General features: G+C 45.3%; 57 protein-coding genes (1 of these 57 only partly in view). 21 read left to right on the top strand and 36 right to left on the bottom strand.

The genetic code is table 11. From position 1 onward, the window contains the following. Positions 1 to 284 carry the 3' portion of a thioredoxin-dependent thiol peroxidase gene (gene bcp, locus CBX98_RS14845; RefSeq protein ID WP_005380418.1) on the top strand. 187 nt of this gene lie to the left of the window's left edge, so 284 of the gene's 471 nt are visible here — the last part of the coding sequence; the start codon falls outside the window, past its left edge; its stop codon occupies positions 282 to 284. Between the two features lie 77 nt (positions 285 to 361). Here bcp and CBX98_RS14840 read toward each other — a convergent pair whose 3' ends face one another. Together CBX98_RS14840 and CBX98_RS14835 are read right to left on the bottom strand one after the other, a co-directional pair. Next, entirely contained in the window at positions 362 to 1,435 is a 1,074-nt protein-coding gene (locus tag CBX98_RS14840) for an AI-2E family transporter (RefSeq protein WP_006741685.1), read from the bottom strand. Between the two features lies 1 nt (position 1,436). After that, entirely contained in the window at positions 1,437 to 1,673 is a 237-nt protein-coding gene (locus tag CBX98_RS14835; protein WP_046875522.1) for a sulfurtransferase TusA family protein, read from the bottom strand. Between the two features lie 257 nt (positions 1,674 to 1,930). On the opposite strand from CBX98_RS14835, the gene CBX98_RS14830 reads away from it, so the two are divergent. From CBX98_RS14830 to CBX98_RS14820, 4 genes are read left to right on the top strand one after another with little or no spacing between them, the layout of a single operon-like run. Then, positions 1,931 to 3,382 (top strand): M48 family metallopeptidase, encoded by a 1,452-nt coding sequence (locus CBX98_RS14830; RefSeq protein ID WP_046875521.1) that lies wholly within the window; start codon positions 1,931 to 1,933, stop codon positions 3,380 to 3,382. 16 nt (positions 3,383 to 3,398) lie between these two features. Beyond that, a complete protein-coding gene (gene arsC / locus CBX98_RS26285; RefSeq protein WP_005380410.1) occupies positions 3,399 to 3,749 on the top strand; it encodes an arsenate reductase (glutaredoxin) in 351 nt (116 codons plus the stop codon). Next, complete coding sequence (gene wrbA / locus CBX98_RS26280) at positions 3,750 to 4,319, top strand: NAD(P)H:quinone oxidoreductase (protein ID WP_012841512.1); 570 nt, start codon at positions 3,750 to 3,752, stop codon at positions 4,317 to 4,319. Between the two features lie 22 nt (positions 4,320 to 4,341). After that, entirely contained in the window at positions 4,342 to 4,782 is a 441-nt protein-coding gene (locus tag CBX98_RS14820; protein ID WP_012841511.1) for a DUF2069 domain-containing protein, read from the top strand. Positions 4,783 to 4,922: 140 nt separating this feature from the next. Here CBX98_RS14820 and CBX98_RS14815 read toward each other — a convergent pair whose 3' ends face one another. Then, complete coding sequence (locus CBX98_RS14815) at positions 4,923 to 6,131, bottom strand: DUF2066 domain-containing protein (RefSeq protein ID WP_109169635.1); 1,209 nt, start codon at positions 6,129 to 6,131, stop codon at positions 4,923 to 4,925. Positions 6,132 to 6,496: 365 nt separating this feature from the next. Here CBX98_RS14815 and CBX98_RS14810 point away from each other — a divergent pair, with 365 nt between their 5' ends. Next, positions 6,497 to 7,750 (top strand): uracil-xanthine permease family protein, encoded by a 1,254-nt coding sequence (locus tag CBX98_RS14810; RefSeq protein WP_047008859.1) that lies wholly within the window; start codon positions 6,497 to 6,499, stop codon positions 7,748 to 7,750. Positions 7,751 to 7,871: 121 nt separating this feature from the next. Here the strand turns inward: CBX98_RS14810 and upp are convergent, their stop codons facing one another. After that, positions 7,872 to 8,498, bottom strand: coding sequence for a uracil phosphoribosyltransferase (gene upp, locus CBX98_RS14805; protein ID WP_041852906.1), 627 nt, complete (start codon positions 8,496 to 8,498; stop codon positions 7,872 to 7,874). 179 nt (positions 8,499 to 8,677) lie between these two features. Here upp and purM point away from each other — a divergent pair, with 179 nt between their 5' ends. Both purM and purN read left to right on the top strand, forming a co-directional pair. Beyond that, positions 8,678 to 9,718: a phosphoribosylformylglycinamidine cyclo-ligase gene (gene purM, locus CBX98_RS14800; RefSeq protein WP_109169633.1), complete on the top strand. Its 1,041-nt coding sequence runs from the start codon at positions 8,678 to 8,680 to the stop codon at positions 9,716 to 9,718. 151 nt (positions 9,719 to 9,869) lie between these two features. Next, positions 9,870 to 10,526 carry a phosphoribosylglycinamide formyltransferase gene (purN, locus tag CBX98_RS14795; protein ID WP_109169631.1) on the top strand — a complete coding sequence of 219 codons (657 nt, stop codon included), beginning with the start codon at positions 9,870 to 9,872 and terminating at the stop codon, positions 10,524 to 10,526. Positions 10,527 to 10,896: 370 nt separating this feature from the next. Here the strand turns inward: purN and CBX98_RS14790 are convergent, their stop codons facing one another. Beyond that, on the bottom strand, positions 10,897 to 11,742 hold the full coding sequence (locus tag CBX98_RS14790) for a class II glutamine amidotransferase (RefSeq protein ID WP_006741678.1): 846 nt from the start codon (positions 11,740 to 11,742) through the stop codon (positions 10,897 to 10,899). Between the two features lie 51 nt (positions 11,743 to 11,793). Beyond that, positions 11,794 to 12,369, bottom strand: coding sequence for a D-sedoheptulose 7-phosphate isomerase (gene lpcA / locus CBX98_RS14785; protein WP_005380392.1), 576 nt, complete (start codon positions 12,367 to 12,369; stop codon positions 11,794 to 11,796). A 376-nt stretch (positions 12,370 to 12,745) separates the two neighbouring features. Between lpcA and fadE the strand changes: the two genes are divergently transcribed. Continuing rightward, positions 12,746 to 15,190 carry an acyl-CoA dehydrogenase FadE gene (gene fadE / locus CBX98_RS14780; protein ID WP_109169629.1) on the top strand — a complete coding sequence of 815 codons (2,445 nt, stop codon included), beginning with the start codon at positions 12,746 to 12,748 and terminating at the stop codon, positions 15,188 to 15,190. Between the two features lie 211 nt (positions 15,191 to 15,401). Next, complete coding sequence (locus CBX98_RS14775) at positions 15,402 to 17,177, top strand: SulP family inorganic anion transporter (RefSeq protein ID WP_046875514.1); 1,776 nt, start codon at positions 15,402 to 15,404, stop codon at positions 17,175 to 17,177. A 73-nt stretch (positions 17,178 to 17,250) separates the two neighbouring features. On the opposite strand, the gene CBX98_RS14770 is transcribed toward CBX98_RS14775, so the two are convergent. The 5 genes from CBX98_RS14770 to dnaQ all read right to left on the bottom strand — a co-directional run bounded on the left by CBX98_RS14770 (position 17,251) and on the right by dnaQ (position 20,931). Continuing rightward, the gene (locus tag CBX98_RS14770; RefSeq protein WP_109169627.1) at positions 17,251 to 17,661 is read right to left on the bottom strand and encodes a GNAT family N-acetyltransferase; all 411 of its coding nucleotides are present in this window, start codon (positions 17,659 to 17,661) and stop codon (positions 17,251 to 17,253) included. An 83-nt stretch (positions 17,662 to 17,744) separates the two neighbouring features. After that, positions 17,745 to 18,137: a DUF1353 domain-containing protein gene (locus CBX98_RS14765; protein ID WP_109169625.1), complete on the bottom strand. Its 393-nt coding sequence runs from the start codon at positions 18,135 to 18,137 to the stop codon at positions 17,745 to 17,747. Between the two features lie 51 nt (positions 18,138 to 18,188). Next, entirely contained in the window at positions 18,189 to 18,746 is a 558-nt protein-coding gene (locus tag CBX98_RS14760) for a hypothetical protein (RefSeq protein ID WP_109169623.1), read from the bottom strand. 203 nt (positions 18,747 to 18,949) lie between these two features. Then, positions 18,950 to 20,200 (bottom strand): TIGR03503 family protein, encoded by a 1,251-nt coding sequence (locus tag CBX98_RS14755; RefSeq protein ID WP_048625878.1) that lies wholly within the window; start codon positions 20,198 to 20,200, stop codon positions 18,950 to 18,952. 8 nt (positions 20,201 to 20,208) lie between these two features. Next, positions 20,209 to 20,931, bottom strand: coding sequence for a DNA polymerase III subunit epsilon (gene dnaQ / locus CBX98_RS14750; RefSeq protein WP_005380385.1), 723 nt, complete (start codon positions 20,929 to 20,931; stop codon positions 20,209 to 20,211). 59 nt (positions 20,932 to 20,990) lie between these two features. Here dnaQ and rnhA point away from each other — a divergent pair, with 59 nt between their 5' ends. Further along, on the top strand, positions 20,991 to 21,455 hold the full coding sequence (rnhA, locus tag CBX98_RS14745; protein ID WP_012841509.1) for a ribonuclease HI: 465 nt from the start codon (positions 20,991 to 20,993) through the stop codon (positions 21,453 to 21,455). Here the strand turns inward: rnhA and CBX98_RS14740 are convergent. After that, complete coding sequence (locus tag CBX98_RS14740; RefSeq protein ID WP_012841508.1) at positions 21,452 to 22,198, bottom strand: class I SAM-dependent methyltransferase; 747 nt, start codon at positions 22,196 to 22,198, stop codon at positions 21,452 to 21,454. The two genes, rnhA and CBX98_RS14740, sit on opposite strands and share 4 nt — an antisense overlap. Positions 22,199 to 22,235: 37 nt before the next feature. On the opposite strand from CBX98_RS14740, the gene gloB reads away from it, so the two are divergent. The 3 genes from gloB (at position 22,236) to CBX98_RS14725 (ending at position 25,516) form a co-directional block, all read left to right on the top strand. Beyond that, the gene (gene gloB / locus CBX98_RS14735; RefSeq protein WP_006741673.1) at positions 22,236 to 22,994 is read left to right on the top strand and encodes a hydroxyacylglutathione hydrolase; all 759 of its coding nucleotides are present in this window, start codon (positions 22,236 to 22,238) and stop codon (positions 22,992 to 22,994) included. Between the two features lie 255 nt (positions 22,995 to 23,249). Next, positions 23,250 to 24,833 carry a LysM peptidoglycan-binding domain-containing protein gene (locus tag CBX98_RS14730; RefSeq protein WP_104969700.1) on the top strand — a complete coding sequence of 528 codons (1,584 nt, stop codon included), beginning with the start codon at positions 23,250 to 23,252 and terminating at the stop codon, positions 24,831 to 24,833. Continuing rightward, positions 24,830 to 25,516: a YIP1 family protein gene (locus tag CBX98_RS14725; RefSeq protein WP_053809793.1), complete on the top strand. Its 687-nt coding sequence runs from the start codon at positions 24,830 to 24,832 to the stop codon at positions 25,514 to 25,516. Before CBX98_RS14730 ends, CBX98_RS14725 begins: the two co-directional genes overlap by 4 nt. Before the next feature lies 1 nt (position 25,517). Here CBX98_RS14725 and CBX98_RS14720 read toward each other — a convergent pair whose 3' ends face one another. The 21 genes from CBX98_RS14720 to rpsB form a co-directional block, all read right to left on the bottom strand. After that, on the bottom strand, positions 25,518 to 26,363 hold the full coding sequence (locus CBX98_RS14720) for an endonuclease/exonuclease/phosphatase family protein (RefSeq protein ID WP_109169621.1): 846 nt from the start codon (positions 26,361 to 26,363) through the stop codon (positions 25,518 to 25,520). 139 nt (positions 26,364 to 26,502) lie between these two features. Then, positions 26,503 to 26,841, bottom strand: coding sequence for a nitrogen regulatory protein P-II (glnB, locus tag CBX98_RS14715; protein ID WP_005436810.1), 339 nt, complete (start codon positions 26,839 to 26,841; stop codon positions 26,503 to 26,505). Between the two features lie 187 nt (positions 26,842 to 27,028). Beyond that, on the bottom strand, positions 27,029 to 27,343 hold the full coding sequence (locus CBX98_RS14710; RefSeq protein WP_012841507.1) for a cytochrome c: 315 nt from the start codon (positions 27,341 to 27,343) through the stop codon (positions 27,029 to 27,031). Between the two features lie 70 nt (positions 27,344 to 27,413). Next, positions 27,414 to 28,724, bottom strand: coding sequence for a tRNA lysidine(34) synthetase TilS (gene tilS / locus CBX98_RS14705; RefSeq protein ID WP_109169619.1), 1,311 nt, complete (start codon positions 28,722 to 28,724; stop codon positions 27,414 to 27,416). Positions 28,725 to 28,830: 106 nt separating this feature from the next. Beyond that, the gene (accA, locus tag CBX98_RS14700) at positions 28,831 to 29,790 is read right to left on the bottom strand and encodes an acetyl-CoA carboxylase carboxyl transferase subunit alpha (protein ID WP_005380365.1); all 960 of its coding nucleotides are present in this window, start codon (positions 29,788 to 29,790) and stop codon (positions 28,831 to 28,833) included. A gap of 46 nt (positions 29,791 to 29,836) precedes the next feature. Further along, the gene (dnaE, locus tag CBX98_RS14695; protein ID WP_006741668.1) at positions 29,837 to 33,316 is read right to left on the bottom strand and encodes a DNA polymerase III subunit alpha; all 3,480 of its coding nucleotides are present in this window, start codon (positions 33,314 to 33,316) and stop codon (positions 29,837 to 29,839) included. 81 nt (positions 33,317 to 33,397) lie between these two features. Further along, positions 33,398 to 34,033 (bottom strand): ribonuclease HII, encoded by a 636-nt coding sequence (gene rnhB / locus CBX98_RS14690; RefSeq protein ID WP_006741667.1) that lies wholly within the window; start codon positions 34,031 to 34,033, stop codon positions 33,398 to 33,400. 9 nt (positions 34,034 to 34,042) lie between these two features. After that, positions 34,043 to 35,182, bottom strand: a complete 1,140-nt coding sequence (gene lpxB, locus CBX98_RS14685; RefSeq protein WP_006741666.1) for a lipid-A-disaccharide synthase — start codon at positions 35,180 to 35,182, stop codon at positions 34,043 to 34,045. 119 nt (positions 35,183 to 35,301) lie between these two features. Continuing rightward, positions 35,302 to 36,090: an acyl-ACP--UDP-N-acetylglucosamine O-acyltransferase gene (lpxA, locus tag CBX98_RS14680; RefSeq protein WP_109169617.1), complete on the bottom strand. Its 789-nt coding sequence runs from the start codon at positions 36,088 to 36,090 to the stop codon at positions 35,302 to 35,304. Between the two features lies 1 nt (position 36,091). Further along, complete coding sequence (gene fabZ, locus CBX98_RS14675) at positions 36,092 to 36,544, bottom strand: 3-hydroxyacyl-ACP dehydratase FabZ (RefSeq protein ID WP_005380349.1); 453 nt, start codon at positions 36,542 to 36,544, stop codon at positions 36,092 to 36,094. Between the two features lie 232 nt (positions 36,545 to 36,776). Continuing rightward, positions 36,777 to 37,808: a UDP-3-O-(3-hydroxymyristoyl)glucosamine N-acyltransferase gene (gene lpxD / locus CBX98_RS14670; RefSeq protein WP_109169615.1), complete on the bottom strand. Its 1,032-nt coding sequence runs from the start codon at positions 37,806 to 37,808 to the stop codon at positions 36,777 to 36,779. A 6-nt stretch (positions 37,809 to 37,814) separates the two neighbouring features. Continuing rightward, a complete protein-coding gene (locus CBX98_RS14665) occupies positions 37,815 to 38,324 on the bottom strand; it encodes an OmpH family outer membrane protein (protein ID WP_005391804.1) in 510 nt (169 codons plus the stop codon). Positions 38,325 to 38,337: 13 nt separating this feature from the next. Further along, on the bottom strand, positions 38,338 to 40,752 hold the full coding sequence (bamA, locus tag CBX98_RS14660; protein ID WP_047008880.1) for an outer membrane protein assembly factor BamA: 2,415 nt from the start codon (positions 40,750 to 40,752) through the stop codon (positions 38,338 to 38,340). Between the two features lie 44 nt (positions 40,753 to 40,796). Continuing rightward, a complete protein-coding gene (rseP, locus tag CBX98_RS14655) occupies positions 40,797 to 42,155 on the bottom strand; it encodes a sigma E protease regulator RseP (RefSeq protein WP_109169613.1) in 1,359 nt (452 codons plus the stop codon). Further along, entirely contained in the window at positions 42,155 to 43,360 is a 1,206-nt protein-coding gene (gene ispC / locus CBX98_RS14650; RefSeq protein ID WP_109169611.1) for a 1-deoxy-D-xylulose-5-phosphate reductoisomerase, read from the bottom strand. The genes rseP and ispC overlap by 1 nt, the downstream gene beginning before the upstream one ends. A gap of 50 nt (positions 43,361 to 43,410) precedes the next feature. Then, positions 43,411 to 44,253 (bottom strand): phosphatidate cytidylyltransferase, encoded by an 843-nt coding sequence (locus tag CBX98_RS14645; protein WP_109169609.1) that lies wholly within the window; start codon positions 44,251 to 44,253, stop codon positions 43,411 to 43,413. A 12-nt stretch (positions 44,254 to 44,265) separates the two neighbouring features. Further along, a complete protein-coding gene (locus tag CBX98_RS14640; RefSeq protein ID WP_006741661.1) occupies positions 44,266 to 45,021 on the bottom strand; it encodes an isoprenyl transferase in 756 nt (251 codons plus the stop codon). 96 nt (positions 45,022 to 45,117) lie between these two features. Next, on the bottom strand, positions 45,118 to 45,675 hold the full coding sequence (gene frr, locus CBX98_RS14635; RefSeq protein WP_005380330.1) for a ribosome recycling factor: 558 nt from the start codon (positions 45,673 to 45,675) through the stop codon (positions 45,118 to 45,120). A 99-nt stretch (positions 45,676 to 45,774) separates the two neighbouring features. After that, positions 45,775 to 46,500 (bottom strand): UMP kinase, encoded by a 726-nt coding sequence (gene pyrH / locus CBX98_RS14630; RefSeq protein ID WP_005380329.1) that lies wholly within the window; start codon positions 46,498 to 46,500, stop codon positions 45,775 to 45,777. Positions 46,501 to 46,647: 147 nt separating this feature from the next. Further along, on the bottom strand, positions 46,648 to 47,493 hold the full coding sequence (gene tsf / locus CBX98_RS14625; RefSeq protein WP_012841502.1) for a translation elongation factor Ts: 846 nt from the start codon (positions 47,491 to 47,493) through the stop codon (positions 46,648 to 46,650). Between the two features lie 132 nt (positions 47,494 to 47,625). Continuing rightward, positions 47,626 to 48,354, bottom strand: coding sequence for a 30S ribosomal protein S2 (gene rpsB / locus CBX98_RS14620; protein ID WP_012841501.1), 729 nt, complete (start codon positions 48,352 to 48,354; stop codon positions 47,626 to 47,628). 384 nt (positions 48,355 to 48,738) lie between these two features. Here rpsB and map point away from each other — a divergent pair, with 384 nt between their 5' ends. The 3 genes from map (at position 48,739) to CBX98_RS14605 (ending at position 52,876) form a co-directional block, all read left to right on the top strand. Then, a complete protein-coding gene (map, locus tag CBX98_RS14615; protein WP_005380326.1) occupies positions 48,739 to 49,617 on the top strand; it encodes a type I methionyl aminopeptidase in 879 nt (292 codons plus the stop codon). Between the two features lie 108 nt (positions 49,618 to 49,725). Further along, positions 49,726 to 52,350 (top strand): bifunctional uridylyltransferase/uridylyl-removing protein GlnD, encoded by a 2,625-nt coding sequence (gene glnD / locus CBX98_RS14610; RefSeq protein ID WP_085344087.1) that lies wholly within the window; start codon positions 49,726 to 49,728, stop codon positions 52,348 to 52,350. A gap of 142 nt (positions 52,351 to 52,492) precedes the next feature. Next, positions 52,493 to 52,876, top strand: coding sequence for a DUF3461 family protein (locus CBX98_RS14605; protein ID WP_005380322.1), 384 nt, complete (start codon positions 52,493 to 52,495; stop codon positions 52,874 to 52,876). Between the two features lie 91 nt (positions 52,877 to 52,967). Here CBX98_RS14605 and truC read toward each other — a convergent pair whose 3' ends face one another. Both truC and CBX98_RS14595 read right to left on the bottom strand, forming a co-directional pair. Then, positions 52,968 to 53,738, bottom strand: coding sequence for a tRNA pseudouridine(65) synthase TruC (gene truC / locus CBX98_RS14600; protein WP_048625889.1), 771 nt, complete (start codon positions 53,736 to 53,738; stop codon positions 52,968 to 52,970). A 4-nt stretch (positions 53,739 to 53,742) separates the two neighbouring features. Then, positions 53,743 to 54,057: a YqcC family protein gene (locus CBX98_RS14595; protein WP_005391784.1), complete on the bottom strand. Its 315-nt coding sequence runs from the start codon at positions 54,055 to 54,057 to the stop codon at positions 53,743 to 53,745. A 76-nt stretch (positions 54,058 to 54,133) separates the two neighbouring features. Here CBX98_RS14595 and CBX98_RS14590 point away from each other — a divergent pair, with 76 nt between their 5' ends. Both CBX98_RS14590 and CBX98_RS14585 read left to right on the top strand, forming a co-directional pair. Further along, the gene (locus tag CBX98_RS14590; RefSeq protein WP_109169607.1) at positions 54,134 to 55,171 is read left to right on the top strand and encodes a DUF3549 family protein; all 1,038 of its coding nucleotides are present in this window, start codon (positions 54,134 to 54,136) and stop codon (positions 55,169 to 55,171) included. 13 nt (positions 55,172 to 55,184) lie between these two features. Continuing rightward, positions 55,185 to 55,484: a DUF3301 domain-containing protein gene (locus CBX98_RS14585; RefSeq protein WP_012841498.1), complete on the top strand. Its 300-nt coding sequence runs from the start codon at positions 55,185 to 55,187 to the stop codon at positions 55,482 to 55,484. Here CBX98_RS14585 and CBX98_RS14580 read toward each other — a convergent pair. Next, positions 55,444 to 55,929 (bottom strand): GNAT family N-acetyltransferase, encoded by a 486-nt coding sequence (locus tag CBX98_RS14580; protein ID WP_080936742.1) that lies wholly within the window; start codon positions 55,927 to 55,929, stop codon positions 55,444 to 55,446. The genes CBX98_RS14585 and CBX98_RS14580 overlap by 41 nt on opposite strands. Before the next feature lie 935 nt (positions 55,930 to 56,864). On the opposite strand from CBX98_RS14580, the gene CBX98_RS14575 reads away from it, so the two are divergent. After that, on the top strand, positions 56,865 to 57,158 hold the full coding sequence (locus CBX98_RS14575) for a hypothetical protein (protein WP_012841496.1): 294 nt from the start codon (positions 56,865 to 56,867) through the stop codon (positions 57,156 to 57,158). Next, positions 57,155 to 57,604, top strand: coding sequence for a YaiI/YqxD family protein (locus tag CBX98_RS14570; protein WP_005380310.1), 450 nt, complete (start codon positions 57,155 to 57,157; stop codon positions 57,602 to 57,604). Before CBX98_RS14575 ends, CBX98_RS14570 begins: the two co-directional genes overlap by 4 nt. Positions 57,605 to 57,671 lie beyond the last annotated feature (67 nt).

Raw genomic sequence — 57,671 nt, 5'->3', positions numbered from 1 at the left:
ATAACGTGGTGGTACTCGGCGTAAGCATCGACCCTGTAAAGCGCCTAGGCAAGTTCATCGAGCGCGATGATTTAAACTTCACTCTGCTTTCTGATGAAGATCATGCCGTTGCAGACCAGTTCGGCGTTTGGGGCGAAAAGAAATTCATGGGTAAAGTATACGATGGTCTTCACCGCATTAGCTTCCTGATCAATGAAGAAGGCGTAATTGAACACGTGTTCAACAAGTTCAAAACCAAAGATCACCACGAAGTCGTATTAAATTACCTGAACGAAAACGCATAAGCGCGATCCGTTCTTCAAATAACAAAAAGCCCAGCAAACTGCTGGGCTTTCTTTTGAGCATCGTACTTTGGTAACGCCTACTCTTGTTCGACTGGTTCGTTTTCTTCCGTACTCGGTAAGGCATGCCATACGGCTTTAACTAGTGTCGCCAACGGAATGGCGAAGAATACGCCCCAAAAACCCCACAAGCCACCGAAGACTAACACTGCCACAATGATGGCAACTGGGTGTAGATTTACCGCCTCAGAAAACAGAACAGGAACCAACACATTACCATCCAGCGCTTGGATAATACCGTAAGCAAGCAGCAACCAATAAAACGGAGGCGCAAGACCCCATTGGAACAGACCAACGATGGCGACAGGCACAGTTACAGCTGCCGCGCCGATATAAGGAATTAACACCGATAGACCGACAGCTACAGCAAGCAGCGCCGAATATCGAAGATCTAAAATGGCAAAAGTCACGTAACTCACGCCACCCACGATTAAAATCTCGAGCACTTTACCGCGAATGTAATTGGAGATCTGCTCGTTCATTTCATGCCAAACTTTATTCGCGAGTTTACGGTTTTTCGGCAAAACACCACTCGCGATTCTTAGCATCTCTTCTTTGTCTTTCAGTAAGAAGAAGATAAGTAGTGGCACTAAAATCAGGTATACCGCTAGCGTCGCAATACTGACTAATGACGCAAGTGAGCCTTTTACTACACTCTCACCAAGTCCCAACGCTTGGTTTTTGGCATTTGTCACCACGGTTTCTACAATTTCTAAGTTTGCTAACTCAGGATGACGTTCTGGCAGCGTGACAATAAACTTTTGTAACCCGTTGTACATGTTTGGAATATCGTTAATTAGATTACCGACCTGAGTCCAAATCGTCGGAACCAAACCAAACAAAGCGATCAACATCAATCCGACGAACATTAAGATCACGATGATGACCGACAAAGTGCGCGGCACGCCCATGCGACACATTTTTACGACTGGCCATTCAAGTAAATAAGCCAAAACGATCGCGACAAGCAATGGCGCAATCAAATGCCCAAAGAAGTAAATGGTGATAAAACCAAACAGCAAGATCGCGACGAGACTTACTGCATGAGGGTCTGAGAAACGTCGTTTATACCAACGACTAACCATTTCAAACATCTTATGCGGATTCCTTATTGAATACAGTCAATGTGTAGTGCTCTGATGTAGATTGGCAATCAACTGAGTACCCTTGGGCACTGAGATAGTTCACAATGTCTCGTTTAGAGCTGTTATCCACCACTTGAATAACAAGTTGATGATACTGCTGCGTTTCTCCTTGAAAGACTTCAGCAGCGTGACGCTTTGCAAGTAATAGTGCCATAGGGCAACGTTGTTCACGCAAATCAAGTAACATGGATTCCATTGTATTGCTCTGCACTTATGATAGGGTTGTATTGTAACGGCTTTTTGAGCTGGTGCTAGCACTTCTGACATGATTTAACCACATGCTGAAATGACTCGGATATAAAATAATTTACGAAACCAATTCATTTATTTCCGGTCTTATTGCTAACTTATATCCTCGCGGATAACCAAAACGCATGTGGCGCTGTTGAGAGGTTCTCAGCCTCTAACCACATGCTTATGTATTTTGGAGAACCTTTTAAACGTATGTTAAAACGCACTCGCTCGCTAGTTTGCTTATGTCTTGCAGCTGCAATCAGTTCGCCGACAACTTATGCCAATAGCATTGACTTGCCAGACATTGGCACGGCTGCTGGTGGCACGCTCTCAATAGACCAAGAGTTGATTTACGGCGACGCCTATATGCGTATGCTCAGAGCCAGTAAACCTATCGTTAATGATCCTGTAATCAATGAGTATATTGACGCTCTCGGGCACAGACTAGTAGCCAATGCGAACGATGTAAAAACGCCGTTTCACTTCTTTATGATTCGCGACCGCAATATTAACGCGTTCGCGTTTTTTGGTGGTTACGTAGCGTTGCACTCTGGGTTGTTTCTTCATGCGCGTTCAGAAAGTGAGTTGGCCTCTGTTGTTGCTCACGAGATTGCGCACGTCACACAACGCCACCTTGCGCGCAGCATGGAAGAGCAAGCACGTCGCTCTCCGGCCACATTAGCTGCACTCGCTGGCGCATTACTGCTTTCGATTGCCTCACCAGAAGCGGGGATGGCTGCAATTACGGCGGCAACCGCAGGTAACATGCAAAGCCAAATCAACTACACTCGCGCGAATGAAAAAGAAGCGGATCGCTTTGGTATTTCAACACTGGCAAAAGCTGGTTTTGATGTTCAAGCAATGCCACGTTTTTTTGGCCGTCTTGCAGATGAATATCGTTATGCGAGTAAACCGCCGCCAATGCTACTGACTCACCCACTACCTGAAGATCGAATTACTGATAGCCGTGCACGAGCAAGGACCTATCCACCAATGCGAGTTGTGCCTTCGATAGACTATCACCTAGCGCGTGCGCGCATTGTGGCTCGTTACGCTGGCATTGATGGACAAGCTGCTTTGGGCTGGTTTGAGCGAACTCAAAAGAAAGCCTCTGCGGACATCACACCTGCTTTTGACTATGGGCGAGCACTCGTACATTTAGACAGCAAACGCTTGTCTCAAGCGGAACCTATTTTGAAAAAGTTGCTGGAGCAGGACCCAAGTAACCCGTTCTACCTGGATGCTATGACGGATTTATATATCGAGAAGAAGCAGCCAGAAAAAGCAACCGATATGCTCCGTAAAGCGTTATCTCGGAACCCTCAAAATAAAGTATTGACCATTAACTATGCCAACGCGCTACTTGAGGACAATAAAAACGATCAAGCCACGCGAGTCCTTCAAAGATACACTCATGATTATCCTGAAGATACAAATGGCTGGCACCTAATATCGAAGAGCTACCACGCGCTAGGACGTAGTGATGAAGAGTTGGCTGCGCGAGCGGAAATTTTGGCGTTGCGAGCAAACTGGAATAAAGCGATTCAATATTATAGTGAAGCAAGTAAAATGGCCAAGTTGGGCAGCTTAGAGCAAGCTCGATACGATGCCCGTATTGACCAACTAATGATCCAAAGAGATCGATTCATGGCATTACAATAACGAAATGGAGAAAACCATGTCAGTCGTGATTTATCACAACCCTCGTTGCTCAAAGAGCCGTCAAACACTTGAACTGCTTGAGCAAAATGGTGTTACACCGGAAGTCGTCAAATACCTAGACACACCACTTAACGTAGATGAGCTAAAAGCGCTGTACGCACAACTTGGCTTTTCATCTGTACGTGAAATGATGCGCACCAAAGAAAGCGAATACAAAGAACTTGGCCTAGGCGAAGACTCTGTTAGCGATGAGCAATTGTTCGAAGCAATGGCGAAAAATCCAAAATTATTTGAGCGTCCGGTGGTAGTTGCCAACGGCAAAGCGAAAATTGGTCGACCACCAGAGCAAGTGTTGGATATTCTATAAATGGATTGCCAGATCCTTATTTTGTACTTCAGCCGTCACGGCTCGACAAAACAACTGGCAAGACAGATAGCAAGAGGAGTCGAATCGACTCCTCAATGCCAAGCAATTTTGCGTACAGTTGAAGAATTGTCACCTCACTCACACTCCCCTTCTGATCCAATTGTTACTCTAGAGGAACTGAAAACGTGCGACGGTCTAGCGTTTGGCAGTCCCGTCTGGTTTGGCAACATGGCTGCGCCTTTAAAGCACTTCTGGGATCAGACTACATCTTTATGGGTCAGTGGTGACTTAATCGATAAGCCAGCTTGTGTCTTTACCTCTTCCTCTTCGATGCATGGTGGTCAAGAAACAACGTTACAAAGCATGATGACCCCTTTATTGCATCACGGGATGATGGTTTTGGGCATTCCTTATGCCGAACCAGAGCTACACACTACGCAGTCCGGAGGCACTCCGTATGGCGCCAGCAGTGTAGGCCATGAGGCAACCCTCAGCAGTGAAGAGATTCGTCTGGCACAACAATTAGGCAAAAGGCTGGCAACTGCAGCGTTAAAACTAAAAGTCTGTTAGTAAAATCAAGGATAGTTAATCGATGTCTGACTCTTTAGACCAAACACCACTCGGTACACAGGCTAAAACCTATCGTTACCTAGCTTTATTTGGCAACTTAGCCTTATTGGCCTGGGTCGCTATTTGGCAACTTGCGTTGTCCCCTCACCCTCACCTCAGCAGCACAACACTTGCTATTGCTTGGTGTATTCCGCTATTACTTCCGTTGCCTGGTATTTTGGCCGGCAAGCCTTACACTCATGCTTGGGCTAACTTTGTTCTTATGCTGTATTTCTTGCATGCGCTGACCATCCTTTATGTGGATGGTGGAGAACGTTGGCTTGCGGCAGTAGAGTTGCTCCTGACTTCACTCGGTTTCGCTGGCAATATTTTGTTTGCTAGAGCGAGAGGCAAAGAGCTAGGTCTTAAGTTGAAGCGCCTCTCTCAAGTAGAAAAAGAAGAAAAAGCGAAATTCAATAAATAACGCCAATCGCAATCAATCACTGAGCATTGGTTCGAATACGAATTTAGAAAACAAAAAGAGTCGCTATTGCGACTCTTTTTTACGCTTACCACATTGGTGTTTGATCCTTGCGCTTTACGCCTGGAAAGCTATCAATGCGATTACGATGCCGAGCGCCACTCGTAGATCAAGTCATACTGTTCTCGGACAGGCTCCACAATCATCGGCTGAGTTGGGTGCGTTTCGTCCTTTGCTTCCGCCGCGATATCCGCAGGCACTTCAGACTGCACTTTTTCTACCATAGCTGTATCTTTAGCTTCATTCATCGGAGCAATTGGCTCTGCTTCTTGAGTTAAAGCTGGGGCATCAACTTCACCCAAAGGATCTTCAAAAACCATTAATTGAGAAATAGAAGAAGCTTCTTTCTCAAAAGCTTGTTGAGATGCCAAAAGATGGATGTTGAGCGTCAGCTCATCACCTTGGACACGCTTAATTTCCGTACCCGCAACCGAATTAAGTTGTTTTAACGCATTCTCTAAACGGAAGAAGTCCGTGGCAGACGTTACATTAAGGACTTTCACCGCCAAAGCTTTTGAAGATTTTCCAGATACTACCACTGCGCTCTTACTCGCGTAGTAGTCAGCGATGCCATCAACCATCTCAGCAATGGCATTGGCGCCTGATGCGGAACCGTTACGCGGAGAGCGCTGTGCTTCAACAATTCTCATTGGTGATTGATCGTATAACGTCCAGCGAATTTGTTCACCTTGAGCGCGCACAACTAAAACGGCATCCGCTGGGTAGCGCTGGCTCGCTTGGCCAATTGGCTCAATAAAGCCGCCCCAAAGATCAGAAACATTAACACCAGTTACATCATCAAAATCACCAACCGGGATCGTGATCGGCAAGCCTCTCGATTTCGCAGCACTGCGAAGTGCTACAGCGTTTGAAGAGTCGGAATGCTCCCAAGCAATATTACGATCGTATCCCTGTTCTTCCACCATCCAAACCAAAATATTGGCACGATTTGGCGACCAAGATGGCAATTGAGCTTGTGTTAAAAGCGAGCTGATTTGGTCGCTGTTAAACAACATTTTTAAGCTCGCTTTTCCATCAACCTGCCCATAGCTCAGTTGGGAAATGTAACGCGCACTTGAACCAAGTGCCTTTTTAATCACTGGATTGCTTAAAGAGGATTGAGAACCGGTCGCTCGAACAATCACATCCTGCATACCTTGTTGACGAGCCAGAGACTCACCGTCGTTCTGCTCACTGTCGATAACCACTTCGGCACGATAGATATCCACCTGAGTTAATGCATATACTGGTAGGGACAACCAACCTATCAGTAAGAGAGCTAAATAGCGCATAGTTTTTATAATCCTCTGAACAAGAACCCGAATAATAAGCAACTATCAAATCTTGAGCAAGGTAAGTACTGAGTAAATTGTCTGTATTATGACCAGCTTTGTTAACTCGGGCCTCAACCAGCGCTTCAGTGCTATTTTTTATAATAAACTCATTGCTTATTAAGCTATCTCAACAAGTTAGGCTGTCTATTTTTCATCTTCACGCAAGACACGTAAAAGAGGACAATTTGCAAGCAACTAACTCTCAAAAACGCTATTTATGGGAAAGATTCAATCGAAAGTTTGATCCATGCAACATTGCAAACGATTGCAGGATGATAGTATTCGCCGGATTTGTCTGCGTATCTTGAAAATAGGGAATTATTATGAAAAACGCGTTACAAGGCGCTCAAATGCTCTTTGTCGCTTTTGGTGCTTTGGTGCTTGTGCCGCTGCTAACTGGCCTTGATCCAAATGTCGCCCTCTTTGGTGCCGGTGTCGGTACTCTCCTCTTCCAATTAATGACTAAACGTTCTGTTCCCATCTTCCTTGCCTCTTCTTTTGCGTTTATTGCTCCTATTATGTTCGGTATCCAAACTTGGGGTATCGGCGCAACGATGGGCGGCTTAATGGCAGCGGGCCTGGTTTATGTGGCTCTAGGGGCGATGATCAAAGTGCGTGGTGTTGGATTTATCCATAAAATTCTCCCGCCTGTTGTCGTTGGCCCTGTGATCATGGTGATTGGTCTTGGCCTTGCTCCAACAGCAGTGAACATGGCGGTAGGTAAAACCGGTGATGGTGCTGCACAGCTTGTTAATGGTGATGCTGCGATCATCATCTCGGCGGTCTCACTGCTCACAACCATTGTACTAAGCGTGTTTGCAAAAGGCTTTTTGAAGCTCGTTCCAATTGTCGGTGGTATTCTTGCAGGTTACTCTGTTTCTCTATTCTACGGGGTGGTTGATTTCACTCCAGTAACACAAGCGGCTTGGCTAGCTATGCCAAACTTCACCGCGCCAGAGTTCAACATAAACGCAATCTTGTTCATGATTCCTGTCGCTATCGCACCTGCGGTAGAGCACGTAGGTGACATGCTTGCTATCTCAAACGTTACAGGTAAAAACTACCTGAAAAAACCTGGCCTTCATCGCACAATCGCAGGTGACGGGGTGGCAACTATCGCAGCATCGATGGTGGGTGCTCCACCAAACACCACTTACAGTGAAGTTACAGGAGCGGTAATGCTAACCAAAGCATTTAACCCTGTGATCATGACTTGGGCTGCGATCACTGCAATCGTACTTGCATTGGTAGGTAAGCTAGGCGCGGTTCTTCAAACGATTCCAGTACCTGTCATGGGCGGTATCATGATTCTGCTGTTCGGCTCTATCGCCACAGTAGGCCTCAACACACTGATCAAGAATAACGTTGATTTACATAAGTCTCGCAACCTAGTGATCGTTGCCGTAACACTTGTATTTGGTATTGGCGGTATGGCTTTCGGTATTGGCGAGTTCAGCCTACAAGGTGTGAGCCTATGCGGTATCGTGGCAATTATTCTTAACCTTGTGCTACCAAACGATTTAGGTGAAAACCACGTTGTAGATAACGCACAAATGGAAGAAGAGAACGCGAAATAGTGCGTCTGCGCTGCTTTACTGAGTGGCGCATTTTATTCTTCTCGTATTATAGATATAAAAAAGGCTTGGTTTTCACCAAGCCTTTGTTTTTTCTGTTCAGTCGTAGTAATACATTAAAGAATTACTTAGTACCGAAGATCTTATCACCTGCATCACCTAGACCCGGTACGATGTAGCCTTTGTCATTTAGCTTCTCATCGATGGCCGCAGTGTATAGCTCCACATCTGGGTGTGCTTTTTCTAGCGCTTCAATACCTTCTGGTGCAGCAACAAGTACCAACACTTTGATTTGGTTACAACCTTTCTCTTTTAGAAGATCAATCGTAGCAATCATAGAACCACCCGTTGCAAGCATTGGGTCAACAACAAGCGCAATACGCTCATCGATGTTAGAAGCAAGCTTGTTGAAGTAAGGAACTGGCTCCAGTGTTTCTTCATCACGGTAAATACCAACAACACTGATACGTGCGCTTGGCATGTGCTCAAGAACACCGTCCATCATGCCTAGACCTGCACGTAGGATTGGTACTACGGTTACTTTTTTACCTTTAATTTGGTCTACTTCTACCGGACCGTTCCAACCATCAATGGTCACTTTTTCTGTTTCAAAGTCTGACGTTGCTTCGTAAGTAAGTAGGCTACCGACCTCAGTCGCTAACTCACGAAAACGTTTTGTGCTGATGTCACCTTCTCTCATTAGACCAATTTTATGTTTTACTAGAGGGTGCTTCACTTCAACAACTTTCATGTCCATCTCCGGCTATAGTTGGCAATATTTAAACAAACCTTCAGATTATACATGATTTTTACAGGGATATCAGGATAAATCACTAAAGAAAAAAACAGACGCAAACGTTTGCTATCTATGTTTAAGCACTGTTAGAATAGCGCCGTTTTCATATCCAACTTAATACCGAGGACTTCCCTGTGAGTGGTAACAACTCTTCTCTTAGCTATAAAGACGCTGGTGTAGATATTGATGCAGGCAACGCGCTTGTGGATCGTATTAAGGGTGCGGTAAAACGTACTCGTCGCCCTGAAGTTATGGGTGGTATCGGTGGTTTTGGCGCGCTATGCGAATTGCCAACCAAATACAAACAACCTGTACTGGTTTCTGGTACTGATGGCGTAGGTACTAAGCTTCGCCTAGCACTGGATATGAACAAGCACGACACTATCGGTATCGACCTTGTTGCGATGTGTGTAAATGATCTTATCGTGCAAGGCGCAGAGCCACTGTTCTTCCTAGATTATTACGCAACAGGCAAGCTAGACGTTGATACCGCTGCGGATGTTGTTTCAGGTATCGCGGAAGGCTGTATTCAAGCAGGTTGTGCCCTAATTGGTGGCGAAACTGCGGAGATGCCTGGCATGTATGAAGGCGAAGACTACGACGTTGCTGGTTTCTGTGTTGGCGTAGTCGAAAAAGAAGACGTGATCGACGGCACGAAAGTCGCTGCTGGTGATGCACTTATCGCTGTTGGCTCAAGCGGCCCACACTCAAACGGTTACTCCCTTATCCGTAAAATCCTAGAAGTATCTGGTGCAGATAAGAACGAAGAACTAGCAGGTCGCACTATCGGTGAGCACCTACTAGAACCAACGAAGATTTACATCAAATCAGCACTTAAGATGATTGAGAAACACGACATCCATGCGATTTCTCATATCACTGGTGGTGGTTTCTGGGAAAACATCCCACGTGTGCTGCCTGAAGGCACAAAAGCAGTTATCGATGGTAACAGCTGGGAATGGCCAGTGATCTTCAAGTGGCTACAAGAGAAAGGCAATGTCGACACACACGAAATGTACCGTACATTCAACTGTGGTGTGGGTCTAATCGTTGCACTACCTAAAGACCAAGCGGAAGCCGCGGTTGCTCTTCTTCAAGAAGAAGGTGAAAACGCATGGGTGATTGGTCAAATCGCGCAAGCAGACGCGAATGAAGAGCAAGTTAAAATCCAATAATTTGCAAATCGAGCTCACAAGATAAAAAGAATGAGGACACTAGATGACTAGGTCCTCATTTTGCTATCTAGAACAATAAAAACCATTCTATTAGTAGGTAGTTTAGAAGCTACATAACTCCAACCTACAATACCAAGGCACTCTCGACATCATGAAAAACCATACCCTAAAAAACATTGTGGTCCTCATCTCGGGTAACGGAAGTAACCTGCAAGCTATCTTGGAAGCTTGCGAAGACAGCATGCCAAACGCACGAGTGGCAGCCGTGTTCTCTAACAAAGCCGATGCTTTTGGTTTAGAACGTGCAAAAAAGTTTGATGTAGACGGTCACTTTGTCGACCCTAAAGCATTCAGCTCGCGTGAAAGCTTTGATGCAGAGCTAGTGAGTCAAATCGATGAATACCAACCAGACGTGATTATTCTGGCGGGCTACATGCGTATTCTGAGCAGCGAGTTTGTTTCTCATTACATGGGTAAGATGATCAATATCCACCCTTCTCTTCTACCAAAATATCCTGGGCTACACACACACCAGAGAGCAATAGATGCTGGCGACAAAGAACATGGTACGAGTGTGCACTTTGTAACGGAAGAGCTTGATGGTGGCCCTGTCATACTGCAAGCAAAAGTTCCTGTGTTCGAAGACGATGATGCTAGTGTACTTGCAGCGCGTGTTCAGGCTCAGGAGCACCGAATCTACCCTATGGTGGCTAAGTGGTTGGTAGACGAGCGGTTGATCATGAAGGATGGTAAAGCCTATTTAGATGGCGCAGAGCTTGGCGTACACGGCTACGCCTCCGATGAGTAGTCCTGAAAACCAAACTCCAAACACAAAAAAGCAGCCTGAGAGCTGCCTTTTGTTATTTTGAAACATATAAACTTGATTCAAGAAAGCCGTAGTGAGACTAGAAACATAAAACCCAACATTCTAGAAAATCCCATAACCACTTGAGTAACACGACACTCGGAAAGTAGATTCTGAATCTGGTTCGTTCCTCACCGTTCAGAATGACGTGGTGTTTTATGAGAAATTTCTATCAGTTACGTCTTTCCAGCAAGCCTTAGCGAGACTAGGAGGCTAGAAAGTATGAGAGTTCACCAGTATCTGCCCTCGGTTTAAACGCATAAAAATAAAGCTCGCGATTAAGCGAGCTTTACGAGTTGTTCCGAATTAACCGCTATTCTAACGGCTCAGTTGGCGCCTGATTGCCCGGTTTCGCCGCTGCAAACGGCACATTCACCAATTCAGAGGCATTGTTTTTCACAAGTTCACCTAGGTGAAACAAGCCGTATTCGCCAGGCTTCATCCGCTGCCAAGCTTCATTGCCCGTTAAAGGTTGAGTCGCGATCACAGACACAATGTCGTGTGGCGTTGTTTCTTCTTGGAAGTTAATTTCCACATCTTCATCAAGCAAAGCGGCTTTACCAAACGGTGCGCGTCTCGTGATCCAATACAAGTGATTGGTGCAATACGTCATTACATACTCACCATCACTCAGAAGCATGTTAAATACACCCTTCTCTCTTAGCTCATCACAACATTTAGCTACATATAAGAATACCGACTCCATATCCTTTGGTGGCTCAGGGTATCGATCTTCCATTTGCTTCAACAACCAGCAAAATGCCAGTTCACTATCTGTCTCACCGACAGGTCGATGTCGACCCGTATGTAAGTCTTGATAGCCTGAGAGCTGACCGTTGTGCGCAAACGTCCAATACCTCCCCCATAACTCACGTGTAAAGGGATGAGTATTTTCTAAATTAACACCACCACGATTCGCCTGTCGGATATGACTAACGACAGCACGACTCTTGATAGGATAATTTTGCACTAACTCTGCAATTTGCGACTCACAACTTGGCTTGGGATCTTTGAAAGTTCGAAAACCTTTCCCTTCGTAGAAGGTAATTCCCCATCCGTCACGGTGTGGGCCAGTTCGACCTCCACGCTGCATGAGCCCGGTAAAACTGAAACAAATATCCGTCGGAACATTAGCGCTCATACCGAGCAATTCACACATGATTTAAAAAACTCCCTAACAACACAGCTCGAAAAGGTAGCTGTGAAACGACTATTCCATCTCTTTTTCAATCAACTGAATGATGATATGAATAATCTTAATATGAATTTCCTGAATACGGTCCGCATAACCAAAGTGCGGCACGCGGATTTCAATATCGGCAAGCCCTGCCATTTTGCCGCCATCTTTGCCTGTTAGCGCAATCGTCTTCATGCCTTTCGCTTGTGCCGCTTCAATTGCTTTCAGGATGTTACCTGAGTTACCTGAAGTCGACAGACCAAACAGTACGTCACCTTTTCGGCCAACCGCTTCTACATAACGGGAAAACACGAAGTCATAACCAAAGTCATTACTCACGCAAGAAAGGTGGCTTGGATCTGAAATAGCAATACCAGCATAGCCAGGACGGTTTTCTCGGTAACGGCCTGTTAACTCTTCGGCAAAGTGCATCGAATCACAGTGAGAACCACCGTTACCACATGACAGTACTTTACCATCTTGCTTGAATGAGTCAGCAATCATTTTCGCCGCTGCTTCGATTTGCGCAATGTTATGGTCATCACTTAAAAATTTGTTGAGCACTTCAGCAGCTTCGTTTAATTCACTTCTAATCAGATCATGGTACATAAGACGTTCTCTTTATTATTTCGGCTTCAGTCAGTCCTAGATTCACTGAGCAAATTGTTCTGATACCAATTTGGTATCGGACATTTCATAAACCTGAACTCGGGTTTGATTACTCTGAGTTTACCCACAAACGAGAATTAGTGTCGATAGTGAACCAACAGATTTAGATTGGTGATGGTAATAAACTTGTCAACTTGCTCATGAAACCATCACTCAAATCGCAACTTTAGAACTTTAACTCTACTTAGATCACTTTTTATCCAATCTTATGTTTTACATTTCCTTAATATTTTGATTACACTTAAACCAACTGGTTAGACCTCTTACCTAACATACAGACGTACAACACTTATAAAGTCTGAAAAGGAAAATACATATGGACATCTTGCTCTCAATCATCACGATGACGGTCGTGCTAGGCATTACGCTCTACCACCGCATGTCTCTCGTGAAATCTATTAGTTTACTCACAGCAGCTATGTTAGCGCTCACAGTAATAGGCACGGTTGGCGTTACTGGTTGGGCTATTTACGTTCTTGCTGCCGCTGTATTCGCGGTCCCTGGCGTACGTCAGTCTTTGGTAAGCCGCAAAGCATTAGCGCTTTTCAAGAAAGTGCTGCCAGCTATGTCTCAAACCGAAAAAGAAGCGTTAGACGCAGGTACCGTCTGGTGGGAAGCCGAGCTATTTAAAGGCAAACCAGAGTGGCAAAAGCTTCACGCAATTCAAGCACCTAAATTAAGTGCAGAAGAACAAGCCTTTTTAGACGGTCCAGTGAATGAAGTGTGTGCCATGGTGAGCGATTTTCAAGTGACTCACGAACTCGCAGACTTACCGCCAGAAGTATGGCAATACCTGAAAGATCACAAATTCTTTGCCATGATCATTAAGAAAAAGTACGGTGGTCTTGAGTTCTCAGCATACGCGCAATCACTAGTACTACAAAAACTAACGGGTGTTTCTGGCGTTCTATCGTCTACCGTTGGTGTTCCTAACTCTTTGGGCCCTGGTGAGCTACTGCAACACTACGGTACTGAAGATCAGAAAAATCATTACTTACCGCGCCTAGCTGAAGGTAAGGATATCCCTTGTTTCGCCCTAACAAGTCCAGAAGCGGGTTCTGACGCTGGATCTATTCCAGATTACGGTGTGGTCTGTAAAGGCGAATGGGAAGGAAAAGAAGTACTGGGTATGCGCCTGACTTGGAACAAGCGCTACATCACCCTAGCGCCAGTCGCAACGGTACTAGGCTTAGCATTTAAACTTCGCGATCCTGAAGGTTTGCTAGGCGACAAAGAAGATCTTGGCATCACTTGTGCGCTTATCCCAACTGATGTCAAAGGTGTTGAGATTGGTAACCGACACTTCCCGCTCAATGTACCATTCCAAAATGGTCCAACGCGCGGTAAAGACATCTTTGTTCCTATCGATTTCATTATCGGTGGTGAAAAAATGGCGGGCCAAGGTTGGCGTATGCTGGTTGAGTGTTTGTCGGTTGGACGTGGTATCACACTACCTTCAAACTCAACAGGTGGTATCAAAACTGCCGCAATGGCCACAGGTGCTTACTCACGCATTCGTCGCCAGTTCAAACAGCCAATCGGTCACATGGAAGGCGTAGAAGAGCCATTGGCACGTCTTGGTGGTAATGCTTATGTGATGGATGCAGCAAGTAACTTAACCGTGGCAGGTATCGACCTAGGTGAAAAACCTTCGGTTATCTCAGCTATCGTGAAGTACCACTGTACTCATCGCGGTCAGCAAAGCATCATCGACGCAATGGACATCGTAGGCGGTAAAGGGATCTGTATGGGACCTTCTAACTTCCTAGCGCGTGGTTACCAAGGTGCACCAATCGCGGTAACGGTTGAGGGTGCAAACATCCTAACTCGTTCAATGATCATCTTTGGTCAAGGTGCGATTCGTTGTCACCCTTACGTTCTTGAAGAAATGAACGCAGCATATTCTGAGGCTGGCGATGCAGTTGAGAAGTTCGATAAAGCGCTTGCTGGTCACGTGAGCTTTACAATGAGTAACCTCGTGCGCAGTATCTGGTTTGGTTTGAGCGATGGTTTAGGTTCTTCATCACCAACCAAAGATGCAACCAAGCGTTACTACCAACAATTGAACCGTTACAGTGCAAACCTTGCTCTGCTATCGGATATCTCAATGGCAGTGCTAGGTGGCTCTTTGAAGCGTAAAGAGCGTCTATCAGCGCGTCTTGGTGACATTCTAAGCCAGCTATATTTGAGCTCTGCGACGTTGAAACGTTTTGAGCAAGATGGCCGCCCAGTCGAAGATTTACCATTAGTACACTGGGGTCTACAAGACAGTTTGAAACAAGCTGAAGTGGCAGTAGATGAATTCTTAGCAAACTTTCCGAACAAAGTAATTGGCCGTGCGCTACGCGTATTAATCATGCCATTTGGTCGCGTACGCAAAGCACCAAGCGATAAACTAGACAGTAAAGTAGCGCGTATTCTACAAACGCCAAGTGCAACGCGCTCACGCATTGGTCGCGGTCAGTACCTTGAACCAACCGAGCACAACGCAGCAGGTAAGATTGAGCTTGCCCTGTCAGTCATTCTTCAAGCTGAGCCAGTGTTCGACAAAGTATGTAAAGCTCAAGGCAAACGTCGTCCATTCCTACGTTTGGATATGATTGCTCAGGAAGGGCTAGAGCAAGGCTTGATCACGCAAGAAGAAGCCGACCTACTAAGAGAAGCTGAACAGCATCGTCTGGATACAATCAACGTTGACGACTTTGAGCCGGAATTGCTCGCAGCAAAGCCGCTATACCCTCAGATGGATAGCGTTGCCTAACTCTCTAATCTGAAACCATAAAACGGGAGTGACAACTCCCGTTTTTTATTGCTACCAGAATAGCGTTCATAACACCTCACACCACGAAGAACCTCTGCGCAAGCGCAATAAAATCCACGCACTCCGAACCTTCCCCCCGATTTCCAGTGATAACTAACTCACAGACGTTCCAAGCAAGCGGTGTATACTTTTAAGTAACTCACTCACATATATGGTAAATCCGTTGGCTAAAATATTATTCGCACAGTGGTTCCCTGGGCTTGTTCAGCTTAAGCATTATCAAAAAGAATGGTTTGTTAACGACTTTAGAGCCGCCTTTTCTGTTGTCGCGGTTGCCCTGCCAGTTGCCATAGCTTATGCACAGCTAACCGGTGTATCCGCAATTGTCGGTCTGTACTCGTGTGTACTGCCAATGTTGGTGTACGCCATGATGGGCACATCTCGACAACTCATTGTCGGACCCGATGCAGCAACTTGTGCAGTGATCGCTGCTGTTGTAACACCACTTGCCGCAGGTGACCCCACAAAACATTGGCAGTTAGTCATGACCATGACAGCGATGACGGGGATTTGGTGTGTACTGGCAAGTCGTTTCAAGTTAGGGGTGTTTGCAGACTTCCTTTCTCGCCCGATTCTTTTGGGTCTACTCAACGGTGTCGCTCTCACGATTATCGTTGGTCAGTTTGCCAAAGTGGTCGGTTTGAAATACGAACAACGTTATTTGCTGGAACGCTTATGGGAGGCTCCACAACGATTAACCGAGCTTCATTGGCCTACCGTAACTCTGAGTATCGTGACGGTTGTCGTTTATTTACTCACCAAACGCTACCGACCAACTTGGCCTGCTGCCATGCTGGCGATACTCGTGACTACCGCGTCAGTTTGGTTTTTCCATTTACAAGAGATGGGCGTATCCGTAGTTGGGCTCACTCAAGGTGGTTTCCCTCAGTTTCAAACGCCGGAGTTTGAGCTAGGTGAAGTTCGTGAGCTAGTGGTCCCGGCGCTCAACCTTGCGATTGTCAGCTTTGTTAGCATGATGCTCACCGCGCGCAGTTTCGCCGCTAAAAACGGTTATGATATTGATGCAAATAAAGAGTTTCAGGCGTTGGGCTTTGCCAACATTGCCTCAGCGTTTTCGCAAGGTTTCGCGATAAGCGGAGCTGACTCACGCACAGCGGTAAATGATGCCAATGGCGGTAAATCTCAATTAGTTTCGATTGTCGCCGCAATCACCATTGCCATTATTGCGGTATTTATTTATGAGCCTTTACAGTTTATTCCCATCGCATCACTTGGTGTCGTGTTGATCATCGCATCCTTGTCTCTGCTCGATCTCAAAGCCATTTGGAAATTAAAATCTCGTGACAAAGATGCGTTCTATCTAGCAATCATCACTTTTATTTCTGTTTTGATCGTAGGCGTAATACCGGGGATCACTTTGGCGGTACTGCTAGGGCTGTTTCAATTTTTACGTATTGTCATGCGACCGAGTGATCAGCTACTTGGCTTGGATGAAAAAGGCACCATTCGGACCATCGACGACTCAGGAAAAGCTTCGCCTATTCCTGGAATGGTGATTTACCGCTTTAACTCGCCGCTGACTTACTTCAACGCACCTTACTTTAAACGCCGAGTGTTAGAGCAAGTAGAACATCACAAAGACGCAAGTTGCGTTGTCATCGACGCCGTATCGAGCTTTACTCACTTGGATCTCAGTGTGATGGCAACACTGGCAGATATTCACAATACTTTAAAAAAGAGAGGCGTACGCTTAATCCTCGCAGGAAGGAAACGACGCTTACGTCAATGGTGTGAGCTTACTGGTATCAGCACCAGTGAAGGAGGTATCTTACTTCGAGCCGATATGTACCTTGCCATTAAACTTAGTGGCTGTTACATCAGTGCTGTGGGTGAGGGACAAATTCCTACTGTTCAAAAAGAGCCTGATTTAGAGCAGCCACCCAAACCAATTCCAGAAGTGGCTTAAGTAGAAATTTAATATAGAAAACAGGAAATTAAACTCCTGTTTTCTATTGCTTATTTACACAGCTGAATACGTGTTACACCTTCGGCTTAAACTTTTTTGTCATCCCTTGGCTTTTAGGAGCCACCAGCCTATAACCAAGCTTTTCGTAAAAGACCGGCTCATCAGCAATCATAGAAACGTAAGAGCCTTCAAGTGCAACAGAAGAAAGATAATCGTCGATGTATTCCATGACTTTTCTACCTAACCCGTTACCTTGATAATCAGGGTCAACGGCAACGTCGACAATTTCGAAGTTACACGCCCCGTCACCAACAATCCGGCCCATTGCAATGAGCTTTCCTTCATCCCGGACAGATACGCCATACAACGAATTGGGTAGACCAATTTCAGCAGCTTTCAACGATTTGGGTGATAGCCCGGCTTTGACGCGCATATCACAGTATTCTTTCGGGCTTGGCACGTGCTCTTCATATCTTATTGTCATTATGTACGACTCCTTTGTATCACCTTGGAGCTTACATAACTAAACTGTATAAATAAACAGTTAAAATTGGAAAGGTGTTCCCGTTAAGCACACAAAGTATCGGGTCTGGAAAAGAAGCCACCGACAACTCTGACGCCATAATAGATATAAGTTGCTCTGAAGCTAGACATTCCTTTGTCTAAACATGTTTCTCTCAACAACATATCCGCATGCTTTCGAGCACTTTGTGGCAACACCTCTTCCCTCATGAGTTGGTAAAGAGCATCATGCACTAAAGAAGCTTTCATAATGTTTTTTGTGTCTAACGCTGGCCCACTCGCTCCATCCCATGCATAGCCCTTTTTAATCGTTAACACGCCTTGTTTGGACAAACTAAGAAAAGGGCTGTCATACGCCTTACTCACTGGAATGCGAGTCTCAATCTTTTCTTCAGAATGGAGAGTGTATTTGTACTTCTGACGCTTTTTGTATTTCATAACCTAACCGCCTAACTAACTTGAGTGGGAGGAACGGGGATAACTCTCAAATTAGAGTTTCTCAGAGAGTTTTTTAAAGTAGGACTTTGCAAGATCATGGTTATCTCTGCTCAACCACTTAATACAATCAAAGAGTTCCCAAATCAGGCCTTGATCACCACTGGTATAAACTGGGAAATCTTCATGTTTTGGCGCAGGTTCATCAGTAACCATGCCAGCAGTCACATCAGCTTTATCAAATAAAACCTTAAATGGCTTAGAAAGTTTGAAAGGCTCACAGATATCTAAACAATGAATCTCCGCACTGGTTAGGTCATTAAAAATATATTTTTTGAAGCACGCATTTTCGTTGTGCTCTCCCTCAAGACGATAAAAAATGTCTTTATTTGCTTCAAAGTGGGTAAAGCAAGGCTCTGAGGCTTTATGGAAGTTGTTTTGAGTAAAGACAACAACATCAGCGTCCGAAATACGGTCACCTTTTCCTGATGACAATGAACCAAGCAATACCGCAGCAACAACGTCTTTTTCAGAATAAAAGGCATCATAAGCAGACTCAACCAAGGCCTTTTGTCGTGGTAGATGTTCTAGTTCTAACGCTCCAATTGTCATAACTCACTCCGTCGATACGCACTAAAATCAAGTCGAAACGTAAAGAGTATCATGCGAGCTTTATTATGATTAATCAACGTTAAATCATGGTGTTACTTTAAAATAAAATGATTAATGACCATGAGAACATCAAATTCTGTCTCAAACTTAAACTGAAAAAAAACGGAGCCGATTGGCTCCGTTTCTAGGTTTATGTGTTACTACTATTTCTTTGGCACTTCTAACTGCATCTCTGGCATGGCATCGCGCTTCGCTTTAATTTTGCGCCAGACTATCCATGCAATGATCACAATCAGCAGCATTATCACGTTACCCACCGCGATAATAATCATGCTGCGCTTACGCTCAGCCTCCCGCTCAGCAATAATTTGCTTTTCCATTTCAATACGGCGCTGCTCGGCTAATTCAGCTTCTTTTGCAATTCGAGCGGCTTCTAGATCAACGTCATCAACTACACTGAAAGTTTGCTCTGGAATAGGAAACACCAGTGGACGTTGCGTCGCAAAATCAGTGGCAAAGATCTCGCCGCGCCATGCGTATTTACCAAGCTCAGCGTCATTATTGAGGTTCAGCGTGGTTCTCATTCCATCTTTAGAAACCTGGCCTTGGCTGTAGCTAACAAAGCCATCGGGTGCATCTTGTTCCACCGTGACTGCGATTGAGCCTGGCGCGATCATACCTTGCTCACCACTCACCACCAATTGGTGTGGTTTGTCGGGATTGCGCGCCTGAATAAAAGTACGAGAAATTGGGTTCGGATAAACCAAGATGACTTGCTCTTGCGCTCGTAAGAATACGCCATTACCAGAGGTGATTCGCGCACGGTACTTACCGGGCTCAACATCTATTGGTAGTTGGACAGTGAACACACCATCCCCTGCTTTTTCATCCAAGCCGCGGCCATCATCAGCAAACTCACCCACAACCATCGGCACTGGACGTGCTTCTTTGATCAACTCATCTTCATTTTCGACAAACTTGGTAAATGTCACGCGCAAATTCACGCGGTCAAGGAAGTCGCGCAGTACAAGAGGTTTGTCGTCGGAGGTTAGGCGAGCTGTAAACTTAAGCGCTTCCCCATTATATAATCGGTTTGGGAACACATCCGTGCTGAGCTTTAAGTGAGAAATTAAGCGGATGTTATTTTTAGGAGTGACTTTCCCCACAGCCTGCCATGGGCCTGGCATAGGGTTGTCAACGGAGATAATATCGAGTGAGGCTTCTTGGTACCAACGTACATTGTCGTAGGCGTCCCAAGCATAGTACTTTTTACCGTCAGGGCGGACTAAAACAACTGGCTGAGAACTTTGCTCACGATAAACTAAAAAAGTGATCTGCTCGATGGTTGGATCCACTCGAAAGCGATTGTCTAACAAAGACATAGCAGATTCACTCGATGCACTCGAGAGACTACTCCATATCGCTAAAAACGCGACCAACAAAGCCCTCAGCATAGCTTCTCCTATTGATGCCAAATACAGTCGTTCACCAACTCTAATCTTTTTTGGTGAGCTTCTAGTTCATCGGCACTTGCGCGCAAAACCTTTAGCGCTTTTCTTCCTTCAATACGGCGAATGGTTTCTACCCCACCCTCTTGTTTATTCGCGTTAAACTCTAGACTCGTTTGACCACCCGTCATAAAGAGGTAAACGTCGGCTAGAATCTCCGCATCGAGCAAAGCTCCGTGGAGTGTACGGTGCGAGTTATCAATACCGTAGCGTTCACATAAGATATCAAGGTTGTTTCGCTTGCCAGGGAAGATTTTCTTCGCCATAGCAAGGGTATCGGTCACCTTGCAGTAGTCGTCCGTTTTGCCGATGTTGGGATCGAGCATGCCAAACTCGTAATCCATAAAGCCCGTATCGAAGGGTGCGTTGTGGGCAACAAGTTCTGCGCCTTTAATAAACTCAAGAAACTCTTGGTGCACGCTCGCGTATTCCGGTTTATCAACCAAGAATTCATCCGTAATACCGTGAACTTCAACCGCTTCTGGTTGGATTTCACGATCGGGTTTTAAATAAACGTGGAAGTGACGACCAGTCAGCTTACGGTTGATGATCTCCACGGCACCGATTTCAATAATGCGGTGTCCCATGTAGTGAGGACCACCCTCGCGGTTCATACCTGTGGTTTCGGTATCGAGAACGACAATGCGGTTATATTCAGAATTGCTGCTGGTATTCATAAGGTTATGTATGTCAGACTATGCTTTATTAAATGTTTCGGCTAATAGTACCAAAAAATATGACCAAACACGTTGAGATTTTCACTGACGGTTCTTGTTTAGGTAACCCAGGACCAGGTGGTTACGGCATTGTATTGCGTTACAAAGACGTAGAAAAGACGCTTTCCAAAGGCTACACGTTAACCACCAACAACCGCATGGAAATGTTGGCGGCTGTCGTCGCGCTGCAGACGTTAAAACAACCTTGCAAAGTCACTTTAACGACTGACAGTCAATATGTGCGCCAAGGTATTACTCAGTGGATCCATAACTGGAAGAAGCGTGGCTGGAAAACAGCGGATAAAAAACCCGTGAAGAATGCCGATCTATGGCAAGCTCTAGACAAAGAAACTGCACGCCATCAAGTTGAATGGCACTGGGTAAAAGGCCACGCTGGTCATCGTGAGAATGAAATTTGTGATGAGCTAGCCCGTACCGCCGCAGAAAACCCAACCGAGGAAGATACCGGTTACCAACCCTCTTAACGAGACTCTTTCCTCATAGTATTGCCCTCTCGATTCATCACCCCTAGTGGTGTGAGCTTTTTCTTCAAACGCCAATGCGGTTTGATAGGCTTGAGAGGGTATGTTCGTTTCCGTGCCACAATGTAATACAAACTCCCTGCAGGTGACGCCCAATCACCGAGACTGTTTTCCAACCATGTCCACATCGTGCGGTAGCGCTTCATCGGAAACAGCGCGTAACGATCGCAATGAATCACTTGATAATTAAGTAACCCTAACCAGTCGTTGATGCGGTTCGACGTAAACATTCGTCCACTCCAAGGCAAATTATGTTTACGCCAAGGAAGCAAACTCGCTAATCCAGTCAAACTTAGTGGGTTAAATCCAGTGATTATCAAATAACCATCATCCATCATCACTCTATCGACTTCCCGTAGCAAACGGTGTGGATCACTTGCATAGTCGAGCTGATGAGCGAGAATCACAACATCAAAGCTTTTTTCCAAAAAGGGCAATTCGTAACCATCTGCAATCACATTATGCAACGGGTTCTGGATATCTACGTTGACTTGGTGTTGAATGTTACAATTACAGCTGGTTAGCTCACAGCTCAACCCGCCCAGTTTGAGCATATGGTAACCGAAGAGTTTCGGACACCATTCATCAAGTCGGGTCTGGATTGACTCAAGCACCCACGGACCGTTGTTCATTGCTGACCAAGTCGACGGGTGTGGTATAGTTTTGTTGCTGAGTGCTGGTTTCATTAACCACCTGACTAAAATGGGTGACGGAGAACGAATCGTGTTAGAGATCAAAAGCATACCCGCATTTAATGATAATTACATCTGGCTGATACAAAATAGCGATAAACGTTGCGCAGTCGTTGATCCGGGCGATGCGAAGCCAGTGTTAGAATACTTGCAGGCTAACGAATTAACTTTAGAAGCGATTTTAATTACGCACCACCACAACGATCACATTGGTGGCGTTCCAGACTTAGTGCGTGCCTTTCCTGAAGTCGCCGTTGTAGGCCCGAAATCTGAACCAATTCCAACCCTAACCACCCCCATGGAAGAAGGCGACAAACTGGAGTTATTTGGCGAAATCTTTTTGGTGCTAGGTTTACCAGGCCATACCTTAGGTCATATCGGTTACGTTGGAGACGGAAAACTGTTTTGCGGTGACGTGTTGTTTTCCGCAGGCTGCGGTCGTATTTTTGAAGGTACGCCAGAGCAAATGTTTGAGTCACTGAACAAGCTAACGTCTCTACCAGAAGAAACTCAAGTCTTCTGCGCGCATGAATACACCGCGAGTAACGTGGCGTTTGCTTTAGCGGTTGAGCCTGATAATGAGCAGCTCCGTCAATATCGCGATGATGTAAACCGACTGCGAGCTCTAAACATTCCGACACTTCCAACAACAATACGCAAAGAAAAGTGGATTAATCCGTTCTTGCGAACCACCAATCCTGACGTGGTTCAATCTGTTGCTAGTCGCATTAAAAATAGCGATCCATGCTCGGTTTTTACTGCTTTGCGTGAGTGGAAGAACGAATTTTAACCATTTTCTGCTTGTAAGTTTGCAAGACCCCAGTATTATCAGGGGCTGATTTTTCGAGAAGCGCCACTGGCGCTTCTCTTACGTTTGGGGTTGATATAAATCTATTTGAATTTCTCCCCATTGCATAATTTAGAAGCTCTTTGCCTCTATTAATTAGTTAGTGTTTAAAAGATGTCTATTATCTTGCGACTGCCACGCACATTGTGTTGCGCGACAGGCAGGTGAAGATAAAAAGGCCCTAAATAGGCTGAATCCATGCGTTTGAAGTATACCTGGGCGTTGGCGTTGTTATTATCTGGCTGTCAATTGACTCAGTCAGACTCAACGTCTTCTACACCAGAAACCAATAAATCTGAGCAGACTGCAAAACAAAATGCAGCGAAGGCTCAACCGGGCAACACATCGTCTTTAGCAAAAAAATCCGCTAACGACGCGCCTAAAGTTCTTTCCCCTCAGGAACAAGAAGATGTATGGCAACGTATCGCCATGCAACTTGAAATGGATATCCCAAACCATAAGAAAGTGGACTACTACCGTACGTGGTATCTAAAGCACCCGAATCACCTTTACACAGTGTCTAAGCGTGCGACTCCTTTTCTATACATGATCACAAAACGTATCGAAGAGCGTGGACTCCCAATGGAGCTTGCTTTGCTTCCTGTGGTGGAAAGCTCATTCGATGCCTTTGCCTACTCACACGGTAGCGCGGCTGGATTGTGGCAATTTGTCCCTGGCACCGGAAAGATGATGGGACTAGAGCAAAACTACTGGTATGACGGTCGCCGAGATGTGGCAGCAGCAACGGATGCCGCGCTGGACTACCTTGTACAACTAAACGAGCGTTTTGATGGTAGCTGGGAGCATGCAATTGCTGCTTACAACAGTGGTGGTGGCCGTGTTTCTAGCGCAATTCGTAAAAATAAAAAGCTCGGTAAACCTATCGATTTCTTCTCATTGGACTTACCAAAAGAGACCAGCAGTTACGTACCTAAGCTGCTAGCCTTGGCTGACGTCATCGCAAACCAAGACAAGTACGGGCTTAATATTCCTGCGATTCCAAACAAGCCTGTTCTAACGCTTGTCGATCCGAAAGAACAGCTTGATCTAGCCATTGCTGCAGATTATGCCGGCATTGGTGTGAAAGAGTTACAAAGTTACAACCCTGCATACAACCAATGGTCAACTGCGCCTGAAGGTCCGCACCAACTTCTGATTCCGGTAGAGAAAAAAGAGACTTTTCTCACTAAGGTGGAGAAAAACCGTGGTAAAGGGATGAAGGTCGCTCGCTACAAGGTGAAGTCTGGTGACTCTTTAAGTGTGCTAGCTAATAAATACGGCACAACCACAAAAGTGATTCGACGTGCAAACGGTCTGTCGAATAACAATATTCGTATTGGCCAATACCTACTGATTCCGACGTCAACAAAAGACGATGCGAAATACGCACTAACGGCACAAAATCGATTAAGCAAGACTCAATCACGTGCTCGTGGACAACTCAAGCTCACTCATGTCGTTCAGTCTGGAGAAAGTTTGTGGTCAATCGCACGTGAAAATAAAGTGTCGTATAAATCGTTAGCAAAATGGAATGGCATGGGCCCTAAAGATCCATTGCGTGTGGGTCAAAAGCTCGTGATTTGGAAGGACTCAGACAAAGGTGCTGTGATCCGTACCGTTTTCTACAACGTTCGCTCCGGTGACACCATTAGCGGCATTGCAAGCAAGTTCAAAGTAAAAACAAACGACATCGTAAAATGGAACTCGCTACACAAGAAAAAATACTTACAACCAGGTCAAAAACTTAAGTTGTACGTTGACGTAACGAAGGTAAGTGTATGAACCCATCAAGCAACCCACTTGTGATGCTGTTGGACATTTTTCGTTCTCCAACATCTTGCTTTCTAGCGCTTTACCAACGCGGCGGATGGGGATGGCAACCGTTCATCTTCTTGATGCTTAGTCCGTTTTTATTCTGGGGCGCTTACTTTTCGAATGTCGATTTCACGTGGCTTAGTGACCAACTAGCCGCGCAGTTTCAGCAAATCGACCCAAAGCAGATTGAGCTATTAGAGCCAAACACGCTAATGGCAAGTGCGATCATCAATGATGTATTCAACCGCTTTGCCACCTTACTGTTGCTTGCGCTTTGGTTCTTTCTTGCAACGAAGGCAAGCAAGCAACAATATGGTTACTGGAAGTGGTTTGCCGCGTCGTGTGCAATCTTATTCCCAGCAGTATTGGGCGATATCGCAAGCTACGCGAGCCTATTGCTCAAGCATGGCCAGGTGATGACTTACGCAGCAGATTTAAACAGCCTCAATGGTCTATTAAAACTGCCGCTTACCAGTGAGTGGTCTCAGTTCGCTAGCTCATTGCCTTTGCTTCTACCTTGGTACATTGTACTCGGCTACGGTGTTGTGCTTACTTGGACTGAGTTTGAACGTGGGCAAGCCTTGGTGATTGCAAGCCTGCCATGGGTATTCTTCTACGTTATTTGGGCGCTTTATATTGTGGTGACCTAAGCTAATCATCTAACGTAAATGACAGTAACAATGGGTTATGATCGGAAGCGTCGCTCTGCGGCGCTTTCGCGTATTTGAGGGTCAGTCCTCGGTAAAATACGTGATCCAACGGTAATCCCGTTATAAATTGGACTCGATGATCAGGCGAGAACGTCACTTCTTGCAAGTCCGCGGCTTTTAAGGCCTGTCGCATCGCATTAACGCGAGATTCACTCCAACTATTGAAGTCTCCAGCGAATAGGATCGGCCCTGTATGATGCTTTAAAAGCATTTCAAGAGCCGTTAACTGAGAGACATACTCTTGCGTGCCAACCGTGAAGTTAATTGCATGTACATTCACCACAGCGAGTCTCTCGCCATTGCTTAATTGATATTGGCTGTATAGTGCAGACTTGGGTAAACGCAGCCAAGGCTCTTTAGACGTATAAGCACAGGCTTTTTCTGGTTGCCCTTGAGCGATACTAATCACACCCGCACCGCTGCCCAGCGCCTTAAAGGCACTCACTTGGTTGCTGACCCAGTTGCCATCCACCAACCATTGCTTAAAAGATGGTGTCATGCTGGCTTCTTGCAATAACAGCAGCTGCTTATCAGCAGAGAATTCATTGAGTGCGCTTTGCCAATTAGTTCGGTTCTGTTTGTAGATATTCCAGACAAGTACATTGATTTCACCGCCCTGATCCAGAGCTTTTGAGCCGCTAAATTCGATGCACCTAATATCCTGCGTCAGCTCTGAACCTGTTTGAGTAATGATTTGCGGCTGATCTGGTACGGTGAAAATAATCTGGAAGCCGACCAATACCGCCATAATAAGAAAAGCTAACGCCAGAAAAAAACGCTTAAACATACGACAAACCTGAATATACGCACCCTAAAACTGGAACAACCAACCTCGGGTTACTTGATTTCACTGAAAGTAAAAAACAAAAAAGGAGCCACTTGGCTCCCTTTTAGCATAATAAATACGAGACAGGTAACAAGAAACCTTAGATCGCGTCTTCGTCTTCTTCACCAGTACGGATACGAACCACACGCTCAACATCAGTCACAAAGATTTTACCATCACCAATTTTGCCGGTTTGCGCGGTTTCAATGATCGTCTCTACGCATTTATCAGCCACATCTTCCGTTACAACGATTTCGAGCTTCACTTTAGGCAGAAAGTCCACCATGTACTCTGCACCACGGTAAAGCTCGGTGTGACCTTTTTGGCGACCAAAGCCTTTCACTTCAGAGACGGTCATCCCTGTAATGCCAACTTCAGCTAGCGCTTCTCGAACATCATCCAATTTAAATGGCTTGATAATCGCTTCAATTTTTTTCATGTTCATCCCTTAAGCTTCAATCGATTGCGCTTATTATCGTTTAGCGTTTCGCAACATTCAATGTTTGTCTATGATCCACCAGCGAAAATCCAGATTGAGCAAATTAACATAGCGAATATCGTGAGTTGATAAAACCCAAGTAAGGACTGCTCAATGCCCAATCGTCCAAGCTTTTTCAGACTCGCGTTTACTTCAAACTTGCGTAGTAAGCCGCTAGATTAGCGATGTCTTCATCAGACAACAGTGAAGCTTGAGCTTGCATAACAGCAGCAAGACCACCTGTTCGCTCTTTGTTTTTATAGGCTTTAATTGAACTGATAATATATTGCTCATTTTGCCCTTTCAGGTTTGGGTAACCCGGAATGACAGCAATACCGTCGGCACCATGACATGCTGCGCATACTCCTGCCTTTGCTTGACCTGCTGTGGCATCTCCCGCAGCTAGAGCCTGCCCACTGAGCATGGTTAGCGCCACCATTGCGCCCATGATTGTTTTCTTCATTGCTTCACCTAATCAATTATTATTTAAGGATTTTTATATTTTATAATCGACATTGTGGCATGAATTTTCATTACCTGCGCCAAATAAGTTCACAATCTTGACCATTAAACGCCTGATCAACGAACAGATCTGCCACAGCAACGACTCGGTCTTGGTACATCAAAATCGGAATTTGACGACGCAGCCAGCTTGGCACATTGTATTCTTGGAACAACTTCTTCAGTTTTCGACTGTGATTACGCGTGGTTGGATGCGCTGATAAGCCTTCCGGATTAAAGGTCACGCGAAGCAATTCTGGCTGACTCGGAAGCGCAATCGTTGCGTTGCTAGAACTCGTCGTTAAGGTCAGCTCCCCTAGCCGCTCTGGAAGCGATAAAACGGTATCGACTTGAATCGTACTTTGCCACTCAGTGACGTCAGCTATTTCCGTTACCCAATAGAGACGATTTCGAAAACGGCGCACTTCACCTTGTTTAAGTTGTAGTTTGGGGTTGGCATCTTGCTGAGCTAATGCGACTTCATTCCAGATAAGATTGAGTTGTACCTGAGTCGGCATACTAGTATTAAGCTTAGCCAGCCACATACGAATCAAGCGCGCACGCGCTAATTCACTGTGCTTAGCCAGTTCTTCAATACTCAAACTTAGATCCGTTTGTAAAGCGCGTTCAAACACCGCGCTCAATAGTTCATCCAATAGCGCTTCTTGTTGAGCACATAAGCTTGCACTGCGCTGAACCGCTTGATGGATACTAGGCCAGCGACCAGACAATTCAGGAATAACACAATGACGAAGAAAGTTACGATCATAACGGGTATCTTGGTTGCTTTCGTCTTCCACCCACTCCAAGCCTAATTTAGTAGCCGCGTCTTCGATGGTCTTCCGCTTGATAGTAAGCAATGGTCGAACTAGGGATCCGCCAGAAAACGGCATACTCTCCGCCATCGAAGATAACCCTTTTGGCCCGCTGCCTCGCTTAAGAGCAAGGAGAAAAGTCTCTAGTTGATCATCAGCATGTTGGCCGGTCAACAGTATATCGCCTTCTTGAATGTACTTAGTTAAGGCTTGATAGCGAGCTTCACGAGCAAGAAGTTCAATACTTTCACCATTGCTGATGTCTAAGCTCACTCGCTCAATCGAGCATGATATGCCCACTTGTTTTGCCCAAAGTAAGCATTTATCGGCCCAATCATCGGCATTCGAGCTCAAACCATGGTGCACATACACAGCGTGACACTCTATCGAATGCGCTTGTTGATAGCGACTGAGTAATTCGAGTAAAAGACGTGAATCCACTCCTCCGCTAAACGCCAAGACAACCTTAGTGCCTGATTGATAGTAGCGGCCGAGAACTTGAGCAAAATGCGGGTACAGCGATTCCATAAGCGATCCGATAGGTACAAAAAAGGGCTGGACTCTCATCCAACCCTTTCTATTTTAACTGTTATCACTTGAGATATCAGCTAACGCTTAATAGCAATCACCGAAATTAACAGTAACCGTAGCTCATTAGGCGCTGGTAACGACGTTCACGCAGCGTCTCTTCATCCAATTGCTCTAGATCTTCTAGTTGACGAAGTAGTGTCGCTTTCATATTCGCTGCCATTTGAACATGATCGCGATGAGCGCCGCCTAGTGGCTCTTCAATGATTTCGTCGATCAGTTCAAGCTCTTTAAGACGAGGAGCAGTTAGACCCATCGCTTCTGCCGCTTGCGGTGCTTTGTCAGAATCACGCCATAAGATTGAAGCACAACCTTCAGGAGAGATTACTGAGTACGTAGAGTACTGAAGCATGTTCACGTAGTCGCCTACACCAATTGCTAGTGCACCACCAGAACCGCCTTCACCGACAACGTTACAGATTACTGGCACTTTAAGGCCAGACATCACTTTTAGGTTTTTCGCGATAGCTTCAGATTGACCACGTTCTTCTGCGCCCACACCTGGGTAAGCGCCAGCCGTGTCGATAAATGTGATGATTGGCATATTGAAACGCTCTGCCATTTCCATCAAGCGTAGAGCCTTACGGTAACCTTCTGGTTTCGGCATACCGAAGTTACGTTTCACTTTTTCTTTGGTTTCACGACCTTTTTGGTGACCAATGATCATCACAGGGCGGCCTTCAAGGCGAGCCATGCCACCCACAATCGCTTTGTCGTCTGCAAACGCGCGGTCACCCGCTAATTCATCAAACTCCTCAAAAGCGTGTTGGATGTAATCCAGCGTGTAAGGACGTAGTGGGTGACGAGCCAGTTGAGCTGTTTCCCATGCGCCTAGGTCGCTGAAGGTTTTTTTCTTCAGCTCTAAGCTTTTCTTCTCAAGCTGTTCGATTTCTTTATCCAGGTCAATCGCAGAATCACCACCATGACGAGAGACATCACGTAGTGCTTCAATTTTCGCTTCTAGTTCTGCAATTGGCTTTTCAAATTCAAGAAAGTTTAGGCTCATCTATGAATCCTTGTTTACTCAGCGTCTAACATATTGCGCTGAATTTTTAGTTAAATTCGAGTTCTACCTGGCTTTTGCCAAGTAACTGTTTTAAATCGTCGAGTAATGTATCACTTGGCGTTACTCGCCACTCGGTGCCCAATGTTAACCGCGCTCTGGCGTCGGCACGCTGGTAGTATACATTGACGGGTACGGTTCCGGCTTTGTGCGGTTCTAAAATACGGCTGAACTGCTCAAAAAACTGATCGTTGATCTGAGTTGCATCTATCGATACCGACAAACCACGAGCGTATTTCTCGCGCGCACTGCCGAGATCCATAACTTCACGCGCCGACATTTTAAGGCCACCGTTGAAGTCATCAAAGCTGACCTGTCCAGAAACGACCAAAATTCTGTCTTTTTCGAGAAGTTCAGCGTATCGATCCAGTGCATCTGAGAACAACATCACTTCCATGCGACCACTTCGGTCATCCAGTGTCATAATGCCAATTCGTGTACCACGCTTAGTCGTCATTACACGAGCGGCAATAACCAAACCAGCCACCGTGACAGATTGGTCGCGACGCGTTGGCGTTGCGTCTTTTAGTCGACAACTGGTGTATTTGTTTAGTTCCTTTACGTAGGCGTTAATTGGGTGCCCTGTCAAATATAGGCCTAGGGTATCACGCTCGCCCTCTAACCACACTTTTTCTGGCCAAGGCGGAACCTGCGTATACTTATGCTCTACTTCTTCAGGCGCATCCGTTAGCACACCAAACATATCCGTTTGACCAAACGCCTCAGCTTGGTGATGTTGACTTGCTGCTTTTACCGCATCATTGAGTGACGCCATCATCGCCGCGCGGTGTGGGCCAAGTCGATCCAACGCGCCCGCGTAAATCAGCTTCTCTATCACTCGTTTATTGACGCGTTTTAGATCAACTCGAGCACAGAAATCAAATAGGTCTTTAAAGTGACCACCTTTATTTCTCGCCTCAAGAATCGCATCGATAGGGCCCTCACCTACCCCTTTTATCGCACCAATACCGTAAACAATTGCGCCATTTTCATCAACATTAAAGCGATATAGGCCAGAGTTGATGTCTGGTGGCAGCACGGTGAGCTTCATACGGAAACACTCATCGACCAAGCCAACGACTTTTTCCGTGTTATCCATATCAGCTGTCATTACCGCGGCCATAAATTCGGCAGGATAATGGGTTTTCAGCCAAAGAGTTTGATAAGAAACCAATGCATAAGCAGCAGAGTGCGATTTGTTAAAACCATAACCGGCGAACTTCTCTACCAAGTCGAAGATTTTCATCGCCAACTCGCCATCGATACCGTTCTTTATCGCACCTTCTTCAAAGATAGCACGTTGTTTTGCCATCTCTTCTGGCTTTTTCTTACCCATTGCACGACGAAGCATGTCCGCACCACCTAGCGTGTAACCTGCTAAGATCTGCGCAATCTGCATTACCTGCTCTTGATACAGGATGATGCCGTAGGTTGGATCAAGCGTCTCTTTTAGCGACTCGTGTTGCCACTTTTCATCTGGATAAGAGATCGCTTCTCGACCATGTTTACGGTCGATAAAGTTATCTACCATGCCCGATTGCAAAGGACCCGGACGGAAGAGTGCTACCAATGCGATGATGTCTTCGAAACAGTCTGGCTGAAGTCGCTTGATCAGCTCTTTCATGCCTCGAGATTCAAGCTGGAATACTGCTGTCGTTTCAGAGTTTTGCAACAAACGGAAAGAGGCAGGGTCTTCTAACGGTATGGATTCAATTTGAACCGGTTCTTTACCTTCTCGCTCTAGACGTGGGTTAATCAGCCCTAACGCCCAGTCAATAATGGTTAAGGTACGTAAACCCAAGAAGTCAAACTTAACTAGGCCAGCGGTCTCAACATCGTTTTTATCAAATTGAGTAACCGGGAAGTGACCTTCAGCGTCTGCATAAATTGGCGCAAAATCGGTAATTGTTGTAGGTGAAATTACAACACCACCAGCGTGTTTACCGGCGTTTCGCGTACAGCCTTCCAAAATATGACACATGTCGATGAGTTCTTTAACTTCCTCATCGGCCTCATACAATTCAGGTAGTGCAGGTTCAGCTTTAAACGCCTTATCTAGCGTCATGCCTGGATCGGGCGGGATCAGCTTTGAAATACGATCAACAAAACCAAATGGATGACCCAATACGCGGCCAACGTCACGGATTACCGCTTTTGCCGCCATGGTACCAAACGTGATGATCTGAGACACCGCGTCACGACCGTACATTTCCGCAACGTGGTCAATAACTTGGTCACGTTTATCCATACAGAAGTCGACGTCGAAATCGGGCATCGAAACACGTTCTGGGTTCAAGAAACGTTCGAACAGCAAGTCGTATTCTAGTGGATCCAGATCGGTGATTTTTAGTGCGTAAGCCACCAAAGAGCCGGCACCGGAACCACGTCCAGGACCTACAGGAATTCCATTATCTTTTGACCACTGGATGAATTCCATTACGATCAAGAAGTAACCAGGGAATCCCATTTGGTTGATAACATCTAGCTCTATCTGAAGACGTTCATCATATTCAGGGCGGCGACGTTTTCTCTCTTCCTCATCTGGAAATAGGAACTCTAAACGCTCTTCCAACCCCTCTCGGGATTTCATGACTAGGAACTCAGTCTCTTTCATCCCTTCGGTTGGAAAGGCTGGTAGGAAGTACTCCCCTAAGCGCACAGTCACGTTACAACGCTTCGCTATCTCGACACTGTTTTCTAACGCTTCAGGAATATCAGCAAACAGCTCGCACATTTCTTCTTCTGTACGAAGATATTGCTGCGGACTGTAGTTTTTTGGCCTGCGCGGATCTTCTAATGTGTAACCATCGTGAATCGCTACGCGTATTTCATGAGCATCAAATAGGTCTGGACTCAGGAATACAACTTCATTGGTCGCCACTACTGGCAAGTCTTGCTGCTCTGCCAATTCAACTGCAAAGTGAAGGTAAGTTTCTTCATCTGGACGACCGGTACGAAGTAACTCAAGATAAAAGCGATCTGGAAAATGCTGTTTATAAAAATCAACACACCCTTGCACTATTTGACGGTTGCCTTTCAAAAGGCCGCGACCAATTTCCCCGCTTTTACCGCCGGATAATACAATCAAGCCTTCAGACATTTCAGCCAACCAGGCTTTATCAATCACAGGGTGGTGTTGAACATGTCCACGTAAGTACGCTTTTGATATCAATAACGTCAGGTTCTTATAACCCACATTATCCGCCGCAAGCAAAGTCACTTGAGTCAGCTCTTCACCAAACTCGTCCGACTGCATTTTAAAGTCAGCACCAATGATCGGTTTAACACCACTGCCATGTGCTGTACCGTAAAACTTCACCAAACCACATAGGTTGGTAAAGTCGGTCAACGCCATTGCGGGCATACCGAGTTCAGCAACTTTCTTTACGATTGGCGGAACTTTGTTGAGGCCATCCACCATCGAGAAGTCACTATGAACACGCAGGTGGATGAATTTGGGATCTGACATTAACAGGTACCGTGTAACTCTATTTTGTTGGGGATTCTAACCTAAAGAGGTTGGGTTTATAACACCAATTAGATCGTTTGATTATTCTATGCCTAACGCTTTTTTTACTGGCTTGAAACTCTTGCGGTGTTCACTGATCACTCCGTGTTGCTCAATCGCTTCAAAGTGCGCTTTAGTTGGATAACCTTTGTGCTTGGCGAAGCCAAATTGTGGATGAAGTTTATCCAACTCTTCCATCTCTTGGTCACGCACGACTTTGGCAATAATGGAAGCCGCACTGATTTCGGCAACGCGTAGATCGCCTTTTACTACAGCTTGAGCATCCATTGGCAGCTCTGGACAACGGTTACCATCAATCAACACCAAATCAGGTTGAACCTTTAACCCCGCCACTGCACGCTGCATCGCAACCATAGTCGCCTGCAAAATATTCAGTTGATCGATTTCTTCAGGAGAACAGCGCCCGACCGCCCAAGCCAATGCTTTTTCTTTAATTTCAGGAAGCAGCGCCATGCGTTTCTTTTCGGTCAATTTTTTCGAATCGTTCAAACCTTCAATAGGATTGTTAGGATCAAGGATAACCGCAGCGGTGACGACGTCTCCCACCAAAGGGCCACGTCCTACCTCGTCGACTCCGGCCACAAACTGATAACCTTGTGGATATTCAAACGGAGGGAGTTCAACTTTGGTTTTGGTCGCTTTTGGTTTAACAGCCATGATAAATCTCTATTTCTCAATCAATTTTAGAACCGCGTTTGCGGCTTGTTGATCCGCATCTTTACGGATCCAATGATGCATTTCCGTAAACTTATCTAACATCGGTTTATTGTCGCTTTCCAATAAGCGAGAAACCTCAGTAAACAAATTGTCTGGTGTGCACTCATCTTGTAGATATTCTTTGACGAGCTCATCATCCGCTAAGATATTCGGCAATGACACATACTTCGTTTTCAATAGACGTTTAGCTAAGAAAGCAGTAAATGCATTCACACGATAACCCACCACCATTGGACGCTTGAGAAGCATACACTCCAACGCTACGGTACCAGAGGCCAGCATCACGGCATCGGATGCGGTGATGACGTTGCGTGCGGTGTCATCAACTAACTTGAAGTCCAACTCTGGTGCGAGTTCTTTCCAGGCTTGTTCAAACTGCTCACGGCGTTTTTGATTAACAAGCGCGACAACAAACCCCAGTTCTGGAAATTTTTTATGGAGTAACTTGCAGGTTTCAATAAATGGCTCAGAGAGCATTTTTAACTCGCTACCACGACTGCCTGGCAGGACAGCAAGCCACTTTTTATCTTGTTCTAAACCAAGCAACTCACGTGCAGGCGCTTGTTCTGATTCTAGTGGGATGGAATCAGCCAAGGTATGACCAATGAACTCGCAAGGTACATTAAATTTGTCGTAGAACGCTTTCTCAAACGGAAGAAATGCTAGCACCAAGTTCGTTGCCGCTTCTATTTTAAAGATGCGCTTCTGACGCCAAGCCCAAACAGACGGACTCACGTAATGAACGGTTTTAATGCCCGCTTGCTTGAGGTCAAGCTCTAGGCGTAAGTTGAAGTCAGGAGCATCGATCCCGATGAAAACATCAGGCGGATTCTGAGTAAAATACTGAACGAGCTCAGCTTTCACTTTAAGAAGTCTCGGTAAGCGGCCTAAAACCTCGACTAACCCCATCACCGCAAGCTCTTCCATATCAAACAGAGACTCGCAACCTTGGGCTATCATTTTCGGACCGCCAATACCTACGAACTCTGCGTCTGGATATTGCTGCTTTACTGCTTTGATAAAGCCTTCACCTAGCGTATCGCCAGACAATTCTCCGGCAATGATGCCAATACGTAATGGTCTTTCCATATCTACTTCGCTATTTTTCCTGTGCGCTATGGATAACGGTTTGCCTTATCCATAAAACACAAAAAGATCGTAACCTCAAATTCGGTCACGATCTTTTTATTTATTGCTTCATTCGCCAATTAACGAATAATGCCACGTTCCGTCGTTTCCAGAATATCTGAGAAACGCTTCACAGCCGGCCACTCTTGAGCCATTTCAGCCAGAATAGGCTTCACTTCTTCTAGCGTCTTACCTGAACGATAGATTTCTTTATACGCTTTTTGCAGCACACGAATCTCTGGTTTCTCAAAGCCGTTACGCTTCAAGCCAACAAGGTTCAAGCCGAAAGGAGTCGCGTGGTTGCCTTGCGCGAGTACGTAAGCAGGGACATCTTGCACCACTGCTGAGCAGCCGCCAATGTACGCGTAAGCGCCCACTGTACAAAACGGGTGAATCGCAGACAGTGCCATCACACCAGCATAATCATCAACAGTAACGTGACCACCAAGAATCGAGTTATTACCGATATGAGTGTGGTTACCAATAACAACATCATGCGCAACGTGTGCATTCACACACAATAAGTTATCATCACCAATGATCGTGGTTGCTTTGTCCTGCACTGTGCCGCGGTGAACTTGGACCGCTTCACGAATGACGTTACGATCACCGATAACCACAGTTGTGTCTTCACCACCGTATTTTTTGTCTTGGTTTTCTTCGCCAATGACAGCATGCGGGAAAATACGGTTATCTTTGCCAATAGTCGTGTGACCTTTGATCACAACGTGAGACATCACTTCTGTGCCTTCACCAATTTCAACCGTAGAGGTGATGTACGTAAAAGGACCTACCGTTACGTTAGCACCAATTTTGGCACCCTCTTCTACCACCGCTGCCGGGTGGATTTTAGCGGTTTCATGAATCATATTAAAACTCTCGACGAGCACACTTCAGTTCTGCAGAACATACCACTTCGCCGTCAACTTTTGCTACACCGCTAAATGCAGCAATGCCGCGACGTTCTTTCAGAAATTCTACCTCAATAACCAATTGGTCGCCCGGAACCACTGGTTTACGGAATTTCGCGCCGTCTACGCTTGCAAAGTAGTACAGTTCATTTTCTGTTGGTGCACCAAATGATTTAAATGCAAGTAAGCCTGTTGCCTGAGCCATTGCTTCTAAAATCAAAACACCTGGGAATACTGGCAGTTGAGGAAAGTGACCTGTGAACTGAGGTTCGTTAACCGACACGTTTTTAATCGCGTGAAGGTACTTCTCTTCTTGGAAGTCTATCACTCGGTCGATCAATAAGAATGGGTAGCGATGAGGTAGTAGCTCTTGAATTTCAGAGATGTTCATCGTTTTCTTTTCAGTAGTCAAAGTCGTCTTCCTATATCAATTTTTTGCCGCCAAGATGGCAAACGTGGCAACAGGTCGTAAAGCCGAATCGCTTTGCAATATACTAGCAAAATACGCACCATCTTGGAGTTAAATCTACTTAGAGCGCGTCATTATAGAAGAAAAAGACCCGCATTTCGCGAGTCTTCGTACAGAATATGGAACTAGAGCCTGTTAGCTTTCACGTTAAATACAGAGCGAAAGATAACTTGTTCTAAATTTCTTCTTTCTGTTCCAGCTGTTTTTCAACCGCTTTCAGGCGCTTATTCATCTCATCAATACGGTGAACTCGAGTTGCAGTTTTACGCCACTCTCTGTTCGTTTGTAGTGGAATACCTGATGAGTAAAGGCCTTTTTCTTCGATACTGCGCATTACCATGCCCATACCTGTAATCGCCACACCATCTGCGATAGTGATATGGCCATTCAGAACAGACGCGCCGCCAATCTGGCAGTACTTACCAATTTTTGTACTGCCCGCGACAATAGTACCACCAGGCATCACGGTACCATATCCGATCTGCACGTTGTGCGCGATTTGAAGTTGGTTATCCAGAATGACATTGTCTTCAATGATAGTATCTTCGAGTGCACCGCGGTCAATCGTAGTACAAGCACCAATCTCAACGCGGTTACCGATACGCACTGAACCAAGCTGAGGAATTTTAATCCACTCGCCTTTGTCATTCGCATAACCGAAGCCATCAGAGCCAATGACGGTGCCCGATTGAACGAGACAGTCATCACCCAATGACACTTCATGGTAGATAGTGACATTAGCCCAAAGCTTGGTGTTATTCCCTAGCTTGGCGTTCTTACCGATAAAACAACCAGCGCCAACGCTTACGTTGTCGCCGAGTTCCACGCCCGTTTCAATCACGGCGTTAGCGCCGATTGTAACGTTCTCACCCATCTTAACGTCAGCGGCAATCACAGCACTTGGTGCAATATCGTCTGCCGGTTTTGGTGTGGTATCCATCGCTTGGACCACACGAGCAAATGCGACATAAGGGTCCGAAACCACTAGCGCGTTTCCAACGCATTGCTCTTTATGCTCAGCCTTTACCATAACAACGGTAGCTTGGCACTCAGAAAGGTGTTTTGCGTATTTTGGGTTAGACAAGAAGGTTACATCACCTTCTTGTGCTTTATCCATTGGGGCAACACGGCTTACAACGAGAGACTCGTCACCAAACAGCTCACCCCCGGTAATTATCGCCAATTCGGCTAATGTTAATGTCTTCATAACTTCTTATTTTAGAGCTTTAATTACGTCTTCAGAGATATTGTATTCTGGCTTGCCGTACTGCAAAGCAGAGATATCAATCACAAGATCGTAACCATTTTTGTCTGCGACTTTCTTAACTGCATCTTGAATCGTTTTGAAAAGCTTCGCTTTTTCTTCAGCTTCACGACGCGCACTTGCTTTTTCAAGTGCTTGTGCTTTCACTTTGTACTCGCTGTCTAGCTTCGCGATATCGATACGTAGCTTTTCAACTTCGTCTTGACCCAAAAGCTCGCCGTCACGTTGTAGCTTCTCAATCTTTGTTTTAGCTTGTGCTTGGATTGACTTCAGTTCATCAGCTTTGCTTTTGAAGTCTTTCTGCATTTTTTGTAGTACAACTTCACGTTGAGGAAGAGCTTGGAAAACTTGAGCTGTATTTACATAAGCAATTTTCTGTGCAGCTTCTGCCGCATTTGCAAACATTGAAGAGCTCAGTACAAGAAGGCCAATCCCAGCCGCTTTGATCATTTTATTCAAAATATTTTCCTCTTTAGAAAGTTCTACCGATAGTGAATGTGAAGAACTCTTCATCATCGCCATCAAATTTCTTAATTGGTTTCGCTAGTGAGAATACTAGTGGCCCCATTGGAGACATCCACTGCAACGCCGCACCGTAAGAAGAGCGGTAGTTGGTTGGATCTGAGTAATCGTAGTAGTAGTTAGCACCCGAAATGTTGCTATTTTCTCGATAATCAAACTCGGTATCCCAAACACTTGCCATATCAAAGAAGATACTGGTACGAATTTGGTTTTGTACTTCCTCTGATGCGAACGGCGTTGGAACGATCAACTCAATACTTGCTAATGCGACTGCGTTACCACCCACTGAATCATCTGTCGCAATATCTGTACCATTGTTAGAGCCGGATGTATCGCGGTAAACCGCTTTAGGGCCAACAGAGTTTGAGCCAAAGCCACGAAGCGATGTAAAGCCACCTGCGTAGTAGTTTTCATAGAATGGGAACAAGTTATCGTTACCATCCGTTTGACCGTAACCATTACCGTAACCCAAGCGGCCACGGAACAAGAGGGTAAACTCATGCTTTTTAGTTAATGGTACATACTGGCGAACATCGTACTGCAGTTTAAAGTATTGAACGTCAGAGCCAGGTACGGTCATTTTATAGAATGCACGTTGGTGGTTACCTGCCGTTGGGAAGTAACCACGGTTTAAGTTATTACGTGTCCAAGAGATATTGAAGTCGAAGTCGTTCGTATTCAATGCCCCACTTGAATCTATATTATCTTTTTGCGCTTCTAAGAACTGCTCTACCTGCAAGTAAGGCGATAAGTTACCGATCTTGTTGTGCGTATAACCGACACCGAATTCAAAACGGTTCAACTCATCGAATGGGAAGCCCCACGTTAAGCTCGCGCCATAGCTTTCGTTGGTATAGTCAACGATATTGGCTTCTTTAGCTTCAAATTCGTTATAGAAAACCTTACCACCCAAGCTTACACCGTCTAAGTTCCAGTACGGGTCTCGGTAATCTAGACTGATGTTTTTCTGGTAGTCATTCATCATCGCGTTGATACCAACACGGTTACCGCTACCAATAAAGTTATCTTGTTGCAGGCCAACCTGGAAGCTCACACCCGATTCTGTACCGTAGCCAACACCGAAGTTAACGCTACCAGAGTTCGCTTCTTTGACAGAGTAAACTAGGTCAACTTGATCATCACTACCAGGAACTCGAACCGTCTGTACTTCAACATTTTCAAAGTAGCCCAAACGATTTAGACGAGTTTTACCCGTTTCAATCGATTTCGAGTTCAACCAACTGCCTTCCATCTGACGCATTTCACGACGAAGGACTTCATCTTTGGTTGAGTTGTTACCCGTGAAGCGGATATCACGTACGTAAATACGGTTACCTGGATCGACGTTAACGACCAAAGAAACTTCTTGATTCTCGTCGTCAAACTCAGGAATGGTATTCACTTGTGGATAAGCGTAGCCGGACTCACCAAGCACACGTTTAATACCCTCTTCCATTGAAGTGACCAACGAGCCGTTGTATGTCTCATTGTCTTCAAATGGCACAAGTCTTTCGAACGTCGCTTCCTCACCGATCAAGTCACCACGGAACTTCACGTCCTTAACGGTGTAAACCTCGCCCTCTTCTAGACCAAGAGTAATGTATACCCCTTTCTTGTCAGGAGAGATTGCAACTTGTGTCGAATCAACGTTAAATTTTAAGTAACCACGATCCAGATAGAATGATTTGAGCGCTTCAATATCACCTGCAAGCACTTGTTTTTGGTACTTTTCGTCAGACAGGAAATTCCACCACGGCACATCAACATTCAAGTTAAAACGAGAAAGAAGGTCCTCATCGCTGAAAACTTCATTGCCGATAAAATTGATTTGCTGAATTTTTGCCGACACGCCTTCAGTAAAGACAAACTTTAGGTCAGAACGATTACGTGGCAGTGGAGTCACCACAGCTTTTACTGTGGCGTTGTATTTACCTACGCTGTAATAAAAGTCTTCTAAGCCTTTTTCAATGTTGCTTAGCGTGGTGCGGTCAAGCGCTTCGCCTTCACGAACACCAGATGCGTTCAGGTTTTCTTGTAGCTGCTCGTCCTTGATTGCTTTGTTACCAGAAAATGAGATGCTGGCAATGGTAGGACGTTCTTTGACTTGAACCATCAGAACGCCGCCGTCACGTAACACTTTCACATCTTCAAAGTTACCAGATGCATACAGTGCACGGATAATCTCTGCAACATCGCCTTGGCCAATGGTATCACCGACACGTACAGGCATTTTCAACAACGCAGCACCCAGTGCTACACGCTGCAATCCATCGATTTCAATATCTTGAACTACGAAGTTCTCTGCTCCATTTGCAGATACACTGGTCGCCAGTAAACTTGCAAATAGAATTCGCTTAATCGCCATACTTGTTCTAATTATTCCTTGCTACTGCTTTTGTCTCTGAACTATCACAGACGAGTAAAATCATTAAATAGCGCTAACGCCATGAGCGAGAAGATGATCGCACCACCAATTCTAAAGCCCATTTCCTGCACTCTCTCAGGAACGGGACGTCGAATGACTGCTTCAATTGCAAAAAACAACAAATGACCGCCATCCAACATTGGTAAAGGAACGAGATTAATAATACCTAGGTTAACACTAATTAGAGCGAGAAAACCTAAAAAGTAGACCAAGCCATAATCAGCCGTCGCACCTGCGCCTTTGGCTATTGATATTGGACCACTCAGATTATTCAGACCAACGTCACCAACAATCAGTTTCTTAAGCATGCTGATTGTCAAGCCAATGACTTGGCCGGTTTTGTCTACCGCCTTACCTACTGACTCGAATACACCAAACTGAAGGTCGAAGCGATAACTTTCTGGCCATTCTGCGACTTTAGGTGCAATACCTGCAAAACCAACGACTTCTTTGTTAGCTAGCTCACGGCTACCAGGCGTCAGCGTTAATGTTTGCTCATAGCCCTGACGCAATACCGTTAATTCAATCGGTGTATCAGGATTAGAGCGAACCGCTTCAACAACCTGCTTCCACTCCGTGACGCGTTGTTCACCAATAGCAACAATCTCATCACCTGGAAGCACACCTGCTTTTTCCGCTGCTCCACCTTGCGAAACCTGTTCGATAACGCGATATACCTCCGGTGTATACGGCGCAAAACCTAACGACTGCATCGCAGACTGAGTTTCAGGGTCGAACTCCCATTCGCGCAGATCGAGCGTTTTCGTTACTTCTGAACCAACTTCATTCGCTGACGTCAGTGTTACTGTCATCAAATCATCGCCAATATGAGAAATCAATCCCATATTTACCGATTCCCAATCCGGAGTTTTGATACCAGATATCGATTTAAGTTCCATTCCTGATTCAATTCCGGCTTCTGCGACGATCGAATTGGGCGTAACTTCACCAATTACTGGCTTAACTGCTGGGATACCAATAAGAAATACGAGCCAATAGGCGAAAATTGCGAAAAGGAAATTAAAGATAGGGCCTGCCGCAACAATAGACGTTCGCTTCCATAGCGGCTTCTTATCAAACGCTAAATGCTTCTCATGTTCTGGCACCTCATCAACACGGCTATCAACCATTTTTACATAGCCGCCGAGAGGGATCATTGAGATGCTGTACTCCGTTCCGTCTTTGCCTATCTTACTCCAGATAGACTTGCCGAAACCGATTGAAAACTTTTCAACTTTCACGCCGCAACGGCGAGCAACCCAAAAGTGCCCAAACTCGTGCACAGCGACAAGAATGCCTAGTGCGACGATAAAAGAAATGAGATTCCACAATATACCTGTCATCAGCTACGCTCGCGTATGGTTTCTAGGGCAATAGTTCGTGCCATTCTATCTAGCTCTAACAAGCTTTCCAAGCTATTCGCATTCTCAGCTTTGCAGCTTGCATTGATTTTATTCAACACAGACTCATTGATGCGAGCGATATCCGTAAAACCTAGGCTGTTATTTAAAAATGCATCAACAGCGACTTCATTCGCTGCATTCAGTGCCGTTGTTGCATGTTGACCTTCATAACAAGCGTCAATTGCTAGTTTTAAACATGGGTAACGAGCAAAATCAGGTTGCAAAAACGTCAATTCGCCAATTTGCGTGAAGTCTAGTGGCTTAACCCCAGCTTCAACCCTTGATGGGTATGACATAGTCAGTGCAATAGGGGTCGCCATATCCGGCTCACCCATTTGTGCCAAAACCGAACCATCGCGGTATTGAACCATTGAATGAATAACAGACTGCGGATGAATAATAACCTTTAGCTGCTCGCGAGCCGCATTAAACAACCATTTAGCTTCGATATACTCTAAGCCTTTGTTCATCATCGTGGCTGAGTCAACGGAAATCTTTGGTCCCATCGACCAGTTTGGATGGGCGATCGCCTGTTCAGGAGTCACCTTTTCCAGTTCTGCGATGTCAGTGTAACGGAAAGGACCACCAGAACCAGTCAGCAAAATATGAGAAATGCCATGTTCTTGTAAATTACAACGACCTAAATTGGTTTGTACTTGCTGTGGTAAGCACTGGAAAATAGCATTGTGTTCACTATCGACGGGAAGTAGCTCCGCACCAAACTCTTCTACGGCATCAATAAATAACTGGCCTGACATGACCAGTGCTTCTTTATTTGCCAACAATACTCGCTTACCAGCTTTCACAGCAGCCATGGTAGGCAGTAGACCAGCCGCTCCGACAATAGCAGCCATCACACTGTCAACTTCGTCCAATGAAGCAATATGGCATAGAGCATCCACACCACCTAATACTTCGGTGTTTGGCGAAACCAAATGTAACTCAGATTGGAGTTGAATCGCTGCGGCTTTGTCCGCCATTACCGCGTATTTAGGTTGCCACTGACGACATAGCCCGATCATCTTTTCAACGTTGGTGCTTGCCGCTAAGGCAACGACAGAAAACAGCTCTGGGTTTTGTTCGACCACTTTAAGCGTGCTTGCACCAATGGATCCAGTAGCACCAAGAATCGTTAACTTTTGCATGTTGTAAGACCGTTAGAAAGCTCAGGAGCGACAATGCCGCTCCTGATAAATTAGAATACGTAGTAAAGAAGAGCAAAAACTGGGAATGCTGCGGTTAGGCTGTCAATACGATCGAGCACACCGCCATGTCCTGGGATAATGTTGCTGCTGTCTTTAATGCCTGAGACACGCTTGAACATACTTTCCACCAGATCGCCGAGCACTGATATAACAACAGTAACCAACGTAATCAACACCATATGGACAGGACTGGTAAACTGAATATCAAACCAATCAGCAAATGCCCACGCCACGATCAATGCCGTGATAATGCCGCCAATAAGCCCTTCAATGGTTTTATTCGGACTGACATGTGGCGCCATTTTACGTTTGCCTAAGCTTTTGCCTGCAAAGTAAGCACCGCTATCTGCAGCCCATACCAAGAAACAAACGTATAACACGAGCTTTGCTCCGTGGTATGGATCTACCGTAATGTCATGAGCTCTAAGAATAACTACACTCCAAAGGAATGGAATTAATGTCAGAAAACCAAACACATGGCGTAAAACAAAATTATTTTGCCAAGATTTCGTCGTTTTGGGATAAGTAATCGCCATTAAGCTAGCAATAATCCACCAAACAAAACCAAGGCCCAGCACAACATAATGAGGCGCTGCTAAATGGTTGAGGCTATGTGCGTCAGGCGAAATATATAGAAAACTAAGTCCGGTAACAATGACTGCCGGAACGAGGGCAGCAAAGCGAGAGTTGCTCCCTGTAAATTGAGTCCACTCCCAAAAACCTAATAGGGTAATTGCAGTTAAAGCGGCAATAAAGCCCATTAGGGGTAATTTAAAAATGCCTAAAATAACCAGGGGAGCTAAAATTAGTGCTGTTATTATTCTCTGTTTCAAACTAACTAGTCCTTATTGAGCTGCCATCAATGCCTTTATTTGTTCACCTGTACAGCCAAAACGACGTTCTCGATTGATAAACCAAGTTACAGCTTCAACTAAGCTGTCTTCGTCGAATTCCGGCCAATACTCGGGTGTAAAGTACATTTCTGCATAAGCCATTTGCCACAACATAAAGTTGCTGATGCGACACTCTCCACTGGTACGAATCAAAAGATCCACTTCAGGTAAGTCTGCCATGGTCAAATGCTCAGTGATTAGCTGCTCATTGATATCCTCTACACGAATCTCACCGTTACGTGCTTTTAACGCTAACGTTTTGGCCGCTTCTGTGATGTCCCACTTACCGCCATAATTGGCTGCAATGTTGATCACCATCCCCGTGTTACCTGCCGTTAGATTTTCAGCTTCTACAATCTTCTTTTGTAGGCGCTCACTAAATCGACTGGTATCACCGATCACGCGCAACCGTAAATTATTTTTGTGTAGTTTTTTTACTTCACTAGATAGGACCGTGATAAACAGTTCCATCAAAAGACCCACTTCTTCCTCCGGACGACGCCAGTTTTCACTACTAAAAGCAAATAGCGTCATGGCTTTAATGCCAAGCTTTGAAGCAGCAGCCACGGTCTTACGAACGGCATTAACGCCTTTTTTGTGACCAAATACGCGAGGTTTTCCTTTGGACTTAGCCCAACGGCCATTACCGTCCATAATGATGGCAATATGCTTAGGAAGGGAATCAGAGAAGGCTTGAGAATTTTGCATAGGGAGTTAATTGAGTTCCATCAGTTGGATAGACTAACATAAAAAAACGCTGAGCTGTGAGCACAGCGTTTTCCAACAGTGATGTGTGTGGGAGTATTAAACTTCCATCAACTCTTTTTCTTTTGCAGCAAGAACTTCATCGATCTTCTTAACTGCAACGTCAGTTAGCTTTTGAATTTCATCTTGTGCTTTACGATCTTCATCTTCAGAGATTTCTTTATCTTTTAGAAGCGCTTTTAGATCGTTGTTTGCGTCACGACGGATGTTACGAACAGCAACACGACCACCTTCAGCTTCACCACGAACAATCTTAACTAGGTCTTTACGACGCTCTTCCGTTAGTGGTGGAAGTGGAACACGGATGATAGTACCAGCAGACATAGGATTTAGACCAAGATCAGACGTCATGATCGCTTTTTCTACTTTCGGCGTCAGCTCTTTATCGAAAACCGTGATTGCAAGTGTACGTGCATCTTCAGCAATAACGTTTGCTACTTGGTTTAGAGGTGTTGCTGCACCGTAGTATTCTACAGAAATACCAGATAGTAGGCTTGGGTGTGCACGACCTGTACGAATTTTAGAAAGGTTGTTCTTAAGCGCTTCAACGCTTTTATCCATGCGCTCTTGCGCGTCTTTTTTGATTTCGTTAATCACAGTTTCACCTTAAAAATATCATCTTTCCTGAAGAAAGCCTAAAACGGTTGAGCAAAGCAAACGCCACCCTAACGCTTTGGGTGGCACCTTGGGACAAGCTTATTCGTTGATTAGCGTGCCTTCTGCTTCGCCCATAACCACGCGACGTAGTGCGCCTGGCTTGTTCATGTTAAATACGCGGATTGGCATTTTGTGGTCACGAGCTAGCGTAAACGCCGCCAAGTCCATCACTTTCAGCTCTTTATCCAGAACTTCTGCGTAAGATAGCTTATCATACAGCTCTGCGTCTGGGTTTGCTACAGGGTCAGCAGTAAATACACCATCAACTTTCGTCGCTTTTAGTACAACATCCGCTTCGATTTCAATACCACGTAGGCAAGCAGCAGAATCCGTTGTAAAGAACGGGTTACCCGTACCAGCAGAGAAGATGACAACACGGCCTTGGCGAAGCTCACGGATCGCATCAGCCCAATTATAGTCGTCACATACGCCTTTTAGAGGAATGGCAGACATAACGCGCGCATTCACGTATGCACGGTGAAGAGCATCGCGCATCGCTAGGCCATTCATTACTGTAGCAAGCATACCCATGTGGTCACCAACTACGCGGTTCATACCAGCTTCAGCAAGGCCTGCACCACGGAACAAGTTACCGCCACCGATAACTACACCAACCTGAACACCCAGTTCAACCAGTTCTTTAACTTCTTGTGCCATGCGATCAAGGACCGCAGGATCAATACCAAAACCGTCTTCACCTTGAAGAGCTTCACCACTCAGTTTTAATAGAATACGTTGATACGCTGGTTTAGGGTTCGTAGTCATGGAGTTTACCTTCCAAAGAGAGTTGTTGATTAACAGTCATGAATAGACACAAATTCAGTTATGGCTATTCATCACGGCTAATCGTTCACTGCTCATAAAAAGACCGCAGCCAAGGCTACGGTCTAATCTTTATACAGTCTCTAAGGATTAACCTTTTTGAGCTGCAGCAACTTCTTCAGCGAAGCTCATTTCTTCTTTCTTCTCGATACCTTCACCTACCTCTAGGCGAACGAATGTAGAAACTGAAGCGCCTTTTTCTTTCAGCATTTCACCTACAGTTTTCTTAGGTTCCATGATGAAAGCTTGACCTGTTAGAGAGATCTCGCCAGTGAATTTCTTCATGCGGCCAACAACCATCTTCTCAGCGATTTCAGCAGGCTTGCCTTCGTTCATTGCGATTTCAACTTGAACCGCTTTCTCTTTTTCTACTACGTCAGCTGGTACGTCTTCTGGGTTAACGAACTCAGGCTTAGAAGCAGCAACGTGCATTGCAACGTGCTTAAGAGTTTCTGCGTCGCCTTCACCAGCAACAACAACACCGATTTTCTCACCGTGACGGTAAGAAGCAATTGCAGTGCCTTGAACGTATTCTACGCGACGGATAGTGATGTTTTCACCGATTTTAGCTACAAGAGCTACACGTGCGTCTTCGAATTGTGCTTGTAGCTCTTCAACAGTCGCTTTTGAAGCTAGAGCTGCAGCTGCAACTTCTTCTGCGAATGCAGTGAAGTTACCGTCTTTAGCAACGAAGTCAGTTTGGCAGTTAACTTCAAGAAGAACAGCAACGCCGTTTTCTTCTTTGATGATGATTGCGCCTTCAGCTGCAACGTTACCAGCTTTCTTAGCTGCTTTCGCTGCGCCAGATTTACGCATGTTTTCAATTGCTAGTTCGATGTCAGCGTTTGCTTCTACAAGCGCTTTCTTACATTCCATCATGCCAGCGCCAGTACGCTCGCGAAGTTCTTTAACTAGAGCAGCAGTTACAGTTGCCATTCTGTATTCCTCGTTTGATTCGAAATAAGGTAAAAAACAGGGGCCTAACATTGTCGGCCCCCATTGCTAACTATAACTTAGTTTATGCTACACAAAGGTTTCACATAGACCAAGTGTGACACAGAGCCGCTATTATTCAGCTTCTACGAAACCGTCTTTTTCAGCAACTGCAGCTACGTCTTTGTTACGACCTTCAGATACTGCTGAAGCAGCAGCGTTCAGGTATAGCTGTACAGCGCGGATCGCGTCGTCGTTACCTGGGATTACGTAGTCAACGCCGTCTGGGTTAGAGTTAGTATCTACCACAGCGTATACTGGAATACCTAGGTTGTTAGCTTCTTTAATTGCAATGTGTTCGTGATCAGCGTCGATTACGAATAGAGCGTCTGGTAGGCCGCCCATGTCTTTGATACCACCAAGAGATTTCTCTAGCTTCTCCATTTCGCGAGTACGCATTAGAGCTTCTTTCTTAGTTAGTTTGTCAAAAGTACCGTCTTGAGATTGAGTCTCTAGATCTTTTAGACGCTTGATAGACTGACGAACTGTTTTGTAGTTTGTAAGCATACCGCCTAACCAGCGGTTGTTTACGTAAAACTGGTTGCTTGCGATTGCAGCTTCTTTAACAGCTTCAGATGCAGCGCGCTTAGTACCTACGAATAGAACTTTACCTTTCTTCTCGCCAACTTTAGCTAGTTCAGCTAGAGCGTCGTTGAACATTGGTACAGTTTTTTCTAGGTTGATGATATGAACTTTGTTACGAGCGCCAAAGATGAATGGCTTCATTTTTGGGTTCCAGTAACGAGTCTGGTGACCGAAGTGAACACCAGCTTTTAGCATATCGCGCATTGATACAGTTGCCATTTTAAATTCCTCTATGGGGTTAGGCCTCCACATTCCCCATAACTCCGACCAAGCTTCTGCTCAGCACCCCGGAATATGTGACGGAATGTGTGTGATTTAAAGATAAAAGGTTATTCGGATGAAGCTTGCTTCGCCGCTTAGCTTTGCTAAACGAAGAGAACAGTCCTCTATTCCGGCGCGCTTTATACCATATTTTAGCTCACTGTGGCTAGTAAAAATTATTTCTTCACCGTGCCACTTTCTCCTATTTATAAGCAAAACTTTAAACATACGATCGAATTAAGAATGATGCATATTCCTATCTAACTTGGGTTAACGCCCCGATGTCTGATAGAATGCGGCCATTCGCACGTTTACGTGCTTAGGAATAAGTAGAGAAAGCCAATGTCAATCAAGATTAAAACTGCTGAAGAAATAGAACGCATGCGCATTGCGGGCAAGCTGGCCGCAGAGATTCTAGAAATGATCGAACCACACATCAAAGTTGGTGTGACGACAGAAGAGTTGAACAAAATCTGTCATGAGTACGCTCTAGAAAAAGGCGCATACTCTGCTCCGCTTGATTACCATGGTTTCCCTAAGTCGATTTGTACTTCAATCAACCATATCGTATGCCACGGTATTCCAGCAGAAAAAGACGAAATCGGTAGCAACGGTCAAATGAAGCCAGCGGTACTAAAAGATGGCGACATCTTAAACGTTGATATTACCGTAATCGTTCCAAATGATGAGAATGCCGATCTGAGCGTGCGTCCTCAGGGTTACCATGGTGACACTTCTAAGATGTTCCTAGTCGGTGATGTTTCACCTGCAAACAAACGTCTGTGCATGGTAGCTCAAGAAGCACTGTATGTTGGTATGCGTACCGTTAAGCCAGGTTCAACGGTTGGTGACATCGGTACGGCTATCGAGAAATACATCAAAGAGAACAACAAAAACAACCCTCGCAACAAGTTTTCTATTGTGAAAGACTTCTGTGGCCACGGTATCGGCGATGAGTTCCATGAAGAACCACAAGTGGTTCATTACAAGAACAAAGACCGCCGCGTACTAAAAGAAGGCATGTGCTTTACTATTGAGCCGATGATTAACGCAGGTAAATTTGGTTGCTCTGTTGACGCTCAAGACGATTGGACCGTTTACACAGGCGACGGCAAGAACTCTGCGCAATGGGAACATACCATTGTTGTAACAAAAGAAGGTTGTGAAGTACTGACGCTTCGTAGCGACGATACAATTCCTCGCCTAATGAAAAACGCGTAAAGCTGACGACCACTCGTTGTTTACTATATCCCTGCTTCGGCGGGGATATTTTTTATCTGCCACAAATTTGTTAGATTGTAACTAGATTAGCTTGCACGGATGGCAAATATGACACTTCAGTCCCCTCTTACCTTTTCCGATGAACAAATCAATATCGGAGAGCTCAAACAAGAGTTAGAGAAATTTAGCTCCGATCAAAACCAAGAGTTTCTCAATCATCATCCGGTAACAAGCTTGGTTTTAGCCAGGGCAGAATACATGGATCTGCTTCTGAATCGTTTGTGGCAACATTTTGGCTTCAAAGATATTTACAACATTTCTCTAGTTGCCGTGGGTGGCTATGGGCGTGGCGAGCTGCATCCGCTCTCCGATATCGATATTTTGATTCTGTCGAACAATAAGCTGCCGACCGCACTAGAAGCAAAAATCAGCGAATTCATTACGCTGTTGTGGGATTTAAAACTCGAGGTCGGACACGCAGTTCGCACCGTTAACGAATGTGCGGAAATTGGTAAAGCCGATCTGACCGTCGCGACAAATCTTCAAGAAGCGCGTCTACTTTGTGGCAGCGAGGATACCTTTCAGGCACTGAAGAAAGTTGTATTATCAGACTCCTTTTGGCCAAGTGAAACGTTTTATCGCGCTAAAATTCAAGAGCAGCGAGAACGCCATGCCCGTTACCACGATACGACGTACAACTTAGAACCAGACATTAAGTCGACCCCTGGCGGGCTGCGCGATATTCATACATTAAGCTGGGTCGCCCGACGTCACTTTGGTGCCACATCATTGCTGGAAATGAGCCGATACGGATTTTTAACTGACGCAGAATACCGAGAATTGGTTGAATGTCAGGACTTCCTTTGGCGAGTGCGTTTCGCTCTGCACATGGAGCTTCGCCGCTATGACAACCGCTTGACCTTTGCCCATCAAGCACAAGTTGCGGAAAATCTAGGCTATGTCGGTGAAGGCAACCGAGGCGTAGAAATGATGATGAAAGAGTTCTATCGCACACTTCGTCGTGTGGCAGAGCTCAATAAAATGCTACTCAAACTTTTTGATCAAGCGATCATTAATGGTGGTGCGACAGAAAGTGCCGAGATTCTCGATGCCGACTTCCAACGTCGTGGCTCTTTGATTGAAGCGCGGAAACCCGCATTGTTTCAAGCTCGCCCAGAAACTATTCTGGATATGTTCTTACATATCGCGAACGACTCAACCATTGAAGGGGTGAGCCCACCAACACTACGTCAGCTGCGCACCGCTCGCCGTCGGCTCAACAAATTTTTGCACACCATTCCTGCTGCGCGTGAAAAGTTCATGGCGTTATGTCGTCACCCTAATGCTCTGCATAAAGCATTCAGCCTGATGCACCGATTAGGGGTTATGGCGGCCTATTTACCGCAATGGAGCCAAATTGTTGGTCAAATGCAGTTTGACTTATTCCACGCCTACACGGTTGATGAGCACAGTATTCGCTTACTGAAACACATTAATACCTTTAGTGACCCAGACAATCATGCGAAGCACCCTATTTGTTGTGACGTCTACCCACGGATGCAAAAGAAAGAACTGCTGATTATTGCCGCTATTTTCCACGATATCGGTAAAGGACGTGGCGGCGATCACTCTGTTATAGGCGAAGGTGAGGCTTACGACTTCTGTATTGAGCATGGCTTATCAAAGCCCGAGGCCAAACTTGTCGCTTGGTTGGTAAGGCATCATCTATTAATGTCCGTCACCGCACAGCGCCGAGACATTTATGATCCCGATGTGATTACCGAATTTGCCAAAAAAGTCAGAGACGAAGAATCTCTCGATTATCTTGTGTGCCTGACAGTTGCAGATATTTGTGCAACCAACCCAGAACTTTGGAATGCTTGGAAACGAACCTTACTGGCAGAGCTGTATTACTCCACACAACGTGCTTTACGTAGAGGGTTAGAGAATCCTGTCGATGTGCGTGAGCGAATTCGCCACAATCAACAAATGGCCTCCGCAATGCTACGTAAAGAGGGCTTTGCCGCGCGCGAAATTGAAGTATTGTGGCAGCGCTTTAAAGCTGACTATTTCCTTCGTCATACTCATACGCAAATCGCGTGGCACTGCGAACACTTACTTCGCATGGAAGATCCGACTAAGCCTTTGGTGTTGATCAGTAAAAAAGCCACTCGTGGCGGCACTGAGGTGTTTGTATATACGAAAGACCAGCCAGCTTTATTTGCGACGGTCGTGGCGGAGTTAGATAGGCGTAATTTTAATGTACACGACGCGCAAATCATGACCAGCAAAGATGGGCACGTGATTGATACCTTTATGGTTCTAGATCAACATGGCGAAGCGATTGATGAGTCTCGTCACGCCGCGGTGATTAAGCACCTCACCCATGTACTAGAGGCGGGCCGACCAACCAAGATTAAAACACGCCGTACTCCGAACAAACTTCAGCACTTTAATGTGAAAACCAAAGTCGACTTCTTACCAACCAAAGGTAAAAAGCACACTTTAATGGAGTTTGTCGCACTAGACACACCAGGGCTGTTGGCCAAAGTAGGCCGTACGTTTGCTGATTTAAATATCAACCTTCATGGTGCAAAAATCACCACCATTGGTGAGCGAGCAGAGGACTTGTTTATTTTAACCAGTGATGCAGGGGGAAGATTAAGTGAAGAACAGCAAGATGAGCTAAGAGAGAGATTGATCGAAAAGTTATCTGATGAGGTCGCAGCTTAGATCAAACCTGCCAATCTTTTCGGTTCAGGGCGAGAGCGATCTTGCCCACAAGTTAAGCATTTTGGCTAAATATCAGCTATCTAGCTCATACATAGGCTGCTACAGTTATATCAATATCAATTCGATGTAATAGAGGTAGCCTATGTATCCCCACCTCACTGGTTTGGGTATTCACGACCCTAAGCAGATTGAACGTTATTCCCTACGCCAAGAAGCACACAAAGACGTACTCAAGATCTATTTCCACAAGCAAAAAGGCGAGCTGTTCGCCAAAAGCGTTAAATTCAAATACCCGCGCCAAATCAAAAATGTTCTTGTGGACAGTGGCAGTCACAAATATAAAGAAGTAACGGAAATCAACCGTAACCTCACATTAGTCATTGATGAACTGAATAAAATCACTAAACCAACGAAACAACCTGAGGTTGATGTCAAAGAGAAAATTCTCTCAGACCTTCGTCATTTAGAAAAAGTCGTTTCGAGCAAGATCGCAGAGATCGAAGCGGATCTCGAAAAACTAAAGTAAAACGTTAAGTCTTAAATATTAAAAAAGGGTTAGCATTGATGCTAACCCTTTTTATTTGTACTCAATCATTATCTAGATCTAACTAATCCCATTATCGGTTGATCATTGATTCATCCCACTCAAATCGAGTAAACAATTGCTGCCAAGTCTCATCAATATTGGCCGTCATGACAATCTCTTGATCGGTAAATGGGTGGACAAACCGTAACTCTGAAGAGTGCAGTAGCAAGCGGTGAGCATCAAACTCTGTGCGATAAAGCTTGTTGTGCTTGCCGTCTCCGTGCGTTGTATCACCCACAATAGGATGACGTAGATGCGCCATATGACGACGAAGTTGGTGCTTACGCCCCGTTTTAGGTTTCATCTCAACTAAGCAATAACGCGTTGTAGGAAATTTACCCGTCGAATAGGGAACTTCCACTTTAGCCAACGGTTTATATTCCGTCACCGCTTCTTGCGCTTCTTTTTCTTGTGAAGCGAACTTATCAGCAATCTTGTCTAACTCGACTTTGAGTGCGTAATCCAAGACGCCCTCTTCCTCAATCCAACCGCGTACTATCGCGTGGTATGTCTTTTCCATTTTATGTTCAGCAAACATCGGCATGACTTGTGATGCTACTTCACTCGACAACGCAAACACGAGCACACCAGATGTTGGACGATCCAGACGATGCAATGGGAACACATGCTGACCAATTTGGTCACGCAAAGTTTGCATGACAAACTGAGTTTCGTGTTTATCTAACCAACTGCGATGCACTAACATGCCTGCTGGCTTGTTGACCGCTACAAAATATTCATCCTGATAAACGATCTCCAGCTCAACTGGTTCTGAAGATCGCGCTATTTCTTGTTCTAGCATTCGTTTACTTACACAGTTCGTCAATGGTTCGGATTGTAACAAGCAGCTCTGCGAACTGCGGTTCCTGCTTCCACGCTTCTGAAAAATAGGGCTCGAGAGAAAACCCTCTTGGCAATGGTTGGTTGTTTTCCACTAGCACGTGCATTCTGTCTATAAAGATCCACTGCAACCACTCATGAGGATGCAACGTATCAATCGCAAATGGCTCCACGCTTTGTAAGGCTTGCTCTGAAGGCCTAGTGTGTTGCCACAACTTATGTTCTTTAAGCTGCGTTTCAAGTTGGTGAAGTAAGTCGACCAATTGAGTATTTGTTACCATTAATTCTATCTCGAACCTTGAATTAGCCGAGAATGATACCATTTCTTGTGAAAAGAACGTTAGGACGTCGTATTTAATGGAAAACATTCAAACCCTCACTCAACTGTTGAACAACAGCCGCTGTGATTATCAAATCTTCGATCTTGGTCGTCGTATCAAAACCATCGCTAAGAAAGAGTTTGCCGATGTAGAAAAAGGTCAAGCACCGTACCCATTTCCAATGCAGCGTAAAGCACACCTTGCCATCGCTTATTGGAATGAACAAAAGCAACCTTGGATTTGGTTTCTAAAGTTTGAATTGGACGAGCGCGGTTTGTTAAAGCAAGCGGATATCGGCAATTTCATTAAATACGTAGTGGAAGCCATGGGAACACGCCTCAATGATGATATCACTGAAGAGCAACAGCAAAAGCTGTCTAATAACCCATATACGTTCAAACCTTCCGAAGACAAAATGGCCGTGTTCCATAGCCAGGTCCGCGCGAATCTCGATCTTCCTACCAGCCAATATTATGAGCACACTCAGCATTACTTTTCAGGTGGCTTAGGCTGGGATAATTGGCAAACCGTAGGTCTGCAAGGAATCACCGACATGGCCGCTCGTTTGGACAAAGAGCAAAACGGGGTAATGATACGCAAAGCATTGAACCACCTACCGAATGAACCACTTTATGCTCTGTTGGGTGCGCTTGAGCATGTAGAGTTACAAGAGCGTTTAGCTGAGCGTATAGCCGACAAAGCACAACAAGAAATCGCAAGTAGCGAACCGGATCTCTTCCTACTTTCAGCGCTTATCCGAGCTTTGGCTGGCGCACCAACAGCCATTGCCTCGCCAGTGTTAGAAGCGATTTTACAAAGCCCTCGTTTAAGCCATCAGGAAGTACTGATTGGCGTGGCTGGCCGAGCTTGGCACTTACTAGCCAATGAAAAGGTAGCAGAACAGTTTTTGCTGCGTTTAGCTCAAACCGGTAATCAAGCCCTATTTAATCAGTTATTTGCCGATTTAGTGATGCTACCAGAGCTAAGAATGGTGCTATTGCCCTTGCTACATTCAAATCCATCTGAAGAACTAGCAAACGCGCTAGTAAGCTTACAACAAGCAACAAAGGGATAATAAAGGTTCAGGGATGATTGGTGATCTTTTAGCAATTTTAGGGCTATGCTTTTTCTGTTATCTGTTTTGGCAACAACGTCGTCAAGCCGAACTCGCAAAAGTGGCAATCACGCGTAAATGTGAGCAATTGGATCTCCAATTAATCAGCATCGCCTTTGGTGCCCATAAACTAAAAACGCCAGACGGAGTCTGGCGTTGGCATACGGTGTATCAATTTGAGTTTTCATCTCTTGGTGACGATTGCTACCAAGGGGAGTTAACCATGGTCGGTTTCAGGCCGCAGAACTTTCACCTACCACCGCATCGCTTGTAAATTCCATTTCAAAGTAAGGACCATATAGATCCTTACTTTCTTTTGTTTCAACAAATCCCAGTTTTTTCAGCACCGCCATAGAAGCTTGATGGTTGCTATTCACGTTAGCTTTCACCTTATGTAGCCCCAGCTCACGGCACGCCTTTGGGAAAAACGCTTTTAGAGCTTCTGTCGCTAACCCTTTACCCCAATAAGATTTATCAAAAATAAACCCTAACTCAGGCTCAGAATCGAGATGGGAAATGAACACGTGCCCCATATAGTCACGACTGGTGCTTTCTAGCACCGCCATACTATAAATATTTTCATCATCCAGTATTTTCTCAAACATCTGTTTGGCAGACGCGACAGTATACGGACCGTTCATTTCAGCACGGTTTTTCGCACAGCAATTCAGCATGACGAACTCTAGTTGCAACGACTCATTGTAGGGTAGAAGAAGCATTCTTCTGGTTACTATGGCCACATCTGTTCCTTGATTACAACAAACTTTATTTATCCGCAGATCACAAACTCGATGAGCTTGAATATGCTCAATAGCTGCGGGGCATAACACCTTGTAGAGAAGCCGAAAGTTAAACCAACTGATTGGAAAGGATATTGATCTGGATTGTTTTTTATTAAGTGTTATTAGGAATTTATAAATTTTGTGATATTGATATACCCAAGTCACCTCTAGGTGCTTAATTCAACGAGAACGACTAGGTATCTTTTTTATATAAGAAAGACCCCGACACATAAGTATCGGGGTCATGGTCTTACTCGCAGCAGTCCGGCTACTAAAAGTGCTCCATGCATCATCCATAATAGTGGCTGATTCCGTCAGCTTATTCCTTACGTCGCCGTCCTAGCGGTGTCCTTATCATCCTGATAGCTAACATTCCCCGTTAGCACACATCACTTGTTCCTTGAGCGGTGTCCCTTGCATCTTCCTGACGCTGTCCATAACCTCTATCCTAGAGGGGTCCATTGTCTATCCTTAGTCATCAACATCCTATTGATGATAGTGTCCTTACAATGTCCTACGCTCCATGCTTGATTAATCATCCTGACCAACCAAATCGTCTTCCTGACGATAACCAAATCCTTGGTGCTTTCCTGTTCCATGTCTGCTTCCTGCTGACAACTCTCAATTTACGCCTTTCCTAAAAATTGACAATCTATCCTAGATAAATATTTATACACCACATTGGTTAAATAGTTGTTAAATCATTACTTATCAATAAGTTGATGATTGTAATTTCTATTTTTCCGCTCACGAAATCGTTTTCTCTCACAACCCATGTAAGAGATCTCTCACACCACACATTCCAAATTGCTATTCGCCAAATTAGGGGACTCAACGTATGATGATAGATATATCGTTGTTAAGGATTAAAAATGTTAACTCAAGACGTTACTAAAGAATTAGAAGCGGTAATGGAACAACTGCAACAACAAGGAAAAGAACCAACCGTAGCGTTAGTGAAAGCACGCTTGAAAACGCCCGTCCCAATGCCTGCATTAATCACCGCAATAAAAAGTTGGAAAAGTGCTCAGCGTGTTCCCAAGGTTGAAGTCGCAGCGCAAGCGCATACCGATAATGATCGTCTTGCAGCGCTAGAAAGCACGGTGAAAAAACTAGTCGCTCGCATTGAAGAGCTAGAAGCCAAGCTAAGTGAGAAGTCATCATGAAGTTATGGGTAGATGCAGACGCATGTCCGAAAGTCATCCGCGAAACCATTGTGCGTGCCGCCGAACGCACGGGGATTGAATGTACGTTTGTCGCCAACCACGTTGTCCCGGTGCCCAAAAGAGACAACATCCACTCGCTGCAAGTTCCAGCTGGATTTGACATCGCTGACAACGAAATCGTCAAGCGTGTGGAGGCCAACGATTTGGTGATCACATCAGACATTCCGCTTGCAGATGAGGTCATCTCTAAAGGCGCTCAAGCCCTCAGTTCACGTGGCGAGCTTTATACAAAAGATACTATCAAAGCTCGTCTAAATATCCGCGACTTCATGGAAACCATGCGCTCAAGCGGAATTCAGACAGGTGGACCCGCTGCGCTTTCCCAAACCGATCGCCGCGAATTTGCGAACCATTTAGATCGTATTTTGGCTAAATTTAAGAAGTAATACTCACTCTATTCATATTGAGCCAGCAAATCAAAGCCTGGCTCATTACTGAAAATTCATTTTCAAT

Source organism: Vibrio sp. T9, from assembly GCF_003123985.1.
In the GTDB taxonomy this organism is placed as follows: Bacteria; Pseudomonadota; Gammaproteobacteria; order Enterobacterales; family Vibrionaceae; genus Vibrio; species Vibrio diabolicus.
Note: the sequence above shows the minus strand (reverse complement) of the source record. Positions and strands in the feature narration are given on the sequence as shown.

Coding starts and splice junctions, on each gene's coding strand:
- upp (WP_041852906.1), bottom strand. CDS start 8,498: ATGAAAGTTGTTGAAGTGAAGCACCCTCTAGTAAAACATAAAATTGGT.
- fadE (WP_109169629.1), top strand. CDS start 12,746: ATGGACATCTTGCTCTCAATCATCACGATGACGGTCGTGCTAGGCATT.
- CBX98_RS14580 (WP_080936742.1), bottom strand. CDS start 55,929: ATGCTTCTTCTACCCTACAATGAGTCGTTGCAACTAGAGTTCGTCATG.
- CBX98_RS14575 (WP_012841496.1), top strand. CDS start 56,865: ATGTTAACTCAAGACGTTACTAAAGAATTAGAAGCGGTAATGGAACAA.
- pyrH (WP_005380329.1), bottom strand. CDS start 46,500: ATGACTACGAACCCTAAACCAGCGTATCAACGTATTCTATTAAAACTG.
- CBX98_RS14590 (WP_109169607.1), top strand. CDS start 54,134: ATGGAAAACATTCAAACCCTCACTCAACTGTTGAACAACAGCCGCTGT.
- lpxD (WP_109169615.1), bottom strand. CDS start 37,808: ATGAAGACATTAACATTAGCCGAATTGGCGATAATTACCGGGGGTGAG.
- CBX98_RS14605 (WP_005380322.1), top strand. CDS start 52,493: ATGTATCCCCACCTCACTGGTTTGGGTATTCACGACCCTAAGCAGATT.
- CBX98_RS14725 (WP_053809793.1), top strand. CDS start 24,830: ATGAACCCATCAAGCAACCCACTTGTGATGCTGTTGGACATTTTTCGT.
- glnD (WP_085344087.1), top strand. CDS start 49,726: ATGACACTTCAGTCCCCTCTTACCTTTTCCGATGAACAAATCAATATC.
- tilS (WP_109169619.1), bottom strand. CDS start 28,724: ATGGAATCGCTGTACCCGCATTTTGCTCAAGTTCTCGGCCGCTACTAT.
- CBX98_RS14585 (WP_012841498.1), top strand. CDS start 55,185: ATGATTGGTGATCTTTTAGCAATTTTAGGGCTATGCTTTTTCTGTTAT.
- accA (WP_005380365.1), bottom strand. CDS start 29,790: ATGAGCCTAAACTTTCTTGAATTTGAAAAGCCAATTGCAGAACTAGAA.
- purN (WP_109169631.1), top strand. CDS start 9,870: ATGAAAAACCATACCCTAAAAAACATTGTGGTCCTCATCTCGGGTAAC.
- CBX98_RS14570 (WP_005380310.1), top strand. CDS start 57,155: ATGAAGTTATGGGTAGATGCAGACGCATGTCCGAAAGTCATCCGCGAA.
- CBX98_RS14765 (WP_109169625.1), bottom strand. CDS start 18,137: ATGAAATACAAAAAGCGTCAGAAGTACAAATACACTCTCCATTCTGAA.
- CBX98_RS14760 (WP_109169623.1), bottom strand. CDS start 18,746: ATGACAATTGGAGCGTTAGAACTAGAACATCTACCACGACAAAAGGCC.
- map (WP_005380326.1), top strand. CDS start 48,739: ATGTCAATCAAGATTAAAACTGCTGAAGAAATAGAACGCATGCGCATT.
- rnhA (WP_012841509.1), top strand. CDS start 20,991: ATGACCAAACACGTTGAGATTTTCACTGACGGTTCTTGTTTAGGTAAC.
- ispC (WP_109169611.1), bottom strand. CDS start 43,360: ATGCAAAAGTTAACGATTCTTGGTGCTACTGGATCCATTGGTGCAAGC.
- CBX98_RS14755 (WP_048625878.1), bottom strand. CDS start 20,200: ATGCTGAGGGCTTTGTTGGTCGCGTTTTTAGCGATATGGAGTAGTCTC.
- truC (WP_048625889.1), bottom strand. CDS start 53,738: ATGCTAGAACAAGAAATAGCGCGATCTTCAGAACCAGTTGAGCTGGAG.
- CBX98_RS14710 (WP_012841507.1), bottom strand. CDS start 27,343: ATGAAGAAAACAATCATGGGCGCAATGGTGGCGCTAACCATGCTCAGT.
- CBX98_RS14730 (WP_104969700.1), top strand. CDS start 23,250: ATGCGTTTGAAGTATACCTGGGCGTTGGCGTTGTTATTATCTGGCTGT.
- glnB (WP_005436810.1), bottom strand. CDS start 26,841: ATGAAAAAAATTGAAGCGATTATCAAGCCATTTAAATTGGATGATGTT.
- CBX98_RS14790 (WP_006741678.1), bottom strand. CDS start 11,742: ATGTGTGAATTGCTCGGTATGAGCGCTAATGTTCCGACGGATATTTGT.
- tsf (WP_012841502.1), bottom strand. CDS start 47,493: ATGGCAACTGTAACTGCTGCTCTAGTTAAAGAACTTCGCGAGCGTACT.
- CBX98_RS14640 (WP_006741661.1), bottom strand. CDS start 45,021: ATGCAAAATTCTCAAGCCTTCTCTGATTCCCTTCCTAAGCATATTGCC.
- arsC (WP_005380410.1), top strand. CDS start 3,399: ATGTCAGTCGTGATTTATCACAACCCTCGTTGCTCAAAGAGCCGTCAA.
- CBX98_RS14775 (WP_046875514.1), top strand. CDS start 15,402: ATGGTAAATCCGTTGGCTAAAATATTATTCGCACAGTGGTTCCCTGGG.
- CBX98_RS14820 (WP_012841511.1), top strand. CDS start 4,342: ATGTCTGACTCTTTAGACCAAACACCACTCGGTACACAGGCTAAAACC.
- CBX98_RS14720 (WP_109169621.1), bottom strand. CDS start 26,363: ATGTTTAAGCGTTTTTTTCTGGCGTTAGCTTTTCTTATTATGGCGGTA.
- wrbA (WP_012841512.1), top strand. CDS start 3,750: ATGGATTGCCAGATCCTTATTTTGTACTTCAGCCGTCACGGCTCGACA.
- CBX98_RS14815 (WP_109169635.1), bottom strand. CDS start 6,131: ATGCGCTATTTAGCTCTCTTACTGATAGGTTGGTTGTCCCTACCAGTA.
- rnhB (WP_006741667.1), bottom strand. CDS start 34,033: ATGGCTGTTAAACCAAAAGCGACCAAAACCAAAGTTGAACTCCCTCCG.
- CBX98_RS14840 (WP_006741685.1), bottom strand. CDS start 1,435: ATGTTTGAAATGGTTAGTCGTTGGTATAAACGACGTTTCTCAGACCCT.
- lpxB (WP_006741666.1), bottom strand. CDS start 35,182: ATGGAAAGACCATTACGTATTGGCATCATTGCCGGAGAATTGTCTGGC.
- bamA (WP_047008880.1), bottom strand. CDS start 40,752: ATGGCGATTAAGCGAATTCTATTTGCAAGTTTACTGGCGACCAGTGTA.
- rpsB (WP_012841501.1), bottom strand. CDS start 48,354: ATGGCAACTGTATCAATGCGCGATATGCTAAAAGCTGGTGTTCACTTC.
- CBX98_RS14810 (WP_047008859.1), top strand. CDS start 6,497: ATGAAAAACGCGTTACAAGGCGCTCAAATGCTCTTTGTCGCTTTTGGT.
- lpxA (WP_109169617.1), bottom strand. CDS start 36,090: ATGATTCATGAAACCGCTAAAATCCACCCGGCAGCGGTGGTAGAAGAG.
- CBX98_RS14830 (WP_046875521.1), top strand. CDS start 1,931: ATGTTAAAACGCACTCGCTCGCTAGTTTGCTTATGTCTTGCAGCTGCA.
- dnaE (WP_006741668.1), bottom strand. CDS start 33,316: ATGTCAGATCCCAAATTCATCCACCTGCGTGTTCATAGTGACTTCTCG.
- dnaQ (WP_005380385.1), bottom strand. CDS start 20,931: ATGAATACCAGCAGCAATTCTGAATATAACCGCATTGTCGTTCTCGAT.
- CBX98_RS14595 (WP_005391784.1), bottom strand. CDS start 54,057: ATGGTAACAAATACTCAATTGGTCGACTTACTTCACCAACTTGAAACG.
- rseP (WP_109169613.1), bottom strand. CDS start 42,155: ATGACAGGTATATTGTGGAATCTCATTTCTTTTATCGTCGCACTAGGC.
- CBX98_RS14740 (WP_012841508.1), bottom strand. CDS start 22,198: ATGAAACCAGCACTCAGCAACAAAACTATACCACACCCGTCGACTTGG.
- CBX98_RS14835 (WP_046875522.1), bottom strand. CDS start 1,673: ATGTTACTTGATTTGCGTGAACAACGTTGCCCTATGGCACTATTACTT.
- lpcA (WP_005380392.1), bottom strand. CDS start 12,369: ATGTACCATGATCTGATTAGAAGTGAATTAAACGAAGCTGCTGAAGTG.
- CBX98_RS14770 (WP_109169627.1), bottom strand. CDS start 17,661: ATGACAATAAGATATGAAGAGCACGTGCCAAGCCCGAAAGAATACTGT.